Raw genomic sequence first — 57,671 nt, forward strand, 5'->3', positions numbered from 1 at the left:
GACGAAAAAGAGCCGCTCTGGCTCGTCATGGAGTGGCCGGATGGCGAGGTCGAGCCGACGAAATTCGCCCTCACGACGCTCTCACGCCGCATGACGAAAAAGCAAATCATCCGGATCATCAAGGAGCGGTGGCGAACGGAGATCGTCTACGAGGAGCTCAAGGGAGAGCTCGGCCTCGATCATTTCGAGGGCCGCTCGTTCCCCGGGTGGAATCATCACGTCTCCGTCGTCCTGTGCTGCTACGCCTTCGTCGTCGTCGAGCGTATGCGGCATTTTCCCCCCTCGGCCCGAAGGCAAGCGTAAAACGACGCGCACCCCTTCGCGCCCAGCACGCCACTTCGCCGATTCCTTCGCCACCATCCGCATCGCCATCGCTCGCGCGCTCATTGCGTGGCTGCCACGGTGCCCATTCTGTCACCGCACCGGCGATGTCATGCACGGGTCCTCCTGTAGAGAGCCGCCATCCCACGCCACCAACATGCGCCAACCCCTCTTGCTTGATTCTAATGTCCCGCAGTAGAATTAGGTTACCGTGCGGCCGTCGCCTTCGAATAGTAAAAGACCTCTGACGCCGTCATCGTCGCGCAGGTGAAACCTTTCTTCTCACACGCCTCCTGAAGCTCGTCCAGCCGGGCGCGGTCGCTCGCGTAAATCTCGATGTAGGGGCCCGGCAAACGCCGGTACGGCAGATCGGGCATGGCCGGTGTATACAGCGAGTGATTCGCGTAAGGCACTTCGTTCTTGGGCCGATCGTAGGGGCTGATGACGAGCGCATGCCATCCGGCCAGCTCCTTGACTTTCCGCCGGAACGCAGCGTTCATCTGCGGGCGCTTGAGCGCCCAGACGTACCGGTCGTTGGTGAAGCTGTCGAGCACCACGAGGTCGAACTTGTTGAGGGTCGACGGGCCGCCGAGGTCGAGGAGGGTGTTGCTGGACCGGGCCGCCGGCTGGTTGACCCATGCATTCGTGTAGGTGCTCGACGCGATCCTCGACCGGGTCCTCGCCTCTCGCATGATGGCCATGAGCTGCTCCCGGGTATCCATCCGGGAGAGGAGCAGATCATGCCGAATGGAGCGCCATAGATTGGGCAGCAAGGCCGCCGCGACCAGGAAGCCCACGCCGCCGGCGAGGACGCGCGACCGGGTCGGGGCGGCCTTCCACGGAGCATCGCGGAGGGCTCGTTGAAGGAGGAACCGCGCGCCCACGGCGGCCAGAATGCCGACCACCGGCACCAGGGGCAACACGTACCGATCAAACGACAATATGGATCGGAAGACCACCACCACGAAGGCGGCCACGAAAAGGATGATCCCTGCCTTCTTCGGCGCCGCGACCTGCCGATCCCGCAAAAACGCCACGAGGCCCACCGCAGCGAGGCAAAGCAGCACCACCCCGCACCCCGTCGCGAGCGCCTGGCTCTTGTCGAGCCAGGGGTTCAACGTATCGTGGCCGAAGTGACCGAGCTTGTAGGCGTGCTCCTTTTCATAGAGAAAATCTCTCTTGAAGATCGCGTAATCCCGCACGATGTACGGGTTGGTCCCCAGGAAGGTCGCCGCGGCGCCCACGGAGGCCACGAGGCCGTGCAGCAGCGTCTTCCAGATCTGGGTCTTGAATGTGAGCAGCGCGGCCCCTGCGAATGCCGCGCCCACGATCGCGCCGTTGTACTTCGCGGACGCCGCGAGACCCGTCGCCACCCCGATGAGCAGAGATACCCAGAGCGGTTTGTCCTCTCGATCGACCCAGACCAACGTCAACGCGAGGGCAAGCATACACATGGCCGCGAGGGGGATGTCCACGGTATCCACGTGGGATTGCTGCACCCATAACAGCGACGTCCCCGTGAGGAGCGCGGCGAGGCAGCCCACGTTCCGGCGACCGCCGAGCCGGAAGCCACTTACGTAGGTCGAAAACAACCCCACCACGCTGAAGCACAGGGTCAGGATATGCCCGGGCAGCGTGAAGGGCAGCCGCATCGAGCCAATGGACATGGTCCTCGACCATTGCTGGGACATGAAAGCGGCGAAGCTCGAGACCGAGCCCTGGGCTTTCGCGAACATGTACGTGGCCCAGTACATCCCCAGGTTGGCGTACACCGTCAGGGCGGGGTAGTGGTAGGCCTTCGGCTTGCCGTGATTCGTGTAGGTCTCGAGCGCCTGCTGCGCGAGCGAATCCGGGTGCATGAAGGGCGGCCCTCCGGCCGCGCCGAGCAAGACCACGAAGGCCAGCACGGCGAGCAGGGGGAGCCACGTTCGGCGCCGCGAGAAGACGCGTTGCCCCCATCGCTGCAGCCGTTGTTTCACCCCTGGGCGGGCCTGGCCTTCCGGCGTTTCACGATGTGCTTCAAGCATGTGCGTGGGCAGGTGCGGCTGCTTTCGCATGGGACGGCGGGGCACGCAAGGGTCGGAACCTCGACATCGAGGATCGACGGGCGACGACCATGCGCGACTGCGCCCGCACGGAAGCGCCTCGCCAAGATCGCGCCACCCGTTCACGGTTGGGGCCGAAGTGATCACGGAAAATCCGGTGGAGGCAGGTCGAACAGCCCTTGTCGCCTTGGCATCATATCCCCGATCCTTTCGTTGCCCCATGTCCGTCGAACATGGGCGAGGCCGAACCTACACGGATCGCGACAAAACACGGTCGCCACCAATGTGCTCGGCCTCGCGCAACTCGCCGATGCCCCCCCGGCGCCGCCTTCGCCCCAAACGATGTTCGTAGAGCGCCGCCGCCCCGACTCGTGCAATCAGAGCATTACGGAGCGCGCCGTGGCGAGCGTCGGGAGTCCGGAGATCCACGTCGTGAACCCGGTGTTCGAGTCGAGCACCCGGATCACGTTCCCGCCGTCGTCCGGCTCCAGCACCATCAGGTCCGGCTTGCCATCCGGCGGCGATGACATGTCTGCCACGGGGATCGTGTGCACGCGCGATCGCTCGGGTGTCGAATACCCCCACCAGTCGTCGGCGCCGCACCCGCTCGTTCTCCAGTGGAGCTCCCCGTCATTGCCGCTCGTGCGCCAGATCAGCAAGTCGGACTCGCCGTCGCCGTTCCTGTCGATGCCAGGCACCGGGAGGTCCGTCACCTCCATTCCGAACAGGCACGAGTTGGTCGAGAACGAGGTCACCGCGCCGTTCGTCGCGGGGGGATTGGGCGTGAGCAGCGTCCAGTGACCATCTCCCGGCAGCCAGAAGGCGAGCCGGTCCTGCCCGGACGAGAGCTTCATCCCGACGAGCGGCACCACCGCGGCCCGCTGCGTGAGTCACCCCGTGGCCGCGGGGATGAAGTCGGAGGACAGCGTCTGCTGGCGCTTCACCCGAGGACTCGTATCGTGCGCGTCGAACCACGTCAGCACCGCCGATTCCATGTCGTACACGGCCAGATCCGGCGTGGACGCGTTGCTCAGCTTGGCCACGATCGGCACGAGCCGGATCCCGAGCCCCATCTCTTGTTCGTCCGGCGGCGTCGTGCCCGCGAGCGACCGCCAGTGGTACGTCCGGTCGACGCGGTCCCAGACGAGCAGATCCGCGCCGGCGTCGTCGATCAGGTTGTGGCCCGGCATCGGGATGTTCGAGCGTGACCCGAACTGGACTGTCCTCACAATGCCGGGGCCGGTGCCGACCCAGGGTCGATGAACTGCGCGATGCGCAGTTCATCGAACAGGCCGAGGCAAGACCAGCGACGACCCTGCCGACCAAGACAGCCGCGCTACCATTTCGATCGGCAGCGCGGTCCCACCGGTCCGTTGGAAGAACTGCGCATCGCGCAGTTCTTCCACCCTCGGTCCAGGCCGTGCCTGGTCCGGGTGCAGGGGCGGATAGCCCCTGCCGGGGTCCGGGGCGGCGCCCCGGCGCGGCGCCCCATGAAGCGATTTGTCAACGTGCCCCGCATGAGGCACGATGATGCATCGAAGCTGGGGGACAAAAAGCCGTGGCCATCCAATTCAATCACACCATCGTTCTCTCGCGTGACCGGGAGAAATCCGCTCATTTCCTGGCCGAGATCCTCGGCCTTTCGGTGAGCCCGCCGTTCGGGCCCTTCCTGCCTGTCTCCACCGCCAATGGCGTCACGCTGGATTTCCTGACCGTCGACATCGACATCCCGATACAGCACTACGCCTTCCTCGTCTCCGAGGAGGAGTTCGACCAGATCCTCGCACGCCTCGTGCAGCGCCAGATTCCCATCTGGGCAGATCCGCATGGCCGGGAGCCGGGCCGGATCAACCGCAACGACGGTGGGCGGGGTGTGTACTTCTTCGATCCCTCGGGTCACGGCATGGAGGCATTCACCCGCCCGTATGGCAGCGACCCGTCCTCCAAGCTGAACGGCGTCTCGGAAGAGGTCGCAGGAGCCGCGGTTTCGAGCAGATTCCCTCGCTGAACACGCCCTGCCCGAGCTCGCCCTCGACTCACCGCCCCACGTTCTCGTAGAGAGTCGCTGCGAGCCCATCCACGGCGAGGTGCACGATGGTCCCGTCATCGCCCACCAGGAAGCCGTCGGCCCCGTCGAACACGACGCCGTGAAAATCCATGCGGAAAGGCACCGCGAGCCGCTCGAGGGTCCGTTTGCCCTTCTCCACCGAGCTGCGCCATACCGCGCCCCCGCGGCCGACCAAGAGGTTGTCGCCGGACATGTTATTTTCCCAGGCGGCTTCCAGGGCATCGGCAGGCGGCGCGGAGCTGCCGGCGCGGAGCCACGTCTTCCAGACGGACAGCGGGTTCGCCCCATCCGTCGATATATCGCGGCTGATCACCACGTTGGCGTCCCTGTGAATGACATTGATGAAGTCCGCCGGCAGATCCCCGCCGGCGAAGGACGGCCTCGGGGTACAGGAAACCTCCCATTGGGGCTGCTCGCATTCGACGATCGCGCCTGCGGAGCCGAGCACGCACAACCGATGCGGATCGCAGGGATTGAACGCGTGGAGATCCGCCGTGCTGTTCGAAGGGACCGGCCGCCATGTGCCGTTCCCGACGCGCTGCAGGATCACCCCGCCGGCGCCGAACGCCAGCGTGAGCGCCCGATCGTGATACAGGCCGAGGAGATCCTTGTCCGTGCCCGTCTCTTCGATGCGCCAAGTTCCATCGGCCATGCGTGCGACCGCCGTGCCGTGCGCGCCGACCGCGACATGCACGTCCACCTCGCCCATCGGCTGCGTCGGCGCGCCCACGATCGCGTAGAGGTCCTTGGTGGTGCCCGTCGACTCGCGCAACCAGCCCTTCACGGCATCACGCCGAAGCGCCACGCCACGGTCGCCGACGGCGAAGGCCTGTTTTTGCGCCATGCTCACCGCGCGCAGCGGGACCGTCGTGTCCGACGACTCCCGCTCGAAGCGGTACACGATGGGCTTCGGCGCATCACACGCATGCATGGCGCGTGGCGTTCGCGCCTCCAGCCGGAAGGGCGCCGGATCCTGGCCGAGCGAGGCCATCGGCGCGATCCGGACGACACCGCCCTTCGCACACGGCTCCGTCGACCGATCCGCCGGCGTCATGGGCTGAGCGCAGGACGTAACCGCGCCAAGAAAAACGCCGAGCCACGAAGAGAAGCGAGCTGCACGTGTCATCGTCTGCACGTCTCCGGGAACCAGGACACCAACCTCCTGTCAATGGAAAACGCGATTGGGTGCTGGCACAGCGTAGCGCCGGGGTTTCACCCCGGACCCGAGCAGGGGCTATCCGCCCCTGCACCCGGACCAGCGCAAGCGCTGGACCCGGGGTCGATGAACTGCGCTCCGCGCAGTTCATCGAACAGGCCGAGGAACGACCCCCGCCAACCAAGACAGCCGCGCTGCCATTTCGACTGGCAACACAACGGGCCCGTGGGAAGAACTGCGCATCGCGCAGTTCTTCCCCAAATGGTCCAGGGCTTGCCCTGGTCCGGGTCGAGGGGCGGACAGCCCCCGCGGGGTCCGGGGCAGCGCCCCGGCGAAGCGGCCCCAGGGATCCAAACCTTGGGAACTTCGCGCGTCCAACCATGCTCGGAGTCCATCGATGCCGCCCGCTCGCCTTCTCGCCCTCCTCGCCCCGCTCCTGATCGTCGCCTGCAACCGCTCCTCCGCGCCTCCACCGCCTGAACAGGTCGCTGCCCCTGCCCCGCTCGGGCTCGCGCGCCAGAACCTCGAGACCGTCCTGCTCGAAGGCATGCCGCATGTACGGCAAAAGCCTGATTTCTGCGGCGAGGCTTGCGTCTCCATGGCGCTCGCGCGGCTTGGCCGTCCGCTCGATCAGGACGAAATCTTCGCGAGGACTGGCCTCGATCCGGCGCTCGGCCGCGGCGCCTATACGGCCGAGCTCAAGCAAGCCGTCGAGGCCGTCGGCTTTGAGCCCGGGCCTGTGTGGATCCGCATCGACGCCGCGAAGGCCGACGAAGCGCTCGGGGCCGAGCTTGCAGCGCTCCATGCCGATCTCCAGAAGGGCATCCCCTCGATTGTCTGCATGCATTACGACGAGACGCCCACGACCACGGAGCATTTCCGCCTCGTCGTCGGTTATGACTCCTCGCGGGACGAAATCATCTATCACGAGCCTGCCGAGGACGCGGGCGCGTATCGCCGCATGTCGCGGTCGCGTTTCCTCTCGCTCTGGCCGCTCAAGTACAACAAGGATGCGTGGACTGCGATTCGGCTGCGCCTCGCCCCGCGTGATCTCGAGCTCGCCAAGGTGACGCCGCGCAAACCGGGGTTTTCCCCGGCCGATTACGCGCAAAAGGTGATGGCGGTCAAGCAAAAGACCTCGCGCTTGCGCGGCAATTTCACCGTCTTCGTCGAGCCTCCGTTCATCGTCGTCGGCGACGGCCCCGAGCCCCAGGTGCGCAGGGGCGCGGAGGGCACGGTCCGCTGGGCAACCGAGAAGCTCAAGAAAGACTATTTCGCCAAGGACCCGTCGCGCATCCTCGTCGTGTGGCTCTTCAAGGACGCGCCGAGCTACGAGCGGAATGCGCTCACGCTCTTCGGCGAGAAGCCGACCACGCCGTATGGGTATTACACCTCGAAGCACGGCGCGCTCGTCATGAACATCGCGACGGGCGGCGGCACGCTCGTGCACGAGATCGTGCACCCGTTCATCGAGGCGAACTTCCCCGACTGCCCGCCCTGGTTCAACGAGGGGCTCGGCTCCCTCTACGAGCAGAGCGGCGAGGAGGACGGCCGGATCTACGGCTACACGAACTGGCGCCTGCGCGGCCTGCAATCGGCGATCGCCGAGAACCGCGTCCCCTCCATCCGCGCGCTCACCGCGATGAACGACAGCGCGTTTTACGAGGGCGATTACGGCGTCCATTACGCCGCCTCGCGTTACCTCCTCCATTACCTCCAGGGAAAGGGCCTGCTCGTCCGCTATTATCGCGAATTCCACACGAACCGCGAAAAGGATCCCACGGGCTACGACACGCTCCGCCGCGTGCTCGGCGAGGAGGACATGGCGGCCTTCAAGAAGCGCTGGGAGGCCTACGTGCTCGGGCTCTCGTTCCCGTGAAACGTCACGGCGCGGGGATCGGCTTCGTGCACGTCTCGACGACGACGTGCCTCTCGAACGGCACCACGATCCCGGTCACACGATCGAAGTCGGTGGTCGGAAACTCCCATATGCTGACCATGGGACCACTGCCCGGCTGACCGCAGCCGAAGGAACACGGCCCATCGTAGGTGATCGTGTGGACCTTCTGCTGCGCCTCCGGCACCAGGACCACGAGGGTCCCGTCCGGCTTCTCGGCGAAATGATACTTCATCTCCCGTTGGCAGCCGCAGCTCGACCCGATCATGCAAAACGAGCCGTGAAACTGGACGTGATCCTCCGGCTTCAGCTGCACGAATTCGCCCACCTTCGGGATGTAGCGGTGCTTGTACGGCGCATCCGGCGACCCCGGCGGCTTCCAGTTCGGTGGATTCCCCGGCCCGTGGGCGATCTTTTTCACGCTGAGCGGCTTCAGGTTGTCCCGCTGGTGCTGCTCTGCGAGGGCTCGCTCCAGGTTGCGCTCGGCCTGGGCCTCGTACTCCGCGCGCACCTTCGCGACGTCCTGCGGGGACGGGGGCGGCGCCGCCGCGCCCCCGCAGCCGGCGCAGAGCCCGAGGACGCTCGCTATCGTGATGGCTCTCATGGCGCCCGCCACTTCGCCCGACGCGAGCCCGCCCGTCAAGGCGAACTTCGCGCGAGCCGCCGCGCCCTCCGTTCGGCCAGCGCCTCGCGCGCCCGCTTCTCGGCCGCGTCGAGATACGTGTAGATCACCGGCGTGATGTAGAGCGTGAGGAGCTGCGACACCACGAGCCCGCCGACGACCGCAATGCCGAGCGGCCGCCGCGACTCGGCGCCCGCGCCGAACCCGAGCGCGATCGGCAAGCTGCCCGCGAGCGCCGCCATCGTGGTCATCATGATCGGCCGGAAGCGAATCCGCGCCCCAAGAACGATCGCCTCCGCCGCCGGCTTTCCCTCCCGCCGCTCCGCCTCCAGCGCGAAATCGATCATCATGATGGCGTTTTTCTTGACGATACCCACGAGCAGGAGGATGCCGACGAACGAATACACGTTGAGCTCCTGGCCGAGGACGAGCAGCGCGAGCAGCGCGCCGAACCCCGCCGAGGGCAAACCCGAGAGAATCGTGACCGGGTGGACGAAGCTTTCGTAGAGGATGCCGAGCACCACGTAAATCACGAGGATCGCGAGCACGAGCAGGAGCCCGAGATTGCCGACCGATTCCCGGAACACCTCGGCGCTGCCGAGGAACTGCGTGCCGATGGTATCGGGCAATCGCTCCCGCGCGAGGGCCGACACCCGCGCGACCGCCTCCCCGAGCGGCGCGCCCGGGGCCAGGTTGAAGGAGATCGTCACGGAGGGCAATTGCCCGAGGTGATTGACGCTGAGCGGCCCCGCGCCCTCCTCCGTCCGCGAGACCGCCGAGAGCGGCACGAGCTCCCCGCTCGCCGCGCGCACGTACAAGAGCCCGAGCGCGCTCGGATCCTGCGTGAAGCGCCGATCGAGCTCCAGGATCACCCGGTACTGGTTCGTCGGCGCGTAAATCGTCGAGACCTGCCGCCCCGCATAGGCCGAGAACAGCGCCTCCTCGATGCTCTGCGCCGACACGCCGAGCGTCGCCGCGCGGTCCCGATCGATGACGAGCGTGGCCTCGGGCGTCCTTCGTTCGAGATCACTCGTCACGTCGATGAGCCCCGGGATCCCGCGGATCGCCTGTTCGAGATCCGCCGCCGCGTCGTAGAGCTCGTCCACGTCCGCGCCCGTGAGCGTGAATTGATAAAGGGCGCGGGTGAGCTGGCCGCCGAGGCGAATGGGAGGCGGGTTCTGCAGGTACACTTCGAGCCCCGGGATCTTCGCGAGCTCGGGCCGGAGCTCGGCGATGATCTGCTCGGGCTTCTTGCCGTCGCGCTCGTCTCGATCCTCCAATCGAATGAAGAGCCGGCCCGTGTTGCCCGATCCGCTCGGCCCGCCGGCGCCGTGGCTCGACATCACCGACGAGACGCCCGGGTGCGCGCGCACGATGTCCGCCGCGGCCGCTTGATACCGGCTCATCGCCTCGAACGACGTGCCCTGCGCGGCGCGCGTCAGGGCGAAGATCTGCCCCGTGTCCTCGCTCGGAAAGAGGCCCTTCGGCACGACGACGGCGAGCACGATCGTCCCCCCGAAGAGCACGAACGAGGCCATCAGCGTGGCGAAGCGGTGCCGGAGCACCCAGCCGAGGCTACGCGAATACGCGCGATCCATCCGCCCGGACGGCTCGCCGTGCGCCTTTTCTTTCTTTTCGACCTCGTCCGCCTTCTTCGGCCGCAAGAACCGGCTCGCCAGCATGGGCGTGAGAAAGAGCGAGACCACGCCCGAGACGAGGATGGCGATGCTCATGGTCACGGCGAATTCGCGGAGCAGACGCCCCACGATCCCGCCGAGGAAGAGCACCGGGACGAAGACCGCGACGAGCGACGTCGTCATCGATACGACCGTGAAGCCGATCTCCCCCGCGCCGTCGAGCGCGGCTCTCAGCGGGGGTTTGCCCATTTCGAGGTGCCGGAAGATGTTCTCGAGGACCACGATCGCGTCGTCCACGACGAACCCCACGCAGAGCGTGAGCGCGAGGAGCGAGAGGTTGTCGAGGCTATAGTCGAGCGCCCACATGCCCGCGAACGTGCCGATGAGCGAGACGGGCAAAGCCACGCTCGCGACGATCGTGGAGCGCAGATCCCGCAGGAAGATGCCGATCACCAGCACGACGAGGCCGATCGTGACGAGGAGCGTGTGCTCCACGTCGGCCACGGATTCGCGGATCGAGATCGATCGATCGTAGAGCGTCGCGACCTCGACCGAAGCGGGGATCTCGGCGCGGAGCTCCGGCAAGAGCGCGCGCACGGCGTCGACCACGGCGACCGTGTTCGTCCCCGGCTGTCGCTGGATCGCGAGGACGATCGCCCGCTTGCCATCGTAATGGCTCTCGACGCGATCGTTCTCGACGCTGTCGAGCACCGTGCCGAGCTCCTCCAGCCGGACGGGCGCACCTTCGCGATACGCCACGATGATCGGCCGGAACGCGCTCGCCCGGTAAAGCTCGCCGCTCGCCTGCACGACGTAGGTGCGCGCGGGTCCTTCGAGCACGCCCGTCGGCAAATTCACGTTCTCGCGGGCGACGGCGGCGGCGACCTCGTCGATGCCGATCTCGCGCGAGGCGAGCGCCTGCGGATCGAGCCGAATGCGCACCGCGTATTTCTGCGAGCCGAAGACGAGGACCTGCGCGACGCCGCGGATCATCGAGACGCGCTGCGCGATCGTGGTCTCGGCATACTCGGAGACCTCCGACATGGGCAGCGTCTCGGCGTGGAGCGCCAGGTACATGATGGGCGACTCCGCCGGGTTCACCTTCTGGAAGCTCGGCGGCGTGGGCATGTCGGGCGGCAGATTCCGCGCCGCCCGGGAGATCATCGATTGCACGTCGAGCGCCGCCGCGTCGATGTCGCGCGAGAGATCGAACTGGAGCACGATCTGCGTGGTGCCGAGGCCCGACGTCGAGGTCATCGAGTCGATGCCCGCGATGGTCGAGAACTGCCGCTCGAGCGGGGTCGCCACCGCCGCGGCCATCGTCTCCGGGCTCGCGCCCGGGAGCGACGCGCTCACTTGAATGGTCGGAAAATCCACATTCGGCAGGTCGCTCACGGGGAGCGCGCGAAAGCCCGCGATGCCGAAGATCACGATGGCCAGCATGGAGAGCGTGGTCATCACGGGCCGCGTGACGAAAGGCCGGGAGACGTTCATCGCGCCTCCTGCCCCGGCGCCGGCGCCGCGTCCGCGCTGCTTTTCGGGCCCTCGCCCACGAGGGTCACCTTCGCGCCCGGCCGAATACGCAATTGCCCGTCCGTGACCACGCGCTCGCCGCCGGACAGCCCCGATTGCACGATGATCCGCCCGCCGGCGACACGTTCGCCCGCCTGCACGGGACGCATCTCTGCGGTCTCGTCCGCGCCGACCACGAAGACGAACGTGCCCGAAGGCCCGGTTTGCAATGCCTCCGACGGGATGACCACCGCGCCCTCCTGCACGCCGAGCCGCACGGTCGCCTGCACGAATTGCCCCGGCCAGAGGGTTCGCGACGTGTTCTCGAACGTCGCCCGCAGGCGCAAGGTCCCGGTCGCGCGATCGATCGTGCTGTCGATGAACGAGAGCGTCCCGCGCTCGCCGTTGCTCGGGGTCCCCGCGTCGCCCGACGGCGCCGCCGCCGCGGAGACGGGGAGCGGCCCGGACGAACTCGCCATCGCTCGCTGCAAGGTCGGCACGCTCGCCTCGGGAATGGCGAACGAGACGAACGCGGGCGCGAGCCGGACGATTTCCACGAGCACCGTCTCGTTGGCCCGGACGAGATTGCCCTCCCGCACGAGGATGCCGCCCGTTCGCCCGGCGATGGGCGCGCGAATCGTCGTGTATTCGAGGTCGAGCCGCCGCGCGACCGTGGCCGCGCGAAACGCGTCCACCGCCGCCGCCGCGGCCCGCGCCTCGGCGCGCCGGAGCTCGGCGGTCTGCCGGGTCTCCACGCCCGCTTCCGCGAGCTCTTCGTATCGCTCGGCCTGCACCTCCGCGTTTGCCGCCTGCGTCCGGCTCCGCTCCAGGTTCGCCTCCGCCTCGCGCAAGGCGACCTCGAAGGGCCGTTTGTCGAGGAGGAAGAGCACGTCCCCCTCGGCCACGTCCGCGCCCTCCTGGAATTTGACGGCCGTGACGAGCCCGGTCACCCGCGGCCGCAGCGCGACGCTCGCCGAGGGCTCGACCGTGCCAATGGCGGAGAGCTCGATGGGCACAGTCGCCACCTCCGAAAAGGCCACACGAACGGGCGCTCTCGGCGGCTCGACCGGGCTCTTTCGCTCGCGCGAGCAGGCAGGCCCGAGGAGGACGATGGCGAGGACGAGCAGGAACGCTCGCATTCGCGCGGCGTACGGGTGGTGATGGAGGGCGATCACGGCTCGCACGGAGTCCGATGCCGCGCGGGACGTTATGGATGCGCGGCCGGGCGAGCAGGGCGATTCCCCGCGCGCGCCGGATCAGCGAACCAGCGCGAGATACCTCGCCGCGCGCCTGTCTCCTGCGTCGGCGCAGGAAAGGAACAGGCGGCGCGCATCGATCTTGCGGCCCGCGAAATGGGAGACGAGCGCGCGCGCGAAGAGGGCACTCGGCTCGGATGTCTCGGCCGCGTCCCCGAGCCAATCGTGCCAGGCGAGCGAAAGATCCCAGAACCCTTCGGCGTACACCTCGGGTTCGTCCTCGTACACGAGCAGGCCCTCGAGATCGTGCTCCACCGCGTGGCAAAGGACCGAGAGGCCCATGAACGGGAGGAAATCGATCTTGCCGCGCAGCGACGACCATTGCGGCCCGAGCGCCCCCGGCCCCTTGCCCGCCGCCTCCCGCAGCATGCCGAGGTCGAGCCGCTTCGTGCGCGGCAGCGACTCGTTGACGAACACCAGCATCTTGGGCCAGTCGGCCCGCGGCAGACGGTAGCCGGACTTCCCCGCGAGCGTGAGCTCGAGGAGCGGGCGCTCGGACTCGGCGTCGATGCGCTCGACGAGCGCGACCACGTTCTCCGCCATCGCATCCTGCACGAATTCGAGCGGGACGTGGTGCGGATCGTCGACGCGAAGGAAGTCGCCGTCGAGCTTGCGCAGGAGCGCGCCGAGCTCGCCTTGCCGGCTCGCCTTCCCGCGCTCGACGAGCGCGCGCCCGAGCGCGAGGCAGCTCCACGAGACGGGCGCGTCGTTCCCGGAGACGAGCCCCACCATCTCGGGCACGACGAGCGACATCCCCGCGCCGGAGACGGCCGCGAGGTAGAGCAGGTTCACGGGCTGCTCGTCCTCGACGTACGTGTAGGAAAAACCCTTTTGTCCTCGAATGGTTCGTCCCATCGATGGCTCGCTCGGGACGCGCGGGATGGCGCGGCGAGGAGCAGCGTCGGGCGAAGAGGGCCCCCGCGTCAAGCCAAAGTCACGATCGCTCGACGCGCTTCGTCCATTTCTTGCGGAAATGGACCCACGCCGCGATGGCCGCGGTGACGAGCGTCAAGGGCAAGGCGTGCTCGACGACCTGCTGCCGGAGCGCCGCGATCCAGTGGAGGAGCGCCTCGCCGAAGAAGCGGCAGAGGCCGACCCAGAGGGTCTGCGACACGACGATCGCGGGCACGAGCAGGCGCGCCGGGGCGGCGAACGCGCCCGCGAGGGTGCTCGCGATGGGGCCCGGAATGACGAGCACGAGCAGGGACGCGCTCATCCGCACCGGCTTCATGAGACGCTCGACACGCGCCTCGGACGCGACGCCCCGCGCGACGAGCCAGCGCAAGGCGCGTGTCCCCTCGGAGCGGCCGAACAGGTACGCGAGCAGGCATTGCCCGGCACAGATGGGCAATGCGATGGCCCAGTACGCGATCGGCGAGGAGACCCCCGCGACGAGCACGAGATGGGCGGGGACCGGCGAGAGCGCGAGGAGCGCGAGCGGCGCATGCGCGAACAGGACCGGCGACAGCGCAGCCCCGACGATGCGGCTGCCCATGATCAGCACGAAAGCCGTGGCCAGATACGGCCGGCGCGTCGCGAGTACGTCGTTCCCGGGGCCCTCGCTCATTCAATCGTCCTCGTCGTCCCCCTCGTCCTCGTCGTCGTACCCGTCCTCGTCGCTCTCGTCCTCTTCGCCCTCGCCGGAATCGTCGTACCCGGAATCGTCGTCCTCGTCGCCATAACCGAGCCGCCGATTCATCTCGCTGTCAAGGTACGGATTGCCGAACGGATCGCGCTCCCAGGCGGGCGGCTCGTCACTCTTCCCCTTCGAGGGCTTGCCCTGCTCGTTCTGCGGCCCTTTGTTCTCGACGGACGCAGCGACGGAGGCGAGGGCGAGCTCCTGCAGGTCGTGGAGCGTCTCGTCGAACGTGCGCCCGCCGGCCTCGGCCGTTTGCAGCGCCATGAGCGTGACCACGATGTTGGTGCCCTGGGTCGTGGCGATTTCCTGGACAAACCCGGAGAGCGCCTCGGTCGCGCCCGCGACACGCGCCACCGCGGGCGGAGGCGGCTCGCCCCGGAGCGCGTCCTTGAGGCGCGCCAGGATGAAGTCGTCGCCGAAGCCGGCCTCGCGCAGCGCTTGCAGTCCGGCACGAATGCGCGACCAGCGGGCCCGTGATTCGAGGACCTCCGTGGGCTCCTTGGGCAGGACCGCGTCGGCCAGGGCTGCGAGGGTCTCGAGCGCCCCCGCCACCCCTTGCTCCGCGAGCGCTTGCAGGGTCTGCGCAATGGAGTTGCGGAGATTCGGGTTGATACGCGTGCCCAGATGAACGGCCTCGGCGACGGCGCCCCGCGCCGCCTCGATCGCGGGCTCGTGCTCGCCGCCCCGCGCGTGCGTGAGGAGCAGGTTCCCGCACACCGTGAGCAGATCCACGCGCGCCTCGACGAGCGAATCGTCGTCCGCCGCGCGCCCCTCGGCCAGGAAACCCGCGTTCACCTTTTCGAGGATGGAGCGCGCCTTGCGGAGCCGCTCGATCCCCTCGTCCCTCCGGCCCGCGCCGAGCGAGAGGCCGGCCATGTCGCCCCAGCTCTTCGCCGCCATCGCGCTCTCGACGCCGTCGTGCTTCTCGCGGAGCGCGAGCGCCTTGCCATAATGAAGCTCGGCCCCGGCGCCGTCCCCCGTCATTCCGAGGGCGCTTCCGAGGTGGTGATAGGCTTCCCCGGCCTCGCGGGATTCGGCGTCGATTCGCTCGCGAATGGCGACGGCGCGGCGGAGCGCTGTCACGCCCTCCTTCGGTTCGCCGCCCCAGGTCGCGGCGAACCCGAGGTTTTCGAGGCACGTCGCGATGCCCGGATCCTCCGGCGGGAGCGCCTTCTCGGCCTTGCGCAAAGCCTCGCGCCCGGCTGCGATCGCCTCCTCGTACCGCCCGAGGAACGAGAGCCCCTTGGCGCGGTCGGCGAGCGTCTTCCAATCGAACGGCGAGCTCTCCGGCGGCAGCTCGTACGTCCCCGTGAGGATCCCCTCGAAGCGCGGATCGTCGCGGACCGAATCGAAATAATCGTCGGCTCGCGCCTTGTCGATCCATTTCTCGTCTTTCGCGACGGCAATGGCGAGATCCCTGAGCGCGTTCTCGCGATCACCGGTGATCGCGCGTTCACAGGCGCGGTTGAACCACAGGACGTCGTAGCTGCCGCCGAGCAGCACCTGCCCGTCCTTGTCGACACGCGCGATCGCCTCGGTGTACGCCGCGATCGCGTCCGCGTGGCGCTTCATCGACGTGAGGATGAAGCCCTTGTCCATCCATGCGAGGGCCGAGTCCTTGGCCGCGATCGCGCGCTCGGCGGCGCGCAGGGCGCCTTCGTAATCGCCGCGCTTCTGCAAGATCCGGATGTGCTCGCGGATGAGGTCCTTCGGCCTGCGCGCCTGGTAGGCGAGGATCCCCTCGGCCCACGTATCGAACGAGGCGATCTCGGCCGAAGGCGGTTCGGCCTTTCCTTGCGCCGCGAGCTCGCGCTGGGCCATGACCGCCGCGAGCGCCTCGGCGTCCGCGAGCGCCTCGTCCCCCGTGTCGTCCGAGGCGTGCAGGTACGCGAGAAGCGCGAGCGGCGTGATCGCGCCGGGCAAGAGGTCCCGGAGCTTTTTCGCGAGCGGCCGGCCTTCGGGGCCATTGCGCTGCGAAATCGCCCGGAAGAGGACCCGCTCGGCCTCGAAGTTTTTCACGTGCGCGTCCATCGCGTCGATCGCGCGATCGCAGGCCGCCGTGTAATCGTCATTCAATCGGTCCCGCACGATCCAGAGGATCGGGTGCAGGTCCTCCCGGGCCGGCAGATCCTCGCGCGTGGCCAGCGTCGGCTCGATCTCGGCCCGCACGACGGCCGCGAGGCCCTCCTCCCCTCGCGAGCGCTCGATCTCCGAGACGAGCAACGCCGCGAAATACGCCTTCCAGACGCGCCCCGTCGCCGCCATCGCCTTCGCCCACGCGGCCGCGGCTTCGAGCTCGTAAAGCGGCAGCTCCTTCCACAGGAGCCGCGCCGCGGCGACCTCCACGCGGCGCCATTTCTTCTCCGTGAGATCCCGCCGGAGCGCGTCGCGCAGGTAATCCTCGTTGTCCGTCTCGAGATCGTCGGTGTAATCGCCGCGCACGGCCCTGACGGCGAGCTCGTGGAGCTCCCGCGCCCATTTCTCCATGTCCTCGGGCACCGACCCGCCCGCGAGCATCTCGCCGAGCGTCTGCTCCAGCGACGCGTCGGACAGCGTCACGACGGCCTTGTGCGCCATCCAGCGGACGGCCTCCTCGGAATCACGCAGCCTCGCCGCGAGGGCGGCGCGAATGCCGTCGGGCAGCGTCGGCGCGAACGCCGCGACGGCCTCGCAAAGCGTGGCGATCTTTTCCTCGGGCGTCTTCGCGTCCCGGGCCCGCGCCGCGAGCTCGTCGGCGGTGCGACGCACGACCGAGGATTCGAGCCACGCGGGCATCGGCTTTCCGCTCTTCCAATCGATGAACCGGACGCCGAGGAGCCCGGAATCGACGAGCAGCATGTACCGCCCCTCGCCCATGTCGATGGTCCAGAACGGCGACGCGTCACCCCGGCGCGGCGCGCGCCTCACGACCTGAAAACCCTCGCGGGTCACGCCCTCGAAGATCGAGCGCAGCGAGACGTCCTCGCGCAGAAAATACACGACTTGTTCGCTCATGGTTTCCTCGAAGGGTCAGGGGCGGAGGGCGTTTTTCAAAGCCTCGCGTTTGTCCGCGTCCGTCTCGCGAAGGACCGCCTCGTGGAGGAATCGCTTGTGCCGCGCAATGGAAGCGAGCTGGTAGCCGAGGTCCCGCTGCCGCGGATCGCCGCGGCCCCCGAGCTCGGCGAGCAGCGTCCGCACGGCGGCGCCGTCGTCGCCCATCGTCGCGAGGCACGCCATCCCGTGATAACCGAGCGACGGCTCTTCCTCCGGGTTTCGCACGAATCCGAGGAGCTCGTCCGCCTGATAGCCGCGAAAACGTGCCACGACCGCGAGCGCGTCGGCGGGCATGTCCGAGGGCAAACCCTTGGGCAAACCCGGCAGGATCCGCGTGAGCAGCGGCAGGATGCTCTCGTGCGCGACGGGGGCATAACGGACCTCGAGCACGCAGAACTTTTGCTGCGTGGAGACCGAGATCGCGGCGCCGAGGCGGCGCGACCGCATCGTGATGCTCGATACGGCGCCCTCGGCTTGCTCCATGTTCTCGGGCATTCGATATCCGGCCCCGACGAGCGCGATCCCCGTGGGGTGATCGGGCCACGGATCCGCGACGAACCGCGTCCCCCAGGGCAGGCTGTCGGTCATGGGCAGGCCCTGGAAGAAGCGCACGATGGTGTCGAAATCGGCGCCCATCTCGGTCTCGGTGCCGAGGAAAATCCGGACGCTCCGGGGCAAACCGATCACGGACGGCAATGGATCCTGCGTCTCGGGCCACACGTACGGCGTGAACGCCGCGGCGAGGGAGTCGGCCGTCGTGCCCGCGGGGATCCACAGCGGCGGCGGCGCCGTCTCGTGCAGCGCGATCCAGAGCTGATCCGGCCGCGCGGGATCACCGAACAACGTGGGATTGTGGATCTTTCGCATCCAGCGATCCCCGCGCAGATCGGCGCGCGTCGCGAGCGGGACGACGCCTTCGAGCATCTCGAAACACGCCTCGTGCGCCTCCGCCGGGATCCACGCGCCGAGCGGCGCCTCCTCGCTCTCCTCCGTGCCCTGGATCCGCGCGGACGCCTCGCGGCTCTGCTGCTCGCTCAGCCACGCCCAGCCCGTTTTGCCGGGTTGCCCCGAATCCCCCGCGGTCTCCGCGAAGAGCGCGTCGAGGAAAGGTTTTCGCTCCTTCCACCAGTGCGAGGGCAGACCCATGCCCGGGACGCTCGCACGACCTCGACGCGACGACAACGGGAAAGCAGCCCTGCGGTTTCCTCGCCTTCGTTTTACGAGGACGCAGGTTGCTCAGCCGAGGCTGCCCAGCGCCCAGCGCTCGGCGGACTCGACGTCGGGGAACATACGGTAGGGATAAGGCGGCGTCGTCATCCAGAAGATCGCCGTGAGCGCGCCTTTGGGGAAGGCCGCGTCGACGACGAAGGCGCAGGAAGCACAGCGCCGATAGACGTCGAGGTTCTGGGCGAGGTGATCCGCCATCGTCTTGCGTTGCTTGGGCGAGAGCTCCTTCGTCCCGCGATAATCGTGCAAGAGCGCGAACTTCCCGGCCCGGCTGCGGAGGACGAGGCCGAGGTTCTTCACGAACTGCTCGGTTTGCGCCTCGTTCGCGCGCGGGTGATTGACCAGGACGACGAGCGGCCAGCGCGACACGTCGAGCACCCCCCCCTCGAGTACGCCCTGACCTCCCGAAAGCGAGGCGAGGCGGCCCGTATCGCGCGGCGCCGGCAGGCCTCCCGAAAGCGAGGCGAGGCGGCCCGTATCACGCGGCGCCGACAGGCCTCCCGGAGGAGGAGCCACCGAACCACGGCCGCTGCTCGGCGGCGCCGGAGGTGGCGTGGACTTGAGGATGAACGACATCGAGGCGAGGATACCACCCTCGCTGCGAAACTGCTACAGGGACGTCCGTCACATTCTCGTCTGGTGCGGGCTCGCAAACAAGGACGTGTCCGTGCCCCGCGCGAACCCGCCCTTACAGGAAACGCGCGCGACCTGGTCAGTCCGAAGTGCGGGAGGACGCGGACGGGATCATTGTGGACAAATGTACGCCTCGTTCGCCGCGGGTCAGCGACAGGGCCTCGTGAGGCAACACGCCGCCATTCGGAAATTATCTTTTCTGGATCGAGACGGGGCTCACGTCCGGCTGCGACGCGGCGAAGCAGCTTTATTGCCTCCACTTTCCGGTTTCGCGCGCCCCGATGGCGACGTTCCTCCACCGCGCGATGCAATCGCCACGAATTGGCCGACCGAAAAATCCACGCCGTTGATCCGGAGCTCGATCCGGTGCTCGCCCGGGTAATGGCGGCGCGTCGTCAAATCGACGAGTTTTACGCGCCCCTCGATCCGCTCCCGCCCCGACGGCAAGAGCTCGATCTTGCGCAGCTTGAAGACCTTGGGGCGATGTTTTCCGGTCGCGCCGGGATAATGAATCACCGCGTCGACGACGAGCATTTGCGGATCACCCGCGCGCGAGACGAGCTCACAGGAGAATCGCGCCTCCTCGCCGAGCGAGACCTTCGCCGGCGTGACGCTCGCGCATTCGAGCACGATCTCGGGCGCGGCCGAGGCGCCGAGGAGCGCGAGCGCGCCGGGATGACCACGCTTGACGAGCCATCGGAGCGCGTGCTGGACGATCCACGCGCGGCCCGGCCCCGCGCCCTCCATCCAGCGGCGGCACAAGGCGACGATCCGATCCGGATGATCCTTGGCGATGTCGTTGAGGTTGTTCGCCACGCTGTTCCGAACATAAGGCTCGGGATCGTCCTTCAGGAGCTCGAGCAGCTCGAGGACGGGTGTGGGGTCCTCGACGAACGCAGGCAAGCGCTCGGCCCAGGGCAATCGCGGGCGCGTGCCCTCGGAGACGAGGCGGCGCACGTGGGCGCTCGGGTCGGTCGCCCAGGTCCGAAGCCGCGCGAGCGTGCGCGCAGGGTCGCGGAGGAGGAAGGGCCGGATCGAGAACTCGGCCGTGAACACCTGGGTGAGCGCGTGCTGGGCCCGCATCGATGCCTCGAAGTGATCGAGCCCTCGCTCCGCCACGAAGGTCAGGTGCGGGAGGTAGAAGAAGCTCGACATCGCGCCCTCGTCGCGGGACGCGGGCGTGTCGAGGGAGCGGAGGAGGATGTCCACGGCGCGCTCGAAGTCGTCCGGCAAGGCGCGCCCGAGCGCCGCGGCGATGTGGCGGCCGCGCGCCTTGAGCTCCTTGTCGTCGAGCCCAGCCCCGGCCTCCGCGATGAACGACCGCGCTGGAAAATCAGGCCAAGCGGCCTGGATCGAGGCGGCGATGCGGCGCACGAGGCGTTCGTCGAAGAAGTTCTTGAGGGGCTCGGCCATGAGGCGCCGCGATGGCACGTGGAAGTCCTGGCGGGAAGTCTCAAGGGCGGCTCGGGACGAAAAATTCTGCCCGACGAGGCGCGGCACACCCCTTTTGGGTGCGGAAATCTACCCAGGCGGACTGGACCTCGCGTAGCCTGTACGCCCAGTGGTCCCGGAGTTCAGTCAGGCGTCGGACCGGTTCCTCATCGAAGGTCGCGCGGGCAGCGGCGGCATGGGGGACATTTACAAGGCGACCGACCAGCTCACGGGACAAGAGGTCGCGCTGAAGATCCTGCGCGACAGCGCGACGCCGCAGGAGCGCGTGCGGTTCATGCGCGAGATCGCGATTCTCGCGGACCTGCGTCACCCGAACATCGTCCAGTACGTCACGCACGGGACGTGGAACGACGGGCGGCTGTTCTTCGCGATGGAATGGCTCGACGGCGAGGACCTCGGCCAGCGGCAGCGCCGCGCCCCCCTCGGCATGCGCGACGCGGTGGAGGTCGTGCGGCGATCGGCGGCCGCGATGGCGGCGATCCACGCGCGGAACGTGGTTCATCGCGATCTGAAGCTCTCGAACATCTTCCTCGTCCGCGGCAAGGGCACGGCGATCAAGCTGATCGATTTCGGCGTGGTGAAACCGCCCGTGCCGGACGAGTACCAGACCGAGCGCGGGACGATCATCGGGACGCCGCATTTCATGGCCCCCGAGCAGGCCCGCGGCGAGCCGATCGACGAGCGCGCCGACGTGTACTCGCTCGGCGCGGTGCTGTTCCGCCTCGTCACGGGACGTAACGTCTTCGAGACGGAGCACGTGATCGCGCTGCTCGGCCGGCTCGTGCTGGAGGATCCGCCGAACCCGCAGAGCATCCGCTTCGACGTGCCCGAGGCGCTCGCCGAGGTGATCCTGCGCTCGGTCGCGCGAAGCCGCGAGGACCGCTTCGAGAACAGCGGCGAGCTCGCCCGCGCCCTCGCCCGCGTCGGCCAGCTGAGCAACGATCCGCCCGCGGCCGATCGCAGCAGCGCCTCGGCGGTCCGCGCCGTCCCCGGCCAGAAGCCGATCACCATCACCGACGCCGGCGCGCCTCCCGTGCCCGCCTCGCGCCCCGGTTCGGCCGAGCGCCGCGTGGTCGCCTCCGTGCTCTTCGACCTCGCCGGCGCGCGCCTCGGCGCCGACGTGCATCAGAAGCTGCGCGACGTGCTCGGAGACGATACGCGGCTCGAACCGCTGCTCGATCAGCAGATGGTGGCCGTGCTCGGCGTGGAGCACTCGCGCGGCGACGAGGTGATGCGGGCCGCGCGCGCCGCGCTCGTGGTGACGCAAGCGCTGCCGACGGCGCGCGCCGCGGTGGCGATTGGCCTGGCGATCCGCGGCCGGGCGAACCTCGCCGGCCAGGCGCTCGAGCGCGCCGTGGGGCAGATCGAGCTCGCGAGCCCGGGCACGGTCCGCGTCGACTCGCACGCCGCGAGCGCGCTCGAAGGTCGGTTCGTTCTGCAGCCCGACGCGCGCGGAGGCGTGCTCCTGCGCGAGGACACGAGCGGGTTCGTCGCGCGCCAGCTTCTCGGACGTCCCACGCCGACCGTGGGACGCGAGAAGGAGATCGCGCTCCTGCAGGGCATTTACGGCGAGCTTCTGGAGGACGCGACGCCGCGCGGCGCGCTCGTCCTCGGCGCCGTGGGCATCGGCAAGAGCCGCGTGCGAAGCGAGCTCGTGCAGCGGCTCGAAGTGGCGCCGGTGCGCCCCGAGCTCCTGATCTGCCGTGGCGACTCGCTCAGCCAGACGTCGAGCCTGTCCGCGCTCGGCCGCGCGCTCCGCGCCGTGATGGGTCTGCAGGACGGCGAGGCGCCGGCCGAGCAGGTGCTGAAGGTGCGCAGGCACGTGGCCACGCGCCTGCCGCCGGCACAACGGTTCGTGGCAGGTTTTCTGGGTGAGCTCGTCGGCGTGACGTTCCCGGACCAGGACGACGAGCCGCTCCGGGCCGCGCGCGCGAGCGCCGAGCTCATGCAGGCGCGCCTGCGGATGGCGCTCGAAGCGTACTTCCGCGCCGAGGCGGATCGCGCGCCGCAGGTGCTCGTGCTCGAAGACGTGCACTGGGCCGACGACACGACGCTCGAGATGGTCGACTGGCTGCTCGGCTGCGCGGACATTCGTTTCGCGGTCTTCGCGTTCGGCCGCACGGAGCTCGCCACACGGCTCCGCACGCTCTGGGAGCGCCGCAACATCACGCGCGTCTGGCTCGCGCCGCTCTCGCCTCTCGCCGCCGATCGCCTGGTCTCCGCGGCCCTGCCGGGCATGGACGCGGCCACGCGGGCGAACCTCGTCAAGCGCGCCGACGGAAACGCGCTGTTCCTGGAGGAGCTCGTCCGCTGCGCGGCCGAGGGCCGCAACGAGCTGCCGCTCACGGTGCAGGCCGTGGTGCAGCTCCGGCTCGATCGTATGTCCTCCAAGGTTCGCGAGGTGCTCCGCGCGGCCTCGGTGTTCGGCCAGTCGTTCTGGACCGGCGGCGTGACCGCGCTCGTCGGCAGGAGCGTGGGCCTCGAGCTGTCCGAGCTCTACGCGGCGGAGATCGTGGCCCGCCAGCCGGAGTCGCGCATCGCCGGCGAGGACGAGTGGATCTTCCGCCAGGCGCTCGTGCGAGACGCGGCGTACGAGGCGATCCTCGACGAGGATCGCGCGGCGCTGCACCTCGCCGCAGGCAACTGGCTCGAATCCGTGGGCGACGTGGACGCGGGCCTCATCGCCCGGCACGCCGACGCGGGCGGCGCGCACGATCGCGCAGCGAGGCTCTACGCGCGGGCCACGAAGCAGGCCTACACGAACGGCGCGCAGCTCGAAACGGCGCTCGATCTCGCGAACCGCGGCCTCGCCTGCGGCGCGGCCGGCGACGTGCGCGTCCAGCTCCTCGTGGCGCGGGCGCAGTTCTCGATCTTCATGGGGCGGCTCCTCGACGGCATCGCCGCGGCCGAAGAGGCGGCGCAGCTCGCCCGGGGCGGCTCGGACATGTGGGGCGAGGCGCAACGGCTCGCCGCGGCCGCGCTCATCGAGTCGGGCCGCGCCGCCGAGGGCGACGATCGCGCCGCCAAGGCCCTGACGCCGCCCTACGCGAACACGCTCTCGCCGCCGATCCGCGCGAGCCTGCTCGCGGTGCGCGTCCGCGGCCTCGTCGATCGCCTGCAGCCCGGCGAGGCGATGCGCGTGGCGAACGACGCGGTCGAGGCGGCACGTGCTTCCGGCGCGAGCGACGCGCTCGTGCGTGCCCTCGACGCCCGGCTCTTCGCGATCGCGCACATGAACGATCCCTCCGAGGTCGTCACCACGGGCGCGTCGCTGATCGAGGTCGCCGAGAGCATCAGCGACATCGCCTTCGCCACGCGCGGCCGCTTGAACGTCGGCTCCGCGCTGAACCACCTCGGCATGTTCGAGGAGGCGCAGTCGATGCTGGAGCGCGCCCTCTTCGACGCCCGCGCCCGCCGCATGCGGATCCTCGAGGCCTTCGCGCTGCACAACCTCGGCATGAGCTACGCGCGCCTCGGCAACCTCGATCTCGGCATCGACCACCAGCGCCAGGCTGCGCGCATCGCCGACGAGACGAACGCCGCGCGCCTGCGGGTGAACACGCGCATCTACGAGACGATCTTCCTCGTCTGGCGCGGCGCGCCGGGCGACCTCGCGACCGCGCTGAGCCTGGCCCGCTGGGCCATCGAGGAGACGCGCGCGCAGCCGGCGCTCCAGGTTCTCGCGCTCTTCGCGCTCTCGCGCGTCCAGCTCGCCCGGCGCGCCGTCGACGCCGCGGTCGAGACCGCTCGGGATGCGAACGCGCGCCTCGCCTCCGCGCCCGTCGAGGAGTGGGAAGAGGGCATCCGCGTGACGCTGATCGAAGCCCTGCTCTCGGTCGGCGAAGACGACGAGGCGAACGCCGTCCTCGACGCTGCGTTCACCGCGCTGGAGGAGCGCGTTCGCACGATCCGCATGCCTCACCATCGCGAGGCGTTCGTGCGCCGGAACGAAGAGGTCTATCGAATCGTCCAGTATGCGTACCACCGCCTGGGCCGGTATTTTCAGGCAGGCACCTGATCCGGACGCGACACGCTTCTCCGCTCGAACGCGGAAGGTTCGTTCGGTAGCACGCAAGAAAACGTTGCATCGATCCGGCTTCAGGGTTAGTCCCCCGGGGTGATGCGTGCAGATCGTACTGGTTTCGTGAGTCCTCGGCGTTCGTCTTGGCTCTCGGGGTTGCGGGCCCCCGTGCTCGCGGCCGCCCTCGTCGCGGGCGTGGGCGGGTTCTTCGCGGCGGAGGAGACGGCGGCGGCGCAATCGAAGATCGCCGTGATCGACGTGCGTCGCGCGATGCTGGAGACCGAGGAGGGCCTGCGTGTCCAGGCGACGCTGAAGAAGCTCTTCGACAGCCGGCAGGTCGAGCTCGACGCCAAGCAGCAGAAGCTCCAGGCCGAGAAGGAGTCGCTGGAGAAGGACGCGCAGAACAAGAAGGTGCCGCAGGAGCAGCTCCAGCGGCGCTTCGAGACGCTGCAGAAGCAGGCGGCCGAGCTCCAGGCGATCGCGATGGAGTACCAGCGCGAGATGCAGCGCAAGGAGACGGAGATGACGACGCCGATCTACCAGCGCATCATCGGCATCGTTCGCCGGATCGCGGCCCAGGACGGATACGAGATCATCCTGGAGAAGGCCAGCGTCCCCTACATGCGCGCCGACCTGGAGATCACGGATCGCGCGATCCAGATGTACAACAGCGGTCAGGGCGGCGACGCAGCCCCGGGCAAACCGGGCGCGACGCAGCCGGGCAAGCCCGCGACCCCCGCGGCCCCCGCGGCGCCTCCGGCGGCGGCCCCCGCGCCCGCGCCGAAGAAGAAGTAAGCGGCTCGCCCACGGGCGAACCTCGAAATCAAGAAAGCCGGATCCGAGCGCGAGGAGCGCGGGATCCGGCTTCGTTCATTCGAAGTCGGCGTTCAAGGGGGGACGCAGCAAAACGTGGTGGCGTTCGAGGGCGTGAGCGCGCCCGTCGGCTGGCCACCACCCGCGACGGCACAGGCGCCGCCGGTGGGCGGCATGCTCGTGGCCATGCGACCGAAGAGCGAAGGGTTGCCCGCCACGTTGGCGCAATTCCCCGCGGTGAAGCTCGCGACCTGCGTGGTGCACGTGTTCACCAACTGTTCGCTGTAGAGCGTGATGGTCGCATCACACGAGGAGCCGCTCGGCGCGCCGCACGTGCACGGGCTGCACGCGCGCGAGTCCATCGCTTCCTTGAAGAAGAGGTGCTTCTCCGTGAACTCGCCAGCGGGGCACGTTTGGTCGCCGTCCCTGTAGACACACAGGCCCGGCAGGAAGGGCGGCTGCGTCTTCGGCTGGCACACCATGCCCATGCCGCACCCACCGCCAGGAGGCGCATCGCCGCAGGCCTTTCCGTGGATCGCCCACGCGATCGGCGTGAGCGCCGCCTCTCCGCCGCTCGGCGCGCAGCTCCCCCCCGTCACCGTGGGCTTCGCGCTCGTGATGGAGACGTTGCACGGGCCATTGTCGCAGGTTTGTCCTCCCAGATAACCCTCGGGCCCATGGCACGCGCCGGTCCAGCCAGCGGGGACCGTGAGCTTGCCCGTAGCCGTCGGCGTCGTGCCGCAAGGCTTGTTCTGGATGACGATTTCATCCGGCAAATCACACGTCTGGCCCGTCGGCGCGCCGCACGTGCACGCGGAACAGGTGTGGCTCGGCGTGGTGAGCGTGTTCTCGCCCTCGTAAGGCGCGGCCGTGGGGAACGTGCTCGGGCACGCGGGCGTCTGCGCCGGCAACCCCTCGAAGAGCGCGGCGAAGCCGCTCCAGCCGAAGGGCACGGACGGGACACATACGTGCCCCTGCGTGCACTCGTCGTCCGCGCAATCGACGAGCGAATCGCCATCGTCGTCCATGCCGTTGAGGCAATCCTCGGTGCCGGACGATCCTCCCTGCCCGCCTTGTGCTCCCCCGCCTCCCTGCCCGCCCATGCCGTCGCCGCCCGCGCCGCCTTGACCGCCCTGCCCGCCCGCGCCGCCGCTGCCCGAAGGCTCGGGCTCGTCGAACGTGTACGCCGGATAGAGGCACGCAGCCGGCATCGCGACGACGCCGAGCCCCGCGACGACGAGCCACGAGGCCATTCGCACGGACGAACGTGTTCGACGCGTCATCAGAACCTCCCCACGAGGCTCACGCCACCGAGATTCGCGCCGGGCGCAGCGCCGATGAACCGCGCGCCACGCCGTGTCTCCGCCGAGGCGGACTGCGCCGGCGAGGAAGTCTTTTTCGAGCCGCTCGTCGCGAGCAGGATGACGCCCGTGATCAAGCTCGCGGCCCCGACGCCCACGGCCGCCTCGGCGATCCCCGTGAACAGCCGCCCTCGATCCGCGGTCTCTTTCGCCGACGGCGGGCACGACGTGTCGCCGCCGCAGAGCGCATCGAGGTCATCGATCGTCGATTGCCGCGGCCCGAAGAAGAGCGCGAGCCCGGCGCCGATCCCCGCGACCCCGATGCCCGTGAGCACGATCCCCGGGATGCTCGGCCCGCTCGACGGAGGCGGCGGCGGAGGCGGCGGAGGCGGCGGGGTGTCCTCGTCGTTCGGGCCGTCCGACTTCGCGGGCTCGTCCTTGACCACAACCTCCACGGTCTTCTTGTCGCGCTCGGGGACGTTGATCGAGTCCTTCCAGATCTCGCGGTTGCCGAGCTTCGCCACGATGTAGTGCGGGCCGGGATCGACGGGCATTTCCGTGCCGACCTGCGTCGCGCCGAGCTCGGTGCCGTCGAGCTCGATGACGGCCGCCTCCGCGCCCTTGCCGCGCGCGATCGTGAGCTTCGGCAAGCGCTCCTCGATGGCCGCGATCCTCGGCGTCGCCGCCACCGCGACGTCCGCGGCCTTCTTGTCGCCCGCGGCCGCGCTCGCCGCGAGCCTGTAGTTGCCGAGCGCCGAGAGCAGCTTGCCGAGCTTCTCCTCGCACTCGGCGATGTTGAAGGCGACCTGCGGGGTCATCTTCACGGCGGCGACGGCCTTGAACTTCACGAGCGCGCCGGCGCAGTTGTTCGCGGCGCTGAGCGCGAGGCCCTCACGGAAAAGAGCGCGCGCCTTGTCGAGCTCTTCCTTCGACTGCGCGGAGGCGTCACCCTGCGAGAAGAGCGCGATCGCCGCGGCACCGACCATCACCGCCACGCGCGGCGCGCCACGCGCCCTTCGCTGAGACATGTTCATCGAGCCCTGCTCCCCGCGCCCGCGATCCCTCCGAGGCCGCGAGCCAAGCGATTCTACCCGACCTCCATGCGCGCTGGAACTCCCGCGCCGCGTTGGCGCGGGAGTTTCTTCGGGGCAACGTGACTACTTCGCCTTGCCCAGATCGAGCTTGATGCGCGGCCGCCCCGTGGACGCCGTCGCCGTCGGGGTCGCGCTCGCCGTCGCCGTCGCCGTCGGGGTCGCGCTCGCCGTCGACGTCGCCGTCGGGGTCGCGCTCGCCGTCGACGTCGCCGTGGCGGTGGCCGTGGCCGTCGAGGTCGCCGTCGGCGTCGTCTTCACGGTCGTCGTCGTGGGCGCCGTGAACTTCGGCCGCTCGCCGATCGGGATCCGGTCGTCGCCGAGGATGCACATCTTCGTCGTGTCGCTGGCCGTGAGCGTGTCGCAGAGCTTGTAGCCGTCGGGGCACTCGCCGGGGCCCTGGCACGTGGCCGAGCAGAAGCCCGGCTCGTTCGGCGCGTCGGCCTTCTTCAGGCAGAAGCCGTGATCACACTCCCCCGCGGTCGCACAGCTCGCGCCGACCTTCGCTCCGACCGACTTGCTGCACTCCAGCCCGGAGCCCGTGTCCTTCGCGCGACAAACGAGCCCGTCACCGCAGTCCTTGTCGTACGTGCAGCTCTTCGTGCAGATGCTCCCGGTGGCCGCGCACTGGAGCGACGCGCAGTCCGTGTCCTTCGTACAGGCCACGCCGAACGCCTTCTTCTCGGGTTCTTCCTGCTTCAAGAACCCGCAGCCAACTGCTCCGAGACCGAGGAGCAACGCGATCATCGCCCCACCTCGCAGCGCCCCACCCACCTTCGCCCCACGGGTTTTGCTCATGGTTCCTCTCTCGCCGCGCGGGAGCGCGGGCCGTGGTCTCGTCTATCACAGCCCGGCCGCCAAGGGACAAGCTCCTGCGGCGCGCCTCGGGAGGTTCGCTATGATGCGTGCCCGATGACCTCCTTCTTCCAGGGCCCCGCCGCGCCGCCCGACGGCGCCACTCCCCCCTCGACCCGAGATCCCGCGGCCTCGCGCGTCCGCGTCGAGGACGACCGGACCGGCATGCACCCCGCCGCCCTCGGCCGCGCGTTCACCGATCACGTGCAGTTCTCGCGCGCCCGCGACTTCGAGACCGCGACGAGCTTCGACCGCTTCGTCGCGCTCTCGCTCGCCGTCCGCGACCGCCTCGTCGAGCGCTGGAGGCAGACGCAGCGCACCTACTACGAGAAGGACGTCAAGCGCGCCTACTACCTCTCCGCCGAGTTTCTCCTCGGCCGCGCGCTCCAATCGAACCTGCAGGCCCTCGGCGTCGAGGACACCTACCGCGCGGTCCTTCGCGATCTCGGCGTCGACCTCGACGAGATGATGGAGCAGGAGCACGACGCGGGCCTCGGCAACGGCGGCCTCGGACGCCTCGCCGCGTGCATCCTCGAGTCGATGGCCACGCTGGAGCTACCCGGCCAGGGCTACGGCATCCGGTACGAGTTCGGCATCTTCGAGCAGGTGATCCGCGACGGCGCTCAGGTCGAGCGGGCCGACGAGTGGCTGAAATTCGGCAACCCCTGGGAAATCGAGCGGCCCGAGTACGCGGTCACCGTCGGCTTCGGCGGCCGCACCGAGATGGTGCAGGACGGCCGCGGCGGCTTCCGCGTCCTCTGGCACCCGGCCGATCACGTTCTCGGCGTCCCCTACGACACGCCCATCGCGGGCCACGGCTCGGGCACCGTGAACACGCTGCGCCTCTGGGCGGCCCGCGCCCACGAGGACTTCGACTTCGGCCTCTTCAACGAGGGCGACTACGTCAAGGCCGTCGAGCAGAAGAACGCCTCCGAGGTCATCTCCAAGGTCCTCTACCCGAACGACAACTTCGACAAAGGCAAGGAGCTCCGGCTCCGGCAGGAATACTTCTTCGTCGCCTGCTCGATCCACGACATCGTCTGGCGGTACACGAAGACCCACGACGACTTCTCGAAGTTCGGCGACAAGGTCGCGATCCAGCTCAACGACACGCACCCGGCGATCGCCATCGCCGAGCTCATGCGCGTGCTCGTCGACGAGCACGCCCTCACCTGGGACGAGGCCTGGACGCTGACGGTGCGGGCGTTCGGCTACACGAACCACACGCTCCTGCCCGAGGCGCTCGAGCGCTGGCCCGTCGCGCTCTTCGAGCGCCTCTTGCCGCGGCACCTGGAGATCATCCAGGAGATCAACCGCCGCCTGCTCCGCGCCGTGACCGTCGCCTTCCCCTACGATCAAGGCCGCGCCCGGCGCATGAGCATCTTCGAGGAGGGGTCCGAGCGCATGGTCCGCATGGCGCACCTCGCGGTCGTCGGCTCGCACTCGATCAACGGCGTGGCCAAGCTCCACAGCGAGCTCGTCCGCACCTCGCTCTTCCGCGACTTCCACGAGCTCTGGCCCGATCGCTTCAGCAACAAGACGAACGGCGTCACGCCGCGCCGCTGGCTCTTCGCCTGCAACCCCAGGCTCTCCCGGCTCGTCACCTCCCGCATCGGCCCGCGCTTCGTCACCGAGCTCGAGCGCCTCGCCGAGCTCGAACCGTGCGCCGACGATCCGTCGTTTTTGGCCGAGCTCCGGTCGATCAAGCGCGCGAACAAGGAGGCGCTCGCCCGCATCGTCAAGCGCGAGCTCGGCTTCGAGGTCGATGTCCGCGCGATCTTCGACGTCCAGATCAAGCGTCTGCACGAGTACAAGCGCCAGCTCTTGAACGCGCTCCACATCGTCACGCTCTACCTGCGCGCCAAGCGCGGCGAGCGCGTGCACCCGCGCCTCTTCATCTTCGGCGCCAAGGCCGCGCCCGGCTATCGGCAGGCCAAGCTCATCATCAAGCTCATCCACGCCATCGCCTCCGTCGTGAACGGCGACAGCCGCGTCCCCGAGCTCAAGGTCGCGTTCCTGCCGAACTACCGCGTCTCGCTCGCCGAGAAGATCATCCCGGCGGCCGACCTCTCCGAGCAGATCTCGACGGCCGGCATGGAAGCTTCGGGCACCGGCAACATGAAGCTCGCGATGAACGGCGCGCTCACGATCGGCACCTACGACGGCGCCAACATCGAGATCCGCGAAGCCGTCGGGGCCGAAAACTTCTTCCTCTTCGGCCTCACGGCCGAGGAGGTCGAGGCGCGCCTCGCGTCGGGCGTGCCCGGCCGGGCCGCGTATGAGGCCGACGCCGAGCTCCGCGAGGCGATCGACTTCATCCGCACCGGCTTCTTCTCGCCGGACGAGCCCGACGCCTTCCGCCCGCTCGTCGACGAGCTGCTCGGCCGCGACCGTTACCTCGTGATGAGCGATTTCCGCGCTTATGCCGACGCCCAGAAGGACGTCGAGCGGGCGTTCCTCGACGAGGAGGCCTGGTCGCGCAAAGCCGCTCTCAACATCGCGCGGGTCGGCGGGTTCTCGTCGGACCGCACGGTGCGCGAATACGCGAATGAAATCTGGGGGATCGAGCCTTGCACCATCCGGCTCGTCCCCGACGAGCCCGCCGCCGAGTAGGGCTTCTCCGCCCGCTCCCCGCCCCGAGCGTAACGATTCCCCGCGCGCGACCACCGGCGCGCCGGGCCCTGGCTTGCTATTCTGTTCGGCCCCCCGAGACGTATGGCGAACGATCCGCGTGAACGAGAGGACCAGGAAGGCGATCTCGCGACCCAGAAGAAGCGCAAGGTCGAGAAGGTCCGCCGCTACAAGGTCGTCCTCCACAACGACAACTACACGACGATGGAATTCGTCGTTCTCGTGCTCGTGAAGTTCTTTCACAAGACCGACACGGAAGCGACGCACATCATGCTCAGCGTGCACCACAAGGGCTCCGGCGTCGCGGGCGTCTACACCAAGGACGTCGCCGAGACGAAGGTCACCCAGGTGCAGAGCTTCGCGAGGCAACACGGCATGCCCCTCCGGCTTTCGGCCGAACCCGAGTAGGAACCATGAAGATCAGCCCCGAGGTCGAGATCGCCTTCAAGCTGGCCACGCACGAGGCCATCCGCCGACGGCACGAGTACGTGACCGTCGAGCACCTTCTCTACGCGCTCACGTTCGACGAGGAGACGGCGAACGTGATCCGCAAGGCGGGCGGAGATCTACCGAAGCTGAAGAAGCGCCTGGAGCGCTTCCTCGAAGAAGAGATCGAGGCGCTGCCCGATCACGTCGACAACGAGCCTGTCGTCTCGATCGGCTTCCAGAACGTCGTGGGCCGCGCGGCCGTGCACGTTCAGAACACGAACCAGAAAGAGCTCAAGGGCGCGAACGTCCTCGTCGCGGTCTTCTCCGAGCGCGACTCGCCCGCCGTGCAGATGCTCCGCGAGGCCGACGTGCAGCGCCTCGACGTGGTGAACTTCCTGTCGCACGGCATCGCCAAGGACGGCCAGGACGACGAGATCGGCCCGGAGGACGCGACCGAGGGCGCGGACGCCGCCGAGGCCGAGGGCGAAGGCCGCGAGAGCCGCCGCGATCCGCTCGCCTCGTTCACCGTGAACCTGAACAAGGAAGCGGAGAGCGGGCGCATCGATCCGCTGGTCGGCCGGACGATCGAGCTCGAGCGCACGATCCAGGTCCTCGCGCGCCGCCGCAAGAACAACCCCTTGCTCATCGGCGACGCCGGCGTCGGCAAGACCGCGATCGCCGAGGGCCTGGCCATGAAGATCGTCAAGGGCGACGTCCCCCACGCGATCAAGGGCGCGACGATCTACGCGCTCGACATGGGCGCGCTCATCGCCGGCACGCGCTACCGCGGCGACTTCGAGAACCGCCTGAAGGGCGTGCTCAAGGCGCTCGAAAAGCAGCCGGGCGCGATCCTCTTCATCGACGAGATCCACACCATCATCGGCGCCGGCGCCGCGAGCGGCGGCACGATGGACGCCTCGAACCTCTTGAAGCCCGCGCTCGCGTCCGGCCGCCTGCGTTGCATCGGCGCGACGACCTTCCAGGAGTACCGCGGGCACCTCGAGCGCGACAGCGCCCTCGCGCGCCGCTTCCAGCGCATCGAGATCAACGAGCCCTCGGTCGACGAGACGCGCCAGATCCTCGAAGGCCTGCGCAAGCACTACGAGGAGTTCCACAAGGTCAAGTTCACGGACTCCGCGCTCGAGGCGGCCGCGAAGCTCAGCGACCGCTACCTCCGCGACCGGCGCCTGCCCGACAAGGCGATCGATCTGCTCGACGAGGCCGGCGCCGCGGCGCGCCTCGCCCACGGCGAGGACTACACGGTCGACGTGCCCGACATCGAGATCGTCGTCGCGAAGATGGCCCAGATCCCGCCGCGCCAGGTCTCGACCTCGGATCGCGCGCAGCTCAAGGATCTGCAGAAAGAGCTCGAGGGCGTGGTGTTCGGCCAGGCCGAGGCCGTCTCGCAGCTGGCGAGCGCCATCAAGCTGTCCCGCGCGGGTTTGCGCTCGCCAGAGAAACCGATTGGCTCGTTCCTCTTCACGGGCCCGACGGGCGTCGGCAAGACCGAGCTCGCCAAGCAGCTCGCGAAGGTCATGGGGATCGAGTTCCTCCGCTTCGACATGAGCGAGTATCAAGAGCGGCACACGGTCTCGCGCCTCATCGGCGCGCCGCCCGGCTACGTCGGCTTCGATCGCGGCGGCCTGCTCACCGAGGCGATCGCGAAGACGCCGCACGCCGTGCTCCTGCTCGACGAGATCGAGAAGGCGCACCCGGACATCTTCCAGGTGCTCCTGCAGGTCATGGACCACGGCACGCTCACCGACAACAACGGCAAGAAGAGCTCCTTCCGACACGTCGTGCTCATCATGACGAGCAACGTCGGCGCCCGGGAGCTCACGCAGACGCGCCTCGGCTTCGGCGAGCGCGGCAACGTGGGCGACGACGATCGCGCCTTCAAGAACGTGTTCAGCCCGGAGTTCAGGAACCGGCTCGACGCGCGCATCATGTTCAAGCCGCTCGATCCGAGCGTCATGGGCAGCATCGTCGACAAGTTCATCCGCGAGATCGAGGCGCTCGTGGGCGACAAGGGCGTGAGCATCCAGGTCACCGACGCGGCGCGCGAGTACCTCGCGAAGAAGGGCTACGATCCGGCCTTCGGCGCGCGCCCGCTCGGACGCGTCATCGAGCGCGAGCTCAAGCCTCGCCTCGGCGACGAGATCCTCTTCGGCGAGCTCGAGCATGGCGGAAAGGCCGTGGTCGATCTGAAGGACGGCGCGCTCTCGTTCTCGTTCATCCCGAACGAGCCGCCGGCCGAGGAAAAGAAAGCCGAGACGCCGAAAGAGACCGAGGCGCCGGCCCAGGCCTGACGCAACGCGCGCAGGCGAAGGAAGCGGGGGCTCTTCCCATCGGAGGAGCCCCCGTTTTTGTTTCAATTGAGCGAATACGGCATCGCGAGCGTGAACTGCGCGATCTCGGCGTCGAACGCCGGCCCGCCGCTCGCGGGGTACATCTGGTAGGTGCCGTGCATCGTGCCGCGCGGCGTCTCCAGCACGCAGCCGCTCGTGTACTCGAAGTGCTCTCCGGGCCGGAGGGTCGGCTGCTTGCCGACGACACCGGGGCCTCGCACCTCTTCGATCTTCCCGTTGCCGTCGGTGATGATCCAGTGCCGGGTGCGGAGCTGCGCCGGTTCGCTGCCCTCGTTCGAGATACGCACCGTGTAGGCGAACACGTAACGCCTCGCGCTCGGCATGGATTGCGACGGAACGTACTGGGTCGTGACGTTGACGCGGATTCCGTTCGTGATGGCGGTGGACACGCCCCTGCCGTGCCACGCGCCCGAGCCGTCCACAAGGGGACTTTCGGAGGTGTCGGAAACCCGGGCCGTGTTGACAGCTCTCATGCTCGTTCGCACGTTCCCCGAACCGTGAACGACAACGACGACCATTCAGGCGAGACCGCCGTCCAGGCCCCGTCCCTCTCGTCCTTCGCCTCGCCTCCGGCGTTCGCGGGGGTCACGGGAGCCGCCTCCCCGCCCACGCCGGGTGGGCTCGTGCCGGTCGACCCCCTGCCGGGCCTCACGGCCATCGGCCCAGTAAACGAGCGTAAGGCGCGGGATTGGTCGCTCGTCCTGCAGTCGATGTCGGTCTGGCACATGATGCGCTGGACGTTCCGGGGCTGGGTCCTCGTCGTGCGGGACGAGGATTACGATCAGGCGTCGAGCTCGATCGATCGGTACGAAACAGAGAACCGGGACTGGCCGCCGCAGAAGGTCCGCGAGCGGCCGCGGCACGCGCCCTCGATCGTCGCGCCGCTCCTCTTCGCCGCGCTCGCCCTGTTTTTCCTGGTCACGGGGCCCGTCGCGCACAACTCGTTCTGGTTCCAGCGCGGCCGCGCCGAGAGCGACCTCGTCCTCGGCGCCGAGCCCTGGCGCGCGCTGACGGCGCTCACGCTGCACGCGGACTCGTCGCACGTGATCGGCAACGTCATCTCGGGCGCGATCTTCGCGTCGGCGGTGCAACGCAGGCTCGGCCCGGGCGGCTCCGCGCTCGCGATCCTCACGGCGGGCACGCTCGGCAACGTCGCGAACGCGGTCGCGTACCACACGATGGGAAACGACGTGCATCGCTCGATCGGCGCGTCGACCGCGGTCTTCGGGGCGATCGGGATCCTCGCGGCCACGCAGCTCGCGCTCGATCGGGATCACGCGGTGGGGCGGAAGCGGACGATGCAGGAGATCGCGGCGCCGATCGTCGGCGGACTGGCGCTGCTCGGAGCGCTCGGCGCGAGCCCACAATCCGATCTCGGCGCGCATTTCTTCGGGTTCGTCGCGGGCGTCGTGGTGGGCCTCGGCGCGGCGCTCGTCCTGCGCAAGACGCGGCCTTCGCCGCGGCCGTGGCTCCAGGTGGGGCTGCTCGGAGCCACGAGCGCGCTCATCCTCGGCGCGTGGCGCCTGGCCTTGCCGTATCGGCTCGTCTGGCCGTTCTGATCCGGCTCAGTCGACGGGCCAGAGCCCGACCGTGCCGCCGGTCCAGGTGAGATCCTTGTTCTGATCGACGCCGAGCATCTTGCCGCGCGAGAGCCGCACGAGGTTCAGCACGAGCTCGGGCGCGGGCTCGTCGGGCGCGCGCAGGAACATCATCCGCACCTCGCCCTTCACGCCCGAGCCGTCCGGCATCGAGAGCGCGGGCTCGTAGGAGATCTTCTCCTGCAAGAGCCAGCCGTGCCGATCCGAATCGGGGATCGCCGCGATGTCTTCCTTCGTCGGATCTACATTCACGCCCGAGCCCGCGAACGAGAAGAGCGGTTTGAGCACATACCGCTCGAGATCGTTCGGGATCTCCTCGAGCTCCGAGAGGTAGCGGGCGCGCGGCACGGCGGGGTGATCGATGTACGGCAGCGTGTACTTCGACCACGTCCAGTACCAGTTCGGGTGCGAGCACCACGTGATGTCGAGGTCGTCGGTGTAGTGGAACGGGAGCTCGATCTTGCGCGCCTCGAGCTCGTCGAAGACCACGCGGTTGTAGATGCGGCGCACCTCGACGAGCTTGCCGTTCACCTTGCGCAAGAGCTTGCGCCCCTCGCGCACGAGCGTCGTCGGGCAGACGGCGTCGACGCCGATGAGCTCCTTCGTCGCGAGGAAGTCCGGGTACGTCTTCTGGTTCGGCGGATCGATGTCGAGCAGCACGACGTTCGCCGGGTCCTCGCCTGCGAGCACGGCCTTGCGCAGGCGCGCGACGAACCCGTCGCGATCGAGGCCGCCGAAGAAGATCGACCATTTCCGATCGAGCCCCGGCATCGTGCGCATCATGTCGGCCATGACCTCGCTCTGCAGCACCATGAGCCCGTAGAGCGACGGGAACGCTTGCAGCTCGACCACACGGCCCTCGAGCTCTCCGCTCGGCCCGCGCACGATCGCGAAGTCGACCTGCACGCAGTTCGGCAAGGCGTCCATCCCCGGCGCGTCGAGGCGCGCCGGGATCGCGCGCTTCATCGTCGCGATCACATTCGGCCGCGAGATCTGCTGCACGATCTCCCTCGCGGATTTCGCGAGGTAGCTCCGCAGCCCCTCCGGCAGGAAGAGCGGCGTCTCGGCCACGCGGAAGGGGATTTTCGAGCCCACCCGGCGCTCGAGGCGCGCGAGGTAATCCGCGTAGGTGTCAGTTCCGAAGGCGGCGTTGTAGGCGCGGCGAAAGACGGGATCCATGCGCTTTCCTTGGTAGCACGAGCGGGGTGCGTCGCGGCAGGGGACCGAAGGAGGATGGATCCGAGGGCCCTTCGGGTGGTAACGTCCCGTCGTGCTCTCCCGACGATCCATCACGCCCCTCGCGGTCGTGATCCTTTCGCTCTCGGCGACAGCCTGTTCGTCCCTGACGCGGCCCGACGAGATCACCATCAAGGCTGAACCCGCGGCGGCTCCTGCGCCCCCGCCTGCTCCGGCGGCTCCTGCCGGGCAGCCCGGCGCTGCTGCGGCCCCCGCGCCCGGTGGAGGTGGTTGAGGCGGTTGACGAGGCTCCGGTCTGGAGCCTGAAAATCCCCGCCTCGAACCCCACCCTCCGCCCCTGCGGCATCCGCATGCGAAAGGCACGAGTTCGCTCGTCGTGAGCTCTTCGCCTGGAACGGACGGTACCCCGTGACATCCCTGCCCTCTCTCCACGAGACCCCCGAGCACGCCCGGCTGCGGGACGAGATCCGCCGCTTCGCGCGCCGCGAAATCGCGCCTTTCGCCCACGCTTGGGAGGAGGCGAACGAGTTCCCCCGCGAGCTCTACGAGAAGGCCGCTCGCGCCGGCATGCTCGGCGTCGGTTATCCCGAGGCGTACGGCGGCTCCGGCGGGGATCTCTCGCACATGATTGCCGCGACCGAGGAGATGATCGTCGGTGGAACGTCGGTGGGCACGGCCGTGGGCCTCGGCAGCCACGCGATCGCGCTGCCGCCGATCCTGAACTTCGGCACCGAGGAGCAAAAGAAGCGGTTTCTCCCGCCGGTGCTCGCGGGTGAGAAGATCGCGGCGCTCGCGATCACCGAGCCCGGCGGCGGAAGCGACGTCGCATCGCTCCAGACACGCGCGATCAAGGACGGCGATCACTACGTCGTCACGGGCGCGAAGACCTTCATCACCTCGGGATGCCGCGCCGACTTCGTGACCACCGCCGTGCGCACGGGCGGCGAGGGGCACGGCGGGATCTCGCTGCTCGTGATCGAGCGCGGGACGCCAGGTTTTTCCGTGGGCAAGAAGCTCGCGAAGATGGGCTGGTGGGCCTCGGACACCGCCGAGCTCGTCTTCGACGGGTGTCGCGTCCCGCGGGAAAACCTCATCGGCGAGGAGAACGTCGGGTTCGTCCCCATCATGACGAACTTCGCCGTCGAGCGGCTGCTGCTCGCCGGCAACTGCGTGGCGATCGCCTCGCTCGCGTACGACGAGGCCGTGCGTTACGCGCGCGAGCGGCGCGCCTTCGGCAAGCCGATCATGGGCTTCCAGGTGCTACGCCACAAGCTCGCGGACATGGCGACGCGCATCGCGGCCGCGCGCGCCCTCATGAACGACGTCATCGCGCGGTACCTGCGCGGCGACATGGTCACGGGCCTCGCCGCGATGGCGAAGAACACCGCGACGGACGCTTGCTCGTTCGTCTGCGACGAGGCCGTACAGATCTTCGGCGGACACGGCTACATGCGCGAGACGCTCGTCGAGCGGCTCTATCGCGACGCGCGGCTCTATCCGATCGGCGGCGGGACGCGCGAAATCATGAACGAGATCATCTGCAAGACGGAGGGCTATTAGCCACCATGGGAACGCGAAATCGACGTCTCGCTGCTCTGATCGCGCCCGTCGCGATCCTCGCCCTCGCGGCCTGCGAGAAGACGCCCGAGCCTCCCCCGAGCGGGGCGCCGGACAAGGCGCGCCCCGCCCCCGCGGGCAGCACGAGCCCGGGCGCGGCCGCGCCGCAGCGGAAAGGCCCGACCGACGTCGCCTACGACGTCCCCGAGGGCTGGCAGAAGGCCGAGAACCCGAACCCGATGCGCAAGGCGACCTTCAAGATCCCGCGCGCCGAGGGCGACTCCGAGGACGCCGAGATGAGCGTCTCGCAGGTCGGCGGCACGGTCGATCAGAACGTCCAGCGCTGGTCGGGCCAGTTCGAGCGCGGAAAGGAGGACGCGACGTCGCGGCAGGATCGCAAGATCGGCGAACTCTCCGTGACCGTCGTCGAGATCCACGGCACGTTCTCGGGCGGCATGAGCATGCCGGGCGCCGCGCCGGCCGAGCCGAAGCCGAATTGGGCGCTGCTCGGCGCGATCGTGCAGACCGATGGATCGTTGACCTTCTTCAAGCTCACGGGCCCCGAGAAGACCATCACTGCCGCGAAGCCCGCGTTCGAGAAGTTCGTCGAAAGCCTGCGCGCCAAATAGCCCTCGACGTCGCCGTCCGCGCGGTACACTGCATTGCGCCGCGCACCGGAACCCCGGCGGCGGCGCACTTCCCTCGCACCATTCTTTTTGTTCAGCCATCACGCCCCGGCCGGGGCGGGAGGAGTCCCATGCGTCGCCGTCGCCGCTCCTTGAAACCGCTTCTTTTTGTGCTTGCGGGCTTCGCCACCGGCGCAGCCATCGCCGCTGGCTGCTCGGCCACGTCCCCCGGCAACAAGTTCGAACCCGGCGAAGGAGGCTCCGGCGGGGTCGGCGCGAGCGGCGGCGGGGGCGGCGCGCCCTCGGGCCCAGGCGGGACGGGCGGCGACGGCGGGATCTTCTTCCCCACCGACGACGGCGGCACCGACGCGCCGAACGACGTCCCGATCAACCCCTGCGGCACGAAATGCGGGCCCACGGAGCTCTGCGACCCTGACCACCTCGGCTCGGACGACGACTGCGACGGCGAGGCCGACGAGGATTGCCCCTGCGCCGCGGGCCAGGCGCATCCGTGCTTCAAGGGCGATCCGTCGTACCGCGGCACGCCGGGCTGCTTCGACGGCACCATGAAGTGCAGCGAGAACGGCTACTGGTCGTCGTGCAACGGCGGCGTCCACGCCACCGACCTGTGCTTCCTGAACGACACGAACGCCTGCCACGCGATGACGTCGGCGCCGTTCGTCAACGTGAACCTCAAGGACGGCACGGGGAACTTCAGCGCCGACGCCGTGCCGGGCTCCGAGACGTGGGCCGTCACCTGCCCCGAGGGCGTGAACCCCTGCCCCGGCGTGAGCGGATCGGGCCCCGCGGACGACTTCAAGCCGCTCCAGTCGGGCGAGTACTCCGTGACGTACACGAAGGGCCTCGCCGGCGGCGGGACTGCGACGTGCACGTATCCGCTCTTCGTCGGCGCGCCGGGCCTGCGCGTCGAGCTCGAGTGGGAGCACGACCTCGGCGGCGACGGCGTCGACCTCGATCTGCACCTGCACCAGCCGAACAACACGCTGCCCTGGGCCGTCTCGGGCGCGCCGCAGGATTGCGCGTGGGGCAACTGCGTCTTCAGCGACTTCTCGCCGCCGCCCTCGTTCGACGCGCCGTCGTGGTTCCCGGCGAACGTGCAGCCGCCGGAGCCCGTGTCCTGGTACCTCGACCCGGTCTTCGAGAAGAACACCTGCTACTTCGCGCCGCGCGGCGTGGGCCAGGACTGGCAGATCCTCGGACAGGGTTGCCACAACCCGCGGCTCGACCTCGACAACATCAGCTGCGATCCGACGATCTCGAACCCGGACGACGAGTATTTCTGCGCGCCGGAGAACGTGAACGTCGACTTCCCGCCGAAGAACCAGTGGTTCCGCATCGGCGTCCACTACTTCAACAACGACGACAAACCCTACGACGTCCACCCGACGATCAAGATCTTCTGCGACGGCGCGCTGAGCGCCGAGCTCGGGCCGAAGGGCTACTACGACCCCGAGACGCCCATCACGTTCACCCCGACCGACGGCGAGAACCTGCCCGGCGGCAACCGCTTCTGGCTCGTCGCGGACGTGGCGTTCCGCGAGTCGAACCAGTGCGGCGCGCGCGGCTGCGTGGTCAAGCCGCTCTACTCGGACGAGGCCGCGAAGACGCCGCTCCTCACCTACGACGACATCGCCGAGCAGAACTTCGGCCCCGCCTACCCGCCCCCGCTCCAGTGACGGCTGTCGAGCCCTTCGGCTCCTAGATCGGCACGTCCCCCTCGAAAAACCGATGAAAGGCCGGAGGTAACGCCTCCGGCCCGATCGAAGGCTCGGGCCACGTGGCCGAGAGCGTGTTCCACAACAAGATCGTCTTGCCCGGATGGGCCACGCACGCGCGGCGCAGGCCCACGAGCGCCTTGCCGCTGTACGTGATCTCGCCCGGCACGCCGAGCAGGCGCGTCACCTCGGGCGCGGCCTCGATCGCCTCGGGCGTCGGGTGCCCGTACCCGCGCCCCGCGACGCCGTGATCGACCTCGAAGCGCGGCGCCGGCAGGTTCCGCCGAAGCACGCGTGCTCCCGCGTGGCGCGCGAGCTTCTGCGCCGTGGCCTCGACGAGCAGCCGCAGCGTCACGCGGTTGCAGGCGAAGCGCTCGGTGATCCGCGCGGCGATCACCGTCGTCGGCCAGCCGAGCAGCATCATCCCGAGCGAGAGCGCGGCCACCGTGCCGCCGCTCCCCGCGGGCAGGACGATCAGATCCGGCCGCGGCATCTCGCCCCGCTCGACCTGATCGGCGAGCTCGAACGCGGCCCCGACGTAGCCGAGGTTCGCCATCGGCCCCGACGCCCCGGGGGGCACGAAGTACGCCTTGCGCGCCCGCGCGAGCTCCTTCGCGGTGAGGATCGCCGTGCGGGCGTAGCCGCCGCCGTGGATCAAGCGCCCGCCGGCGGAAGCTTGCAGGAGCAGCGATCGACGCGCGAACGAGGTGATGGGCTGATCGAAGAGCACGCTCGTCACGTCGAAGCCGAGCGCGCGGCCGAACAGGATCGTCGCGGTCACCTGCGTGGATGCGAGGCCGCCGACGGTGAGGATCTCGCGCGCGCCGCGCGCCTCCGCGTCGGCCAGGATGTGCTCGAAGCGCCGAACCTTGTTGCCGCCGAAGAGCGGCGACGCGAGGTCGTCGCGCTTCATCCAGACGTCGTCGCGCCCGAGATAACCGGCGATCGCCGTGCAGCGCTCGACCGGCGTGGGACCGGGCAGGAGCGAAAGCCACGGCACCTCGCGGGCGAGAGCGGGGAACTCGGCGAAGAGGCGTGGCTCGCGCGGCCCTTCCGTGCGCGCGCCTGGGGCCGTCCCGACTGCCGCGTCGTCTTTCATCGCCGGCTCGAGTAGAGCACCACGCGCGCGGCTCCGCCAGGAGGCGCCCTCGTGCTATACGGTCGCGCCACGAGGCGCGCCCCTTTCGTGCGTCTCGAGCAGAGGAGACCCGACCGATGGCTCGCGTGCACAACTTCAACGCCGGACCTGCCGCGCTCCCCCTCGCCGCGCTCGAGCGCGCCCAGCGCGAGTTGCTCGATTTCGAGGGCACGGGCATGTCGATCATCGAGCACAGCCACCGCGGCAAGGCGTTCGAGGGCGTGCACGACGAGGCCCTCTCGCTCCTCCGCGAGCTGCTCTCGATCCCCGACGACTACCACGTGCTCTTCCTCCAGGGCGGCGCGAGCCACCAGTTCGCGATGGTGCCGCTGAACCTCCTGCCCCCGGAAAAGAGCGCGGATTACGTCCTCACGGGCGGCTGGTCCGAGAAGGCGTACGAGGAGGCGGGGCGGATCGGCACGGTCCGCGTGGCCGCGACGACGGCCGAGGGCAAGCGGTACACGCGCATCCCGCGGCAGAGCGAGCTCTCGCTCGATCCGAACGCGGCCTACGTGCACATCACCACGAACAACACGCTCTTCGGCACGCAGTGGCACGACGTCCCGGACACCGGCGACGTCCCCCTCGTCGCGGACATGTCGAGCGATTTCCTTTGGCGTCCCATCGATGTCCGTCGGTACGCGCTCATTTACGCCGGCGCGCAGAAGAACATCGGGCCTTCGGGGGTCACGGTCGTCGTCGTGCGCAAGGACCTCGTCGAGCGCAGCCGCAAGGACATCCCCAAGATCTTCCAGTACCGGACGCACGCCGAGAACAACTCGCTCTACAACACGCCGCCGACCTTCGCGATCTACCTCGTGCGCAACGTCCTCGCGGTCGCCAAGGAGCAGGGCGGTTTGCCCGAGATCGAGCGGAAAAACCGGGCGAAGGCGGCCTTGCTCTACGGCACGCTCGACGAGCTCTCGGGGTTTTACAAGGCCCCGGTCGAGCGCGAGAGCCGCAGCGTGATGAACGTCGTCTTCCGCCTCCCCACCGAGGATCTCGAGAAGCGGTTCGTCGCCGAGGCGGCGAAACAAGGCATGGTGGGCCTCGCCGGCCATCGCGTCACCGGCGGCATCCGCGTCTCGCTCTACAACGCCATCGAGCTCGCGTCCGTCGAGGCGCTCGTTCGCTTCATGAAGGATTTCGCGAAGCAATCGGGCTGACGGTGAAGTGGATTGCAGGCCAACCCCCCGAAATGCGCATCGGAACACGCGCGAACATGACGGTCGCGTGACGGTCACACACGCGGGGTCATCGTACTTTTCCGCACGCACGATCCTTCCAAGCTCGGTGCGACTTGGAGTAAGCTGGGACGAGCATGAGTAGCTTGGGCCCCGGAGTCGTGATTGCCGGGAAATATCGCCTGGTCGGCCTCCTCGGGAAAGGAGCGATGGGCGAAGTGTGGCGCGCGGAGCACGTGACGCTCGGCGCGCCCGTCGCCATCAAGCTCATCGACGTCGACCTCCTCGGATCGAGCGGCGCAAGCGAGAACAGCGAGATCGTGCAGCGCTTCTTCCGCGAGGCGAAGGCCGCCGCCGCGCTGCGCACGCCGCACGTCGTGCAGATCCAGGACCACGGCTATGACGGGCCCCTGCCGTACATCGCGATGGAGATGCTCGAGGGCGAGACGCTCGAGCATCGCATCGAGCGCGTGCGGGTGCTCCCGCCGCTGATGACCACCACGATCATCACGCACATCGCGCGCGCCGTGGGCAAGGCGCACGAGGCCGGCATCGTCCACCGCGATCTCAAGCCGAGCAACGTCTTCCTCGTGCGCAACGACGAGGACGAGATCGCGAAGGTCCTCGATTTCGGCATCGCCAAGGCCATCGGCGGCGGCGTGCTCGGCAGCCAGGGCGGCGTCTCCACGCGCACCGGCTCGGTCGTCGGAACGCCCTGCTACATGAGCCCCGAGCAGGCGCTCGGGAACAAGACGATCGATCAACGCGCCGATCTCTGGGCGCTCGGCGTCATCGCCTACGAGTGCGTGACCGGCATACGCCCCTTCGACAGCGAGGCGCTCGGCGACCTCATCGTGCAGATCTGCGCGCGCCCCTTGCCCGTGCCCTCCGCGGTCGCGCCCGTCCCCGATGGCTTCGACGCGTGGTTCGCCAAGGCCTGCGCGCGCGAGCCGAACGAGCGTTTCCAGACCGCGAAGGAGCTCGCCGAGTCGCTGCGCTGGATCCTCTGCCCGGATCAGTCGGGTATCTGGAAGCTCGGCCAGACGCATCCCTCGCTGCCGGCCATCGTGATGCCGCAGCAGGCGCGCATCTCGAGCCCCGGCCCCGAGCCGTCGGCGTTCGCCAAGACGCGCGCGCCCGACCCGACGACGATGACCCATCGCGGCCTCGTCTCGGCCGTCGCGGAGGCGCAGCCCACGTCGAGGAAGATGCGCCCCGCCGTGATCGTGGCCGCGCTCGCGGCCGCGGGGGTCGGCGCCGCGACGGCGGTCGTATTGCTCTCGACGAGCGGCCCGCCCGCGACGACGGACGCGACGACCCCTTCGGCGTCGCCGCCCTCCGCGTCTCCCGCGGCCGAGCCGCCGAAGGAGACGATCGCCGCGCCGACGACGGCTTCGGTCGCGCCCCCGCCCCCGCCGCCTGCCACGAGCGAGCCTGCCGCGGGGACCACGGACACCCCACCCACGACCAGCGCAGCACCGACGTCGACCACGCGCGTCCCGATCAACAAGGGCGGGACGACGACGAAAAAAACAGGTACGACGAACAAGAAGAAGCCCGACTGGGGGATCTGACGGACGCGGGCGCATCCGTTCGCGTACGGCTCGAAGGAGCGTGAGGGAAACGATGCGGTTGTCGAAGGGGATCGGCTTGCTGCTCGTCAGCGCAGCTTTTTGCGCCTCGCCCGCGTGGGCGCAGCCGATCAACGATCAAGTGCGTATCGCCGCCCGCACCCTCGCGGACGAGGGCTTCGCGCTCTACGATCAAGGCAAGTACGCCGACGCGCTCGACAAGTTCGAACGGGCCGATGCGCTCGTCAACGCGCCCACCGTAAAACTGCTCGCGGCGCGGACGCTGGAGAAGCTCGGGCGCCTCGTCGAGGCCGCGGAGAAATATCGCTCCATCACCATCCTGCAGCTCGACGACAAGGCCCCCGAAGCGTTCCGCGACGCGCAGGAGACGGCCGCCAAGGAGCTCGCCGCGCTCACGCCGCGTATCCCCACGATCGAGCTCACCGTGCAAGGCGCCGGCGCGGAAATCGCGACCGTCATGCTCGACGGCAAGGTTTTTCCGCGCGCGCTGATCGGCGTGAAGACGCCGCTGAACCCCGGCGTGCACCGCGTCGAGGCCGATACGCCGGCGTCCTCGGCCGCGCTCGACCTCAAGGTCGACGAGAAGCAAGCCGCCCGCGCCGTGCTCGAGCTCGCGCCGAAAGCCACCGCCGAGCACGGCGGCGGCGACATCGTCACCCCCCCCGGCGGCGAAGACACGACCAAGAAGACGCCCGGCGCCACGCAGCGGCTCATCGGCTACGTCAGCCTCGGCGTCGGCGGCGCGGCCGCGCTCGGCGGCGTCGGCGCCCTGATCAGCGCCTACGTCAGCCGCAGCGACATGGAGGCCTTCTGCGAGCGGCGGGTCAACGGCACCGACCCTTGCACGAACAAGAGCCTGACGAACGACACGCCCGTCTCCCCTGACCGCTACGTCGACTACCGCAACGGCATCGACACGAAGGCCACGCTCTCGACCGCCCTGTTCGTCGTGGGCGGCGTCGGCCTCACGGCAGGGGTCGTCCTCCTCTTGACGGCCCCCAAGGCCAAGCCCGCCTCGCCCACCAAGGCGAGCGTCGAGCCCTGGGTCGGCATCGGCAGCGTCGGCCTGCGCGGCACCTTCTGACCTCGCCCGAACGCCTCGCGGTGAGGCCCTGCTCGGTCGGCTGACGAAAAAGTCAGAACGCGCGGGGGCTGGGCACATGTTCACCATCGATGGGCCGAACGACCCCGCCGATGGAGATAAGCCCCGACGAACGCTTGGTGCTCGAAGCGCTCGCCCGCGCCCCGACCGGGAAGGACACGCACGAACACAGGCGGGCGCTGCGTGCGAAGATCGTGCTCGCTTGCGCCGAGGGCCATGACGTCGCGTACGTCGCGACGCACGTCGGCGTCGGGCGTCGGGTGGTCAGGCGCTTTCGCGATCGGTTCGTCCGCGACCGGCTCGCGGGCCTGGAAGACCGCCCGCGGCGAGGCGCCCCCCGGCGCATCTCGGACGCACGCATCGACGAGCTCCTCTGCCGAGCGCGCGAACCCACCCCTGAGGGCGCCCGCCGCTGGTCCCGACGCACCCTGGCCAGGGCCACCGGGCTCAGCCGCTCCACCGTGGACCGCATCCTCGGCCGTTTCTGCGTCGCCCTGGGCCCCGAGGCCCCCCATGGCCCACGCCGCCCGCCCGCGCGCTCTGGCGACCCGGGGGGGCGCTGCGCGGCCGGCACCTGCTCCTGAGACCGACATCGGCGCAGCGGGGGCCACATCGAACCACGGGCCCGACGAGGCCGACGAGCAGGAAGGCGCCGTCCCGGGGGGCATCCGCGCGCCGTCGACGGAGGGAGCGCATCCGCGGGGAACAGCTTTCGACGTCCGGCGGCGCCCCGCGGATATCCACACCCTCGCTCTGGCCCACACGGGCCGCGCCGTGCCCCGGCCGGTTGTAAGGCCCTCGCCTTACGCCACATCGCCGAAAAACCCGGCACACGCGGCGCAATGCGAGGCGGGTTTGGCGTATCGCGCTTGATCTACCGCGAAAAACCCCACGGCCGAGCGCGGCCGCTGAAGGCTTGCTTTCGCAAGCCGATGAGCGGCCTCGTGCATCGAAGATGGCCGTCGCGCTCGCTCGATTGAAGGAGCCGTCCATCGTGGCGAAGCCGCGTGGTCTCTTCTTTGATTGGCGAGCGTATACGCCGGAGGGGTGTGCACCTCCTTGCCCGCACGCCATCGTGCGCTCGCTCGGGTAAGGACGGGACAGACCTTTCCATGAGGCGCCGAGATCGTCCGTTCGCCCGGCCAAGCAACCGGGCGAGCGAGCGGCCGAGCGTGTAGCAGCATCGAGAATGAGGCTCTGCCAAACCCGATGAAGTCATCTGTCCGGCCCGATTGCATCATGCTCGAGCTCCGCCGTTCGTCGGAACGAACCACGAGCGTGCGATCGGTCCGGGCCGGCGTGCACGAGATCGCTCGCTCCACGACCATTTCTCATTGCAGCAGGCACACGCGCTACCGAGCGCAGCTTGACGTCATTTCGCGCGGCCCAACAGCAATCCGCGAAGCAACACGGCGCCCGGCTGGAGCATCGAGCGGGGCGTCACCAAGGAGGGGCAAATGATCGAGAAGGACCAGCACGAGACCGCGAGGAACAGCGGCGAGGCCGAGGACATGAAGCAGGCGGAGACGTCGCAGGAGCACGATCAGCAATCGGCTTCGGCAGAGCACGAAGGGCCGCCTTCTTCGAGCGATCTCGGTCCGACGACCGAGCGCAAGCCCGCCTCGCAGCGCGGCTTCGCGGCCATGGAGCGCGACAAGCAGCGCGCCATCGCGAGCAAGGGCGGCAAGGCGGCGCACGAGAAGGGCACGGCGCACGAATTCACGCCCGACGAGGCGCGCCAGGCCGGCAAAAAAGGCGGCGAGGTCGTCAGCCAGAACCGCAAGCACATGGCCGAGATCGGCCGCAAGGGCGGCGAGCGCGTGAGCCAGGACCGCGAGCACATGGCGCAGATCGGCCGCAAGGGCGGCGAGGCCGTGTCGAGCGATCGGGCCCACATGGCTCAGATTGGGCGCAAGGGTGGTGAGGCGCGCGGCACCCATTGATCGCAATCGCTCGCTGGGGGAGCGGCGCTCGTCGCTCCCCTCGCGCGGGGCCGTGGCAGGCCGCTGGCTCGGCTCGCCGTGATGGGGCACCATCGGGGCGCGCCATGACCATGTCTCCGCGGAACACCCAGGGAACGACGCCGCACGGCGGGAGGCGATCGTGAGCTCGCTCGTCGTGCGCGTCGTCGGCGTGGGGGATGCCTTCACCACGCGGTATTTCAATGCCTGCTTCCTCGTCGAGGCAGGTTCCACGCGGATCCTCGTCGACGCGCCTCCCGCGCTCGGACGTGCGCTCGGGGATCTGGGCGCGCGCGGCGGACCGCCGATCGGGCTCGCCGACGTCGATCGCGTGATCATCACGCACCTGCACGGCGATCACGTGGGGGGGCTCGAGCAGCTCCTGTTTTATCGGCGGTTCGTGACGGGGAAGCGTCTCGCGCTTCATGCGGCCCCCGAGGTGCTCGCGGGGCTCTGGGAGACGCGCCTCAAGGGTGGGATGGATACCCTCATGGCGCCCGACGGGACGCGCTCGTCGCTCACGCTGGATGATTACGCGGACGTGGTACCGCTCGGCGCCGGGACGAACCACATCGGCGATGTCGACCTCGAATGGCGGCCGACGATTCACCACATCCCCACGTCGGCGCTGCGATTCTCCGCGGGCGGGGCTCGGTTCGGCTACAGCGCCGACACGGCGTTCGATCCCACGCTGATCGACTGGCTCGCCGAGGCCGATCTCTTCTTCCACGAGACGAACCTCGGCGTCCACACGCCGCTCGCCTCGCTCGTGGGGCTCTCCGAGGACGTGAAGCGCCGCATGCGGCTCATTCATTACCCCGATTTTCACGACCCGGAGCGCTCGCCGATCGCCTGCACGCGCGAGGGCGAGCGCTTCGAGATCTGATCAGAGGCACATCTCCGGCTTGCTCAGGAGCACCCGCGCCTCCTCCGAGAGGGGCGCGTCCGCGAGGCCGCCGAGGAATGCCTTCGTCGCCGCCGGATCGTCCGAGAGCAGCCGCACCCCGATGCAGATCGCCCGCGCGTGCGCCGGCCGCGTCGCTTCGTCGTGGAGAATGTCGCCGAGTTCTTCCACGAACAAGCCGAGGGCCCCCCCACCCGTGTTGAAGACGGCCCACGAGGCCCCGGTCATCGCCGAGGGCAAGGTCTCCGAGGTCCGCGTCGCGCGCAGCAGGTCGAGGTAAAACGCGACCCACGCCTCCGAGGTCACGTCACGCGCGCGCCGCGCCAGGTGATCCAGGGCGATGCGCCGCGCCCGGAGCGAGGGCGCCTTCGAGGCGACCACGCCGAACGTGGCGAGCTCACGCTCCTCGGGGAGCTGAAAGGCCCCGAGGTACTGCAGCCGCGAGAGGGTCACGTCCTCGCCCACGAGGCCCGCTTCGAGCTTGGGCCATTCCGCGCTGAAGAGCGCGTCCGGCGGCACGATGTCGCCGCAAACGCCGAGGCCCGCGCCGACCCACCCGAGCCCGAACGACGGCGGGCCCGGTTCGAGCAGCGGCGCGAGGGCCGCCGCCCAGGCCTCTTGCTCGGCCGCGTCCGCCGCGCTCCACGCGAGCCCGCAAGCGAGCTGCAAGGCGAGCGCCTTCGCGCCGTCCGCGTCGAGCTCGCCGAGAAGCCCGGTGATCTCGGCCGGCGTGATCATCGCCGCGATCGACGTAGCGGCCACCCGGAGCGCATTCATCTGCGCCGCCCCGCCGAGCCCCGCGAGGGCGGTTTTTCCGCTCGCCGTGAGCGGCACGCGCGCCGCGAGCCATGCCGCCGTGCGCGCCTCGTCCCCCGTGACCTCGAACTCCGGGTGCACGTCGCCCGGGTCCACGACGAGCAGGACCTCCGTCCCCGCGGCCGGAATCACGGCCCGCGCGCCGCCGAGGAGCGACACCTCCTCGGCCGACCCATCCGCGCCGTACCAGCGCACCACGAGCGGCGCGACGATTGCCCCGTCGGGATCGTCGAGCACGAGGGCAAACGCGGCGTTCGGCTCGGCTTGCAGCTCGATCCGCGGCATGGCCTTCGCGTCGAGCGCGCGCCGCACCCGCGCCGTCGCCCCCGGCCCGAGGGCCTCTGCGAACGCGTCGATGAACACGTCGGTCCCGATCGTGCCGAACCTGTGCGCTTCGAGGATCTTCCGCAGCGTCTCGAAATACGTGGCATCCCCCGCCACGCTCCGGATCTGCGCGTGCAGCCAGGCCGCGCGAGCGTACGGGCCGGACGTGTATTTGTCGGCCGGCGCGAGGGCTCTGTCGCGGATGGGCACCCCGTCTTCCGCGTAGAATTGATCCCCGTGCAGCGTCCCCTCCCCGCTCGCGTCCGTGAAGGCGCGCCCGGCCTCGTATTCGAGCTGGTTCGCCATGCCCTCCTTGATCCAGATGTCGTCCCACGTCTCGATGGTGACGAGGTCGCCGAACCATTGATGCGCGAGCTCGTGCGCGGCGAGGTAAAAATCGCCGGCGAGCGTGGGCTCCGTGCTGCTCGTCTCACGCTGGAACGAGATGCCCGCGTTCTCCATGCCGCCTCCGGGGAACGAAGGCACGAGGACGAGGGCGTATCGCTCGAATGGATAAGGCCCGATCAGCGGCTCGAAACGATCGATCATGCCGGCGAGGGCCTTCGCCATTTCGGCGTGGCTGCCCGGGAGCTCGCGGCGGTGCCAGACCTCGACGGGCAAGCCGGATTTCGTATGCCATTTGGCCACCTCGAACTGGCTCACGGCGAACGCCATTTGATAGGTCGGCAAGGTCCAGCCGGTCTCGTATTGCACGCGGTGCGAGCCCGGCCCCTCCTCGGCGTCGAGCACGAGGCGGCCGTTGGCGATGAGCTGCTCCTGGGCCGGGATCTCGAGGGAGACGGAGAACGTCGCACGATCGCTCGGATCATCGGTGCAAGGCATCCACCAAGACGTGCCGAGCGGCTCGGAGTCCGTGAAGAGGGCGCGGGAGAGGACGGGATCCCCGAGCCGCGTGGCAATCGCATAGAAGTTGTCGCTCGTGCCGGCCTCGTAATCGATCTCGATCTCGAGGGTCTTTCCCTTCGTCGCCTCGGGCGCGTCTTCCAGCGAGATCGCGAGCACGCCGCCCGGAGCATCGACCTCGTACGCGGGATCGTCCGCGCCCGTGATGCGCACGGCTTTCACGGTGACGTGGCTATCGAGCGCGATCGCGGGCGTATCCTCGGTGAGCGTGAGCGTCACGGAGACGGTCGCGGCGAGCTTGCGTGAGGTCCAATCGAACGCGCCTTCGAGCGCGTATCGTTCGACGTCGTAGCCGCGCGTGGCCCCCTCGAGCGGGGAGCCACCGCAGCCGGTGATCAGGAATGGGAGGGAGAGGGCCGAAAGGAAAGCGAGGCGAAGAGGGCGCATGTCACCATGCTACCCGGGCGGGATCGGAACGCTACATGGCGATCGCGCCGAGGTCGTGCCGGACCTCGCGAGGCGGCGGAATCCACTCCTCGTCGGGGCCCTCGGCGGGGATCTCGACGGGCTTTCCATCGTACGTGCGGCGCTTTCCGGGCCAGACGAAGGTGCGGAAGAGATACGCGAGCATCGAGGGCTGATCGAGCTCCGGGTGGATGAACGGCGCGACGCGCTTCGCGTGCTCCGCGGGCAGGAGGCTCCAGTGCAGGCCCGGCTCCATGTGGTGGATCGTGTGGTAGCCGTTGTTGTAGGCCAGGAAATTGACGAACTTGCCGAGGAAGTTCCGCGAATGGTTGTATTCGCTGTCCTGATCGCAGCCGTCGTGCTGGAGGTAATTGATCGTGATGATGCCCCAGGCCGCATACTGGTGGGGCAGGAGCACGTAGAGCAGGAATTTCTTCCAATCGAGCACGAGGAGCGCGCCCATCGTGCCGAGGAAGACCGTCGCTTCGAGGATCATCTGCCGGAACCAGGGCGGGTTCTGGCGGTACATCGCCTTGAAGTACCGCATGTCGGCGAGGAAGACGTCCCTGCCCACGGTCGGCATGAAGAGCAAACCGTTCAGGAGGTTCGAGCGATAACGCACCTTCGTCGTGCGCATCACGTCACGCCGCGTCTGCGTGTGCTTGTGGTGGCTCAGGTTGTGGCCGGGGACGAAGGCGCTCACGGGGTGGCCGTAGGTCAAGGTGAGCACGACCTGGAAGGCCCGATTCGCCCAGCGCTGCTTGAACACGGGGCAATGCACGGTGTTGTGCGTGGCCACGGCCCCGAGGAACGAGAACACGCACGTCAACGCGACGAGCGGAATCGCGATCCAGAGCGCGCTCGGCGCAGTCACCCACTGCACGGCCACGAGCGCGAAATAGATCACCACGAAGCACAACGTCCGGATGTCGGCTCGGTAACGAAGCATGAAAAGTCACCCGCCGGGAAGCCCAGCCCACCTGTGTCGAAAGTTCGACACTCTCTAGCGCATTTTGGACCGTCCCGGGCGTCGAAAATGCGGGCCGGCCCTCATCGGGCCACGAGGGACCGGGAGGTTCGGCTTGCGCGGGGTACTCTCAGCGGCGCTTCCAGGTGTCCGGGTGACGGTGAAGGTGCATGACCGCGACGATCTCGATCCGGTCCCGGACCTCGCGGTAAAGGATTCCGTAGGGGAACCGTCGCGTGTGACAGCGTCGCACACGCTCCGAGAGCTTGGGCCAGGCCGCGGGCATCTCGCAGATGCGCCGGAGGGCCGCCTCGACCTCGTCGAGGAACTCCTCGCCCAGGCCCTCGGCTCGGCCCTCGTAGAACGCCACGGCACCCCGCAGCTCCTTGCGGGCTGCGGGGTGGAAGAAGAACCGCTTCACCGAACGTGCGCGCGAAGCTCGCGGAGCACCTCGGCCCCGTCGAGGAGCTCGACCTCGCCGGCGTCAATCTGACGGCAGCGCTCCTCCGCTACCTTCGCCCACATTTGCTCGAGCGCCTCGCTCTCCGACTGGCTCAGGCTCTCCAGGATGCAACGGACGAGCGCGGTCCGGGAGGGGACCGGCAAGGAGAGGATCTCGTCGGCGAGCCGTTGCAGTTCGGGCGGCATGTGTTGCTCCTCGGGAGGAACTCTAGCAGGAAGCTCCGAGCGACGCGAGAGGGGTTCGTCCCGGAACGATTCGGAGGGTCAGCCCCGCAAGAACCGCCGGTACGTCTCGACGGCCCAGTGCACGTCGAGGGTCCCGCACATCTCGCGGCACGAATGCATGCTGAGCATCGGGGCGCCGACGTCGACCGTGGGGATGCCGAGCGCCGCGGCCGTGATGGGGCCGATCGTGCTGCCGCAAGGCAAGTCCGTGCGGATCACGAACTTCTGCGCCGGATAGCCGACGTCGCGGCAGATCTCCTCGAACAGCGCCGCGGTGCCGCCGTCCGTCGCGTAGGACTGATTGACGTTCGATTTGATGACGAGGCCCTTGTTCAACATGGGCTGGTGCTGCGGCTCGTGCTGGTCGGCGTAATTCGGGTGGACCGCGTGCGACATGTCCGCGCTGACCAGGAACGAGCGCGCGAGCGCCCGCTGCAAGCCCTGTGGCTCGCTGCGCGGATAGACCTCGAGGATCCGCGCGATCGTGTCCTTGAGGACCGTGCCCGCAGCGCCCGCGGCGCTGCGGCTGCCGCACTCTTCGTGGTCGTAGAGCACGATCATGCGGGTCGAGGGGGCGCGGCCGGACTCGGCGGCGAGCGCGGCCGTCGACGCGTGACAGCTCGCCAGGTTGTCGAGGCGCGCGGCCAGGACGAACTCCTGCGCGAGGCCCGCGATCGTGGCCTTGGCCGTGTCGTAGAGGCAGAGGTCGTAGCCCAGGATGGCATCGGGCCGCTCGTCGAGCTCGCGGGCCACGAGCGCGCGCACGTCGGGCGCGGCGCCGAGGCCGACGACCGGAACCATGTGCTTCTGCTCGTTCAGGACGAGCCCTTCTTTGTTGACCGAGCGATTGAGGTGGATCGCGAGGTTCGGCACGCGGGCGACGGCGCGGCCGAGGTCGACGAGGCGCGCGGCCGGCCGCTCGCCCTTGCGCTGGCAGAAGACGCGGCCCGCGATGGAGAGGTCGCGGTCGAGCCAGGTCGAGAGGAGCACGCCGCCGTAGACCTCGACGCCGAGCTCCTGGTAGCCGGAGCGCGAGAGGTCGGCGTTCGGCTTGACGCGGAGGTTCGGCGAGTCGGTGTGGGCGCCGAGGAGGCGGAAGCCCGCGACCGCGGGGTGCTCGTCGCCGACGACGAAGGCGACGATCGTACCGGCGCGAAGGAAATAGCGGCGATCGCCGGGCTCGAGGTGCCAGGCGTCGTGCTCGGAGAGCGCGGAGAACCCATGCGCGGCGAGCCGGCGCGCGGCCTCTTCGGCCGCGTGGTAGGGGCTCGGGGAATGATCGAGGAAGGCGCAGAGATCACGCGCGGCGGCGAGGCCCTGGGCGCGGAGGTCGCCCTCGCTGGCTTGCTGGAGGAGGGTATCGGTCGTGGTCATGGGCGGGGGCGATGGTAGCAGGCGACGCGCAACGCGGAAGCCGGTTCAGCAATCGTCGCAGTTCGTCTGGGTGCACTGGAGCAGGAGCTCGAGTTTCGGCACGCCCGCTCCGTGGTCCTGGTAGCAGCCCTGCTGGCAGGTCAGATCGAGGTCGCCGCAGCCGTCGAGGCAATTGTAGAGCGTGATGCACGCGGCGTTGGCGAGGCAGCCGTTGAGCTCGTCGTCGCAGGTCTCGACCATGCACTGCGAGCAAGGATCGAGCGGCTCGGAGCCGGGACACTCGTTCGGGCAGGCCGTACCGCCGCAGCTCGAAAGCGCGTAGACGTCGGCCGCGCCGTTCGGGAAGGACGCGTAAACAAAATCGGGCATTTCGTTAGAGATGAACACGACGCGCGGGCGCGTCCGCGGCACGCGGGTTGCCACCGAGACGGACGAGCCGTTCATCGTGTGCACGCGGGCTCCGGAGGTGGTCGTGGCAAAACGTTCCTCGCGTCGTCGCGGGCCGGATCAAAAGGACCACGTGGAGCAATGGCTCGCGCGGATCTTCGAGCGCGCCCTCAGCGGCTCGATCGTGACGGGGCTCCTCGCCCAGGGGTGCGCCGTGGGGCCCGCGCAGGCGCTCGGGGAGCCGGACGGCGCGGAGGCCACCGCGGAGGCCGAAGACGCGCAGGAGGATGACCGCGTGTCGTGCACGCCCGACAGCGTGCGCGAGACGTTCGGGGCGCTCGTGGGGGCCTACCAGGCCCGTCGCGCCGCGGACGTCGAGATCGCGGCGGCCATGCGGCACATCGCGGCCGACGAGGCGCGGCACGCAGCGCTCTCGTGGAAGGTGCACGCCTGGGCGATGGAGCGGCTCGGGCCGGACGAGCAGGCGCGAATCCAGCGGGCGCAGGCCGAAGCGCTCGCGGGGCTCGCCGCGGGGACGGCGCGCGTCCAGGCGCCCGCGGTGACGCGCGCGGCGGGCTTGCCGGGGCCGGCGGAGATGGCGTGCCTCCTGGATGCGTTCTGGCGGGGGATCATGGCGGAGGCATGACGCGGTGCCGCCGGAGCCCGAGCTCACGGATGAGCCTGGGCCGGACCCGCCCGCGCTTCCGCCGCCAGCGCGCCGCGGCATGCGTGTTGCCATGGATTCGGTCGAGCCGTTCGCCGTGTGCACGCGCGGCTCGGGAGGTCCTCATGGCCCATCGATTCCTGCGTGGGTGCACCCCGGATCCTGGTGAATCCGTGGAGTCATGGCTCGGGCGCATCTTCGAGCGCGCCCAGCGCGCCGCCCTCCTGACTGGGCTCCTCGCCCAGGGCTGCACGACCGAATCCACGCAGGCGCTCGCGGAGCCTCTGGACGCGGACGCCGTCGATGAGGCGGGGAGCGCGCAGGTGGCCCGCGGGGTGCCTTGCGCGCCCGGCACGTACATCCCCATCTCGGCGAGCGGCCTCTCGCCCGCCCGGCGCTTCGATTACCTCGCCATCCGCACCCTCCACGGCGTCCCGGCCAGCGAGGAGGTCCCGGAGCGCTGGACGGTCTCCGATTTCAGCGTCGTCAGCGAGGTGGGCACCGCCTGCGCGACGGCCACGACCCGCGAATGCCACCAGAAGATCCGCATGCACCCGGAGCCCTTCCGGCGGACGAGTTGCTTGCAGCTCTGCAGCGAGACGTCGGTCGTGACCACGGCGGGCGACGAGGTGCGACGCTGGGTCGGCGTCCCGGAGATCCTTTCGCTCCTCGGCCCGATCGACACGCCCGACGAGGCGCTGCTGCTCGTGGAGTCCATGGGATACGACCTCACCTGCGACGATGCCGAGCGCACCACCGTGCGCGCGGCGCCGGACGGCTTCTTCGTGACGGCCACGAAGATCACGAGAGACTGCGCGCCGATCATCACCACACGATTCACGTTTCGCATCTGGCGCAGCGGCGAGATCCAGCAGGTCCGCACCGAGGAAATCGATCGGGACTCGGCGTGCATCGGGCGGGTCCCGGCCGGGCTCACGAGCGCGCACGCGGACGAGGGGCGGTCTCTGCTCGGGGACTTCCTCGCGCGCGCCGCGCACCTGGAGGCGGCGAGCGTGATCGCCTTCGAGCGGCTCGCGGCGGAGCTCTCCGCGCTCGGCGCGCCGGCGTCGCTCGTGCACGAGGCGCGGAAGGCGGCCGAGGACGAGGTCCGGCACGCGGACGTGGTCTCGGCCCTCGCGCAGGCGCGCGGCGGCGGCACGCCCGTCTCGCCGTGCGTGGAGGAGTTGCCGCGCCGCGCGCTCTTCGCGCTCGCCCTGGAGAATGCGGTGGAGGGCTGCGTGCGCGAGACGTTCGGGGCGCTCGTGGGGGCGCATCAGGCGCGGCGCGCGGCGGACGCCGAGCTCGCGGCGGCGATGCGGGACATCGCGGCCGACGAGGCGCGGCACGCGGCCCTGTCGTGGAAGGTCCACGTCTGGGCGATGGAGCGGCTCGGGCCGGAGGAGAGGGCGCACATTCAGCAGGCGCAGGCCGACGCGTTTTCGCGCCTCGCGGCGTCGACGACGCGCGCCCCGGCGCCCGAGGTGGCGCACGCGGCGGGTTTGCCGGGGCCTGCCGAGGCGGCATGCCTGCTCGACGTGCTTCGGCAGGGCGTCCTGGCGGAGGCGTAGTCCGGGGGTTCGGCGGGGCGATCCTCGTAGGTCATCACGCCCCACGCGGGCTCACTTTCCCACGCGCGCGATGGCCCCCGGCCGCGCGATGGTTCCGAGCGCATACGCGATACCGCTTCGCAGCGTGCTGCGCGTGATGATCCCGGTCATGTCTGCGTTCATCTCGACGAGGGTCTGCGCGATGGCCGGCTTGATGCCGGTAAGCACCACCTGCGCGCCGAGCAGCCGCGTGGCCTGCGCGGCTTGCACGAGCGCCTGGGCCACCTGCTCGTCGATCTCCCGGACCCCGGTGATATCGAGGATCACGATGGTCGCCGCGTGCATCGCGACGCCCGCGAGCAACGTCTCGAGGATCTGCTCCGCTCGTTCCCCTTCGATTGCGCCGACGAGCGGCATGGCCACGACCCCGCGCTCGATCGGCAGGAGCGGCGTGACGAGCTCACGGATCGTCTGCTTCTGGGCCGCGATGATCCTGTCCCGGACTGCGGCTTCTTGTGTCTCGAGTTGCCTGCGGGCGGTAACATCGGTGGCCGTCACGCCGATCGCCACAATGGTTCCCTGGTGGAAGATCGGAAACTTCAGCGTGAGAAAGACGCGTTCGCCCTGGGGGTGCTGGATCGTGTCCTCGGCCTCGATCGATTTCCCTGTCGCGAGGACCGTGGCGTCGGACGCCGCGATGACCTTTGCAAACTCAGGTGGAAAAAGGTCCCGATCGATGATGCCGAGCATCTGCGCCTTCTCCATTCCAAAGAAGTGCGCGCAATGCTGGTTGACCAGGATGAGGCGCCCCTGCAGATCTTTGGCGTACATCGGCGAGGGGGCATGATCGACGAGCGCCTGGAGGATGTTGAGGTTGACGCCTCGCTCCTCTACGGCACTCCTCGGTCCGCTGGCGAGCGCCCCTCGCGCGGATTCGAGCTCCGCTTCGAGCGCGACCACGCGCCCCTCCAGC

At 69.1% G+C, this 57,671-nt stretch carries 46 protein-coding genes and 1 pseudogene (1 of these 47 running past the window's edge); 21 read left to right on the forward strand and 26 right to left on the reverse strand.

Annotation, left to right across the window (positions count from 1 at the left end):
• Positions 1-303 (forward strand): transposase (locus tag QHF83_RS01525; protein WP_282415935.1); only part of this gene is annotated, 303 nt, incomplete at its 5' end.
• A 224-nt stretch (positions 304-527) separates the two neighbouring features.
• On the opposite strand, the gene QHF83_RS01530 is transcribed toward QHF83_RS01525, so the two are convergent.
• The 3 genes from QHF83_RS01530 to QHF83_RS01540 form a co-directional block, all read right to left on the reverse strand.
• Positions 528-2,228 (reverse strand): glycosyltransferase family 39 protein, encoded by a 1,701-nt coding sequence (locus QHF83_RS01530; protein ID WP_282415936.1) that lies wholly within the window; start codon positions 2,226-2,228, stop codon positions 528-530.
• A 515-nt stretch (positions 2,229-2,743) separates the two neighbouring features.
• Entirely contained in the window at positions 2,744-3,220 is a 477-nt protein-coding gene (locus QHF83_RS01535) for a hypothetical protein (RefSeq protein WP_282415937.1), read from the reverse strand.
• A 36-nt stretch (positions 3,221-3,256) separates the two neighbouring features.
• Complete coding sequence (locus QHF83_RS01540) at positions 3,257-3,556, reverse strand: hypothetical protein (protein WP_282415938.1); 300 nt, start codon at positions 3,554-3,556, stop codon at positions 3,257-3,259.
• A gap of 368 nt (positions 3,557-3,924) precedes the next feature.
• Between QHF83_RS01540 and QHF83_RS01545 the strand changes: the two genes are divergently transcribed.
• Positions 3,925-4,374 (forward strand): VOC family protein, encoded by a 450-nt coding sequence (locus QHF83_RS01545; protein ID WP_282415939.1) that lies wholly within the window; start codon positions 3,925-3,927, stop codon positions 4,372-4,374.
• A 28-nt stretch (positions 4,375-4,402) separates the two neighbouring features.
• Here QHF83_RS01545 and QHF83_RS01550 read toward each other — a convergent pair whose 3' ends face one another.
• A complete protein-coding gene (locus QHF83_RS01550) occupies positions 4,403-5,488 on the reverse strand; it encodes a hypothetical protein (RefSeq protein WP_282415940.1) in 1,086 nt (361 codons plus the stop codon).
• 499 nt (positions 5,489-5,987) lie between these two features.
• Here QHF83_RS01550 and QHF83_RS01555 point away from each other — a divergent pair, with 499 nt between their 5' ends.
• Positions 5,988-7,469, forward strand: coding sequence for a C39 family peptidase (locus tag QHF83_RS01555; RefSeq protein ID WP_282415941.1), 1,482 nt, complete (start codon positions 5,988-5,990; stop codon positions 7,467-7,469).
• 4 nt (positions 7,470-7,473) lie between these two features.
• Here QHF83_RS01555 and QHF83_RS01560 read toward each other — a convergent pair whose 3' ends face one another.
• From QHF83_RS01560 to QHF83_RS01600, 9 genes are all read right to left on the reverse strand, one after another.
• A complete protein-coding gene (locus QHF83_RS01560) occupies positions 7,474-8,091 on the reverse strand; it encodes a hypothetical protein (protein ID WP_282415942.1) in 618 nt (205 codons plus the stop codon).
• 35 nt (positions 8,092-8,126) lie between these two features.
• The gene (locus QHF83_RS01565; protein WP_282415943.1) at positions 8,127-11,240 is read right to left on the reverse strand and encodes an efflux RND transporter permease subunit; all 3,114 of its coding nucleotides are present in this window, start codon (positions 11,238-11,240) and stop codon (positions 8,127-8,129) included.
• A complete protein-coding gene (locus QHF83_RS01570) occupies positions 11,237-12,442 on the reverse strand; it encodes an efflux RND transporter periplasmic adaptor subunit (RefSeq protein WP_282415944.1) in 1,206 nt (401 codons plus the stop codon). Before QHF83_RS01570 ends, QHF83_RS01565 begins: the two co-directional genes overlap by 4 nt.
• Before the next feature lie 72 nt (positions 12,443-12,514).
• A complete protein-coding gene (locus tag QHF83_RS01575) occupies positions 12,515-13,369 on the reverse strand; it encodes a hypothetical protein (RefSeq protein WP_282415945.1) in 855 nt (284 codons plus the stop codon).
• A 79-nt stretch (positions 13,370-13,448) separates the two neighbouring features.
• Entirely contained in the window at positions 13,449-14,081 is a 633-nt protein-coding gene (locus tag QHF83_RS01580) for a hypothetical protein (protein ID WP_282415946.1), read from the reverse strand.
• Positions 14,082-17,147, reverse strand: a complete 3,066-nt coding sequence (locus QHF83_RS01585; protein WP_282415947.1) for a tetratricopeptide repeat protein — start codon at positions 17,145-17,147, stop codon at positions 14,082-14,084.
• A gap of 15 nt (positions 17,148-17,162) precedes the next feature.
• A complete protein-coding gene (locus QHF83_RS01590; protein WP_282415948.1) occupies positions 17,163-18,332 on the reverse strand; it encodes a hypothetical protein in 1,170 nt (389 codons plus the stop codon).
• 90 nt (positions 18,333-18,422) lie between these two features.
• Positions 18,423-18,989 carry a hypothetical protein gene (locus QHF83_RS01595; protein WP_282415949.1) on the reverse strand — a complete coding sequence of 189 codons (567 nt, stop codon included), beginning with the start codon at positions 18,987-18,989 and terminating at the stop codon, positions 18,423-18,425.
• Positions 18,990-19,262: 273 nt separating this feature from the next.
• The gene (locus QHF83_RS01600; RefSeq protein ID WP_282415950.1) at positions 19,263-20,459 is read right to left on the reverse strand and encodes a DNA alkylation repair protein; all 1,197 of its coding nucleotides are present in this window, start codon (positions 20,457-20,459) and stop codon (positions 19,263-19,265) included.
• 148 nt (positions 20,460-20,607) lie between these two features.
• On the opposite strand from QHF83_RS01600, the gene QHF83_RS01605 reads away from it, so the two are divergent.
• Together QHF83_RS01605 and QHF83_RS01610 are read left to right on the forward strand one after the other, a co-directional pair.
• A complete protein-coding gene (locus QHF83_RS01605; RefSeq protein WP_282415951.1) occupies positions 20,608-24,516 on the forward strand; it encodes a serine/threonine-protein kinase in 3,909 nt (1,302 codons plus the stop codon).
• A 126-nt stretch (positions 24,517-24,642) separates the two neighbouring features.
• Positions 24,643-25,314, forward strand: a complete 672-nt coding sequence (locus tag QHF83_RS01610; protein ID WP_282415952.1) for an OmpH family outer membrane protein — start codon at positions 24,643-24,645, stop codon at positions 25,312-25,314.
• Positions 25,315-25,406: 92 nt separating this feature from the next.
• Here QHF83_RS01610 and QHF83_RS01615 read toward each other — a convergent pair whose 3' ends face one another.
• From QHF83_RS01615 to QHF83_RS01625, 3 genes are all read right to left on the reverse strand, one after another.
• Complete coding sequence (locus QHF83_RS01615) at positions 25,407-26,615, reverse strand: hypothetical protein (protein WP_282415953.1); 1,209 nt, start codon at positions 26,613-26,615, stop codon at positions 25,407-25,409.
• Positions 26,615-27,667: a hypothetical protein gene (locus QHF83_RS01620; RefSeq protein WP_282415954.1), complete on the reverse strand. Its 1,053-nt coding sequence runs from the start codon at positions 27,665-27,667 to the stop codon at positions 26,615-26,617. Before QHF83_RS01620 ends, QHF83_RS01615 begins: the two co-directional genes overlap by 1 nt.
• A gap of 123 nt (positions 27,668-27,790) precedes the next feature.
• Complete coding sequence (locus QHF83_RS01625) at positions 27,791-28,522, reverse strand: hypothetical protein (RefSeq protein WP_282415955.1); 732 nt, start codon at positions 28,520-28,522, stop codon at positions 27,791-27,793.
• 114 nt (positions 28,523-28,636) lie between these two features.
• Between QHF83_RS01625 and QHF83_RS01630 the strand changes: the two genes are divergently transcribed.
• The 3 genes from QHF83_RS01630 to clpA all read left to right on the forward strand — a co-directional run bounded on the left by QHF83_RS01630 (position 28,637) and on the right by clpA (position 33,948).
• Entirely contained in the window at positions 28,637-31,192 is a 2,556-nt protein-coding gene (locus QHF83_RS01630) for a glycogen/starch/alpha-glucan phosphorylase (protein WP_282415956.1), read from the forward strand.
• 102 nt (positions 31,193-31,294) lie between these two features.
• Positions 31,295-31,618, forward strand: coding sequence for an ATP-dependent Clp protease adapter ClpS (clpS, locus tag QHF83_RS01635; RefSeq protein WP_153822902.1), 324 nt, complete (start codon positions 31,295-31,297; stop codon positions 31,616-31,618).
• A 5-nt stretch (positions 31,619-31,623) separates the two neighbouring features.
• Positions 31,624-33,948 (forward strand): ATP-dependent Clp protease ATP-binding subunit ClpA, encoded by a 2,325-nt coding sequence (gene clpA, locus QHF83_RS01640; RefSeq protein WP_282415957.1) that lies wholly within the window; start codon positions 31,624-31,626, stop codon positions 33,946-33,948.
• Positions 33,949-34,010: 62 nt separating this feature from the next.
• Here clpA and apaG read toward each other — a convergent pair whose 3' ends face one another.
• Positions 34,011-34,397 (reverse strand): Co2+/Mg2+ efflux protein ApaG, encoded by a 387-nt coding sequence (apaG, locus tag QHF83_RS01645; RefSeq protein ID WP_282415958.1) that lies wholly within the window; start codon positions 34,395-34,397, stop codon positions 34,011-34,013.
• Positions 34,398-34,505: 108 nt separating this feature from the next.
• On the opposite strand from apaG, the gene QHF83_RS01650 reads away from it, so the two are divergent.
• Complete coding sequence (locus tag QHF83_RS01650) at positions 34,506-35,567, forward strand: rhomboid family intramembrane serine protease (protein WP_282415959.1); 1,062 nt, start codon at positions 34,506-34,508, stop codon at positions 35,565-35,567.
• A gap of 6 nt (positions 35,568-35,573) precedes the next feature.
• Here the strand turns inward: QHF83_RS01650 and QHF83_RS01655 are convergent, their stop codons facing one another.
• Positions 35,574-36,785 (reverse strand): hypothetical protein, encoded by a 1,212-nt coding sequence (locus tag QHF83_RS01655; RefSeq protein WP_282415960.1) that lies wholly within the window; start codon positions 36,783-36,785, stop codon positions 35,574-35,576.
• A 91-nt stretch (positions 36,786-36,876) separates the two neighbouring features.
• Between QHF83_RS01655 and QHF83_RS01660 the strand changes: the two genes are divergently transcribed.
• From QHF83_RS01660 to QHF83_RS01675, 4 genes are all read left to right on the forward strand, one after another.
• A complete protein-coding gene (locus QHF83_RS01660) occupies positions 36,877-37,077 on the forward strand; it encodes a hypothetical protein (protein ID WP_272423652.1) in 201 nt (66 codons plus the stop codon).
• Between the two features lie 134 nt (positions 37,078-37,211).
• A complete protein-coding gene (locus QHF83_RS01665) occupies positions 37,212-38,363 on the forward strand; it encodes an acyl-CoA dehydrogenase family protein (protein WP_282415961.1) in 1,152 nt (383 codons plus the stop codon).
• Between the two features lie 5 nt (positions 38,364-38,368).
• Positions 38,369-38,989 (forward strand): hypothetical protein, encoded by a 621-nt coding sequence (locus QHF83_RS01670; protein WP_282415962.1) that lies wholly within the window; start codon positions 38,369-38,371, stop codon positions 38,987-38,989.
• 167 nt (positions 38,990-39,156) lie between these two features.
• On the forward strand, positions 39,157-40,683 hold the full coding sequence (locus QHF83_RS01675; protein WP_282415963.1) for a hypothetical protein: 1,527 nt from the start codon (positions 39,157-39,159) through the stop codon (positions 40,681-40,683).
• A 22-nt stretch (positions 40,684-40,705) separates the two neighbouring features.
• On the opposite strand, the gene QHF83_RS01680 is transcribed toward QHF83_RS01675, so the two are convergent.
• Positions 40,706-41,821, reverse strand: a complete 1,116-nt coding sequence (locus QHF83_RS01680; RefSeq protein ID WP_282415964.1) for a pyridoxal-phosphate dependent enzyme — start codon at positions 41,819-41,821, stop codon at positions 40,706-40,708.
• Positions 41,822-41,937: 116 nt separating this feature from the next.
• Between QHF83_RS01680 and serC the strand changes: the two genes are divergently transcribed.
• From serC to QHF83_RS01710, 6 genes and pseudogenes are all read left to right on the forward strand, one after another.
• Positions 41,938-43,026: a 3-phosphoserine/phosphohydroxythreonine transaminase gene (gene serC, locus QHF83_RS01685; RefSeq protein ID WP_282415965.1), complete on the forward strand. Its 1,089-nt coding sequence runs from the start codon at positions 41,938-41,940 to the stop codon at positions 43,024-43,026.
• Positions 43,027-43,181: 155 nt separating this feature from the next.
• Positions 43,182-44,618, forward strand: a complete 1,437-nt coding sequence (locus QHF83_RS01690; RefSeq protein WP_282415966.1) for a serine/threonine-protein kinase — start codon at positions 43,182-43,184, stop codon at positions 44,616-44,618.
• A 52-nt stretch (positions 44,619-44,670) separates the two neighbouring features.
• Entirely contained in the window at positions 44,671-45,720 is a 1,050-nt protein-coding gene (locus QHF83_RS01695; protein ID WP_282415967.1) for a hypothetical protein, read from the forward strand.
• Between the two features lie 137 nt (positions 45,721-45,857).
• The gene (locus QHF83_RS01700; RefSeq protein WP_282415968.1) at positions 45,858-46,322 is read left to right on the forward strand and encodes a helix-turn-helix domain-containing protein; all 465 of its coding nucleotides are present in this window, start codon (positions 45,858-45,860) and stop codon (positions 46,320-46,322) included.
• Positions 46,323-47,360: 1,038 nt separating this feature from the next.
• Positions 47,361-47,681 (forward strand): annotated as a pseudogene (locus QHF83_RS01705) (general stress protein); the annotation flags it as partial.
• A 160-nt stretch (positions 47,682-47,841) separates the two neighbouring features.
• A complete protein-coding gene (locus tag QHF83_RS01710) occupies positions 47,842-48,585 on the forward strand; it encodes an MBL fold metallo-hydrolase (protein WP_282415970.1) in 744 nt (247 codons plus the stop codon).
• On the opposite strand, the gene QHF83_RS01715 is transcribed toward QHF83_RS01710, so the two are convergent.
• The 6 genes from QHF83_RS01715 to QHF83_RS01740 form a co-directional block, all read right to left on the reverse strand.
• A complete protein-coding gene (locus tag QHF83_RS01715; protein WP_282415971.1) occupies positions 48,586-51,054 on the reverse strand; it encodes a M1 family aminopeptidase in 2,469 nt (822 codons plus the stop codon).
• Positions 51,055-51,085: 31 nt separating this feature from the next.
• The gene (locus QHF83_RS01720) at positions 51,086-52,021 is read right to left on the reverse strand and encodes a fatty acid desaturase (protein ID WP_282415972.1); all 936 of its coding nucleotides are present in this window, start codon (positions 52,019-52,021) and stop codon (positions 51,086-51,088) included.
• 148 nt (positions 52,022-52,169) lie between these two features.
• Entirely contained in the window at positions 52,170-52,460 is a 291-nt protein-coding gene (locus QHF83_RS01725) for a type II toxin-antitoxin system RelE/ParE family toxin (RefSeq protein WP_282415973.1), read from the reverse strand.
• Positions 52,457-52,687 carry an addiction module protein gene (locus QHF83_RS01730; protein WP_282415974.1) on the reverse strand — a complete coding sequence of 77 codons (231 nt, stop codon included), beginning with the start codon at positions 52,685-52,687 and terminating at the stop codon, positions 52,457-52,459. The genes QHF83_RS01725 and QHF83_RS01730 overlap by 4 nt, the downstream gene beginning before the upstream one ends.
• A gap of 78 nt (positions 52,688-52,765) precedes the next feature.
• Positions 52,766-54,100, reverse strand: coding sequence for a M18 family aminopeptidase (locus tag QHF83_RS01735; protein WP_282415975.1), 1,335 nt, complete (start codon positions 54,098-54,100; stop codon positions 52,766-52,768).
• 45 nt (positions 54,101-54,145) lie between these two features.
• Positions 54,146-54,469, reverse strand: coding sequence for a hypothetical protein (locus QHF83_RS01740; RefSeq protein ID WP_282415976.1), 324 nt, complete (start codon positions 54,467-54,469; stop codon positions 54,146-54,148).
• Between the two features lie 10 nt (positions 54,470-54,479).
• On the opposite strand from QHF83_RS01740, the gene QHF83_RS01745 reads away from it, so the two are divergent.
• A complete protein-coding gene (locus tag QHF83_RS01745) occupies positions 54,480-55,133 on the forward strand; it encodes a hypothetical protein (protein WP_282415977.1) in 654 nt (217 codons plus the stop codon).
• 143 nt (positions 55,134-55,276) lie between these two features.
• On the forward strand, positions 55,277-56,719 hold the full coding sequence (locus tag QHF83_RS01750) for a ferritin-like domain-containing protein (RefSeq protein ID WP_282415978.1): 1,443 nt from the start codon (positions 55,277-55,279) through the stop codon (positions 56,717-56,719).
• A 51-nt stretch (positions 56,720-56,770) separates the two neighbouring features.
• On the opposite strand, the gene QHF83_RS01755 is transcribed toward QHF83_RS01750, so the two are convergent.
• Positions 56,771-57,671: the 3' portion of a PAS domain-containing protein gene (locus tag QHF83_RS01755; protein WP_282415979.1), read on the reverse strand. It continues 71 nt past the right edge of the window; the window shows 901 of its 972 coding nt (coding positions 72-972); the start codon falls outside the window, past its right edge — the gene reads right to left on this strand; its stop codon occupies positions 56,771-56,773.

This window comes from Polyangium sp. 15x6 (assembly GCF_029960785.1).
Taxonomy (GTDB): domain Bacteria; phylum Myxococcota_A; class Polyangia; order Polyangiales; family Polyangiaceae; genus Polyangium.

Coding starts and splice junctions, on each gene's coding strand:
- QHF83_RS01695 (WP_282415967.1), top strand. CDS start 44,671: ATGCGGTTGTCGAAGGGGATCGGCTTGCTGCTCGTCAGCGCAGCTTTT.
- QHF83_RS01615 (WP_282415953.1), bottom strand. CDS start 26,615: ATGACGCGTCGAACACGTTCGTCCGTGCGAATGGCCTCGTGGCTCGTC.
- QHF83_RS01555 (WP_282415941.1), top strand. CDS start 5,988: ATGCCGCCCGCTCGCCTTCTCGCCCTCCTCGCCCCGCTCCTGATCGTC.
- QHF83_RS01745 (WP_282415977.1), top strand. CDS start 54,480: ATGAACACGACGCGCGGGCGCGTCCGCGGCACGCGGGTTGCCACCGAG.
- clpS (WP_153822902.1), top strand. CDS start 31,295: ATGGCGAACGATCCGCGTGAACGAGAGGACCAGGAAGGCGATCTCGCG.
- QHF83_RS01620 (WP_282415954.1), bottom strand. CDS start 27,667: ATGAACATGTCTCAGCGAAGGGCGCGTGGCGCGCCGCGCGTGGCGGTG.
- serC (WP_282415965.1), top strand. CDS start 41,938: ATGGCTCGCGTGCACAACTTCAACGCCGGACCTGCCGCGCTCCCCCTC.
- QHF83_RS01625 (WP_282415955.1), bottom strand. CDS start 28,522: ATGAGCAAAACCCGTGGGGCGAAGGTGGGTGGGGCGCTGCGAGGTGGG.
- QHF83_RS01600 (WP_282415950.1), bottom strand. CDS start 20,459: ATGGCCGAGCCCCTCAAGAACTTCTTCGACGAACGCCTCGTGCGCCGC.
- QHF83_RS01540 (WP_282415938.1), bottom strand. CDS start 3,556: ATGCCGGGCCACAACCTGATCGACGACGCCGGCGCGGATCTGCTCGTC.
- QHF83_RS01720 (WP_282415972.1), bottom strand. CDS start 52,021: ATGCTTCGTTACCGAGCCGACATCCGGACGTTGTGCTTCGTGGTGATC.
- QHF83_RS01580 (WP_282415946.1), bottom strand. CDS start 14,081: ATGAGCGAGGGCCCCGGGAACGACGTACTCGCGACGCGCCGGCCGTAT.
- clpA (WP_282415957.1), top strand. CDS start 31,624: ATGAAGATCAGCCCCGAGGTCGAGATCGCCTTCAAGCTGGCCACGCAC.
- QHF83_RS01575 (WP_282415945.1), bottom strand. CDS start 13,369: ATGGGACGAACCATTCGAGGACAAAAGGGTTTTTCCTACACGTACGTC.
- QHF83_RS01655 (WP_282415960.1), bottom strand. CDS start 36,785: ATGGATCCCGTCTTTCGCCGCGCCTACAACGCCGCCTTCGGAACTGAC.
- QHF83_RS01630 (WP_282415956.1), top strand. CDS start 28,637: ATGACCTCCTTCTTCCAGGGCCCCGCCGCGCCGCCCGACGGCGCCACT.
- QHF83_RS01670 (WP_282415962.1), top strand. CDS start 38,369: ATGGGAACGCGAAATCGACGTCTCGCTGCTCTGATCGCGCCCGTCGCG.
- QHF83_RS01735 (WP_282415975.1), bottom strand. CDS start 54,100: ATGACCACGACCGATACCCTCCTCCAGCAAGCCAGCGAGGGCGACCTC.
- QHF83_RS01680 (WP_282415964.1), bottom strand. CDS start 41,821: ATGAAAGACGACGCGGCAGTCGGGACGGCCCCAGGCGCGCGCACGGAA.
- QHF83_RS01590 (WP_282415948.1), bottom strand. CDS start 18,332: ATGGGTCTGCCCTCGCACTGGTGGAAGGAGCGAAAACCTTTCCTCGAC.
- QHF83_RS01535 (WP_282415937.1), bottom strand. CDS start 3,220: ATGAAGCTCTCGTCCGGGCAGGACCGGCTCGCCTTCTGGCTGCCGGGA.
- QHF83_RS01560 (WP_282415942.1), bottom strand. CDS start 8,091: ATGAGAGCCATCACGATAGCGAGCGTCCTCGGGCTCTGCGCCGGCTGC.
- QHF83_RS01730 (WP_282415974.1), bottom strand. CDS start 52,687: ATGCCGCCCGAACTGCAACGGCTCGCCGACGAGATCCTCTCCTTGCCG.
- QHF83_RS01740 (WP_282415976.1), bottom strand. CDS start 54,469: ATGCCCGATTTTGTTTACGCGTCCTTCCCGAACGGCGCGGCCGACGTC.
- QHF83_RS01565 (WP_282415943.1), bottom strand. CDS start 11,240: ATGAACGTCTCCCGGCCTTTCGTCACGCGGCCCGTGATGACCACGCTC.
- QHF83_RS01595 (WP_282415949.1), bottom strand. CDS start 18,989: ATGTCGTTCATCCTCAAGTCCACGCCACCTCCGGCGCCGCCGAGCAGC.
- QHF83_RS01585 (WP_282415947.1), bottom strand. CDS start 17,147: ATGAGCGAACAAGTCGTGTATTTTCTGCGCGAGGACGTCTCGCTGCGC.
- QHF83_RS01750 (WP_282415978.1), top strand. CDS start 55,277: ATGGCCCATCGATTCCTGCGTGGGTGCACCCCGGATCCTGGTGAATCC.
- QHF83_RS01715 (WP_282415971.1), bottom strand. CDS start 51,054: ATGCGCCCTCTTCGCCTCGCTTTCCTTTCGGCCCTCTCCCTCCCATTC.
- QHF83_RS01550 (WP_282415940.1), bottom strand. CDS start 5,488: ATGACGCCGGCGGATCGGTCGACGGAGCCGTGTGCGAAGGGCGGTGTC.
- QHF83_RS01690 (WP_282415966.1), top strand. CDS start 43,182: ATGAGTAGCTTGGGCCCCGGAGTCGTGATTGCCGGGAAATATCGCCTG.